Consider the following 53,976-nt stretch of genomic DNA (forward strand, 5'->3'; position numbering starts at 1 on the left):
GTGTCGGGCACCGAAAGATCGGTGAAGAAGCCGGGATGGCGGGCCGCGCGCACGGCGGCGCCATAAAGCTCGAAGCCCAGCCGCCGATGCGGCTGGCGACGGAACAGGCCGAACAAGGCCATGGCGGGACAGGCTCCTCTGGGTCCGCCGGTATGCGGCCGCTGGTTGACCCCGCTGCGGGGCGGTGGCAATCGACCGTGCAGATGGACCGCAAGCCCATCCGGGTCAATCCGGCGGAACCGCTTGCGCGCCACGCCGCCAAGGCCCGGAGGGGCCGCAGGGCGGGAAACTGGATATCAGCCTCAGGATTTCGGTGCACACCGTGAGCTTCAGCGTCCTTCCCCGCCGCGAAACCACCCCGTGCCGGCCCGGCCATGTGGCACGCCATCCCACCGCCCGCTTGCGGGCCGGCCTGTTGGCCCTGGTCCTGGCAGTGCCGCTGGCCGGCTGCTCCGTGTTCCAGGCCCGCCCGGTACAGCACGGCAACAAGGCCGACCCCGACCTTCTGGCACAGCTGGTGCCCGGCGTGCAGACCCAGGCGGACGTGCAGGCGCTGCTGGGCTCCCCCAGCGCCACCGGCACCTTCGACCCCGGCACCTGGTACTACATCTCCTCGGTCAGCCGCATGCAGCCGGGCAGCAACCCTTCCAGCGAGAAGGAGCGCGTGGTGGTGATGCGGTTCGACGAAGGCGGCGTGCTGCGCGACATCGAGCAGCGCGGGTCGGACACCATGCGGGATGTCAGCATCGTGGATCGCACCACTCCCGTGCCGGGAACGGAGCGAACCCTGCTGCAATCGCTGTTCGGCAATATCGGCCGCGTCGGCGCCGGCGGCCTGGGCTCCGAGCAGGGACCGGGCAGCGGCCCCGGGCGTTAAGGCGGCTGGAGAAGCGGCAGGCTTCCGCGCGCGGCTGCGCACGGCCGGGACCGGCACGCTCCGGCCGTGCGTCGAAACCCGCCGGCTGTGGCCCCGCGCCGAAGCTCGCAGGCGGTTTGCCGGCTTGGCCACAGCCCGGAAAATCCGCTTATAAGATGCAATGAACAAGGAAACGTCCCCTACCCTGCCTGCGGCCATGGCCCAGGAACGGGGCAATGTTGTGCGCCTCGCCATCGCCCAGGCCCTGGCAGGCGCCAATGCGACCATCGTTTTCGCGACCGGCTCGATCGTCGGCAACACGCTCGCACCCGATAAGGCGCTGGCCACCCTGCCGATCACCGTATTTGTCGTGGGCATGGCGGCCAGCACCCTGCCGACCGGCGCCGTGGCGCACCGTTATGGCCGTCGCGCCGCTTTCCTTCTTGGAACGGGGTGCGGCATCCTCGCCGGGCTGCTCGGCGCGCTGGCGGTGCTGCTGGCGTCATTCTGGATCTTCTGCGGCGCGACGTTCTTTGCCGGCGTTTATGCCGCCGTCGTGCTGACGTTCCGATTCGCCGCCGCCGACTGCGTGCCGCCCGAACGCCGTGCCCGGGCGATTTCCACCGTCATGGCAGGCGGCGTGTTCGCGGGCGTGATCGGGCCGCAGCTGGTGACCTACACCATGGATATCTGGCCGCCCTTCCTGTTCGCCGCGACCTATCTCGCCCAGGCCGGCGTGGCCGTGCTGTGCGCCTTCATCCTGCTGAAGGTGAGGCTGCCGGTTCCAAAGCCCTCGGAAACCGGCCGCGGCCGCCCCATGGCCGAGATCATCCGCCAGCCGCGCTTCATCAGCGCCGTTATCGCCGGCGTCGTTTCCTACACAATCATGAACCTCATCATGACCTCCGCCCCGCTGGCGATGCGGCTTTGCGGCATCTCGCAGGAGAACGCCAATCTCGGCCTGCAATGGCATGTGATCGCCATGTATGGGCCATCCTTCGTGACGGGGCGGGTGATCTCACGCTTCGGCGCACCCCGGGTGGTGGCGGCCGGCCTGATCCTGCTCGCCCTGGCGGCGGTGGTCGGCATCAGCGGCATCAGCGTCGGCCATTTCTGGTTTTCCCTGATCCTGCTCGGCCTTGGCTGGAATTTCGGCTTTGTCGGGGCCTCGGCCATGGTGGTGGAATGCCATCGCCCCGAGGAGCGGACACAGGTCCAGAGCCTGAACGACTTCCTGATCTTCGGTCTGATGGTGGTCGGCTCCCTCGCCTCGGGCGGGTTGCTCAACACCTATGGCTGGGAAATCGTCTGCTGGGTATCCTTTCCGCCGCTGCTGGTTGCCCTGGCGACGTTGTGGATTGTCCGGTCCAGGCCGGTGCCAGCCGTTTCCTGAGACGGGTCCCGACCGGAATGCGTCATCCGATCGGGTGAGGATGCTTCGGGAAACAAGGAAGCGGAGCGGCTGGCCCCTTCGCCCCGGAGGAGTCGCGGGACAGCGTCAGAAGTGGCTCCAGCCGCTCCGGCCAAGCGGAATCTCGGCGCCCGCCCCGTCGCGCAGGGTCACCGCCGGCTCGCCCGGCACCAGGTGGCCGATCCGCGCCACCGCCGTTCCGCAGGCTTCGGCGCGGCGGGCGATCTCCGCCGCCGCCCCGGCGGGAGCAGCGAACAGCAGCTCATAGTCATCGCCGCCGGTCAGCAATTCCGGCAGGCCATCGGGGTGGGATCGCAGCCAGGAAGCAGCCGCGGCGGAAAGCGGCACGGCATCCGCCTTCAACACGCCGCCACAGCGGGAAGCGCGGCACAGATGGCCCAGATCCTGCGCCAGCCCGTCCGACACGTCCATCGCCGCCGTGGCCAGGCCGACCAGCGCCTGTCCCAGCGCCAGGCGCGGCTGCGGCAACTGGTACCGCCCGGCGAGGTAATCCCCCGGATCGGTGACCAGCCCCCGGCGCGCCTGGAGGCCCAACGCACCGTCACCGATGCTGCCCGACACCCACAGATCCTGCCCGGCGGCCGCGCCATCCCGCCGCAGCGCGGTGCCGGGTGCCACATGTCCGAGGATCGTCAGCGAGAGGCTGACCGGACCCGTGGTGGACACCGTGTCCCCGCCCAGGATCGCCAGCCCGAACTCCCGCTGGTCCATGGCCAGCCCGGCGGCGAAGCCGGCCAGCCAGGCCGCGTCATAGCCCCGCGGCAAGGCCACTGTCAGCAGGTAGCCGAGCGGTGCCGCGCCCATGGCGGCCAGATCGGACAGGTTGGTGCGCAGCAATTTCCGGCCCACCGTTTCCGGCGGATCGTCGGACAGGAAATGCACGTTCTCCACCATGGCATCCGCGGCCAGAACAAGCTCCCGGCCGGGCGGCGGCCGCAGCAGGGCGGCGTCATCTGCGAGATTCAGCGCGCCCGGATCGGCGAGCGGGCGGAAATGGCGATCAATCAGATCGAATTCAGGCGGCAGCGTCATGCGGCGCAGTTTGCGCCGGGCGCCGCCGCCGCGCCATGGGGCAGCGGCGCCCCGGGCCTCGCCCGCGCTTCAGGAACGGGCCGCGCCGACCGGCTCCCGCCGGCAGGTTGCGCCCAGGCCGGGAAGCGGCCGGGGCCTTGTTCTCAGCGCTGGAACTCCGTGGCGCGCAGCGACCGCGCCATGGCATCCAGCACGCCATTGGCGAAGCGCGGCTCCTCGCCGCCGAAGAAGCCGTGGGCGATGTCCATGTATTCGTTGATCACCACCTTGGCCGGCGGCTGGCTGCCCGAGGACAGCTCGAACGCCGCGGAACGCAGCAAGGCGCGCAGCACGGGATCAAGCCGCGCCACCGTCCAGTTTTCCGCAAGATGGCCGCCGATGATGGCATCCAGCGCCTCGGCCTGGCGTGCCACGCCGCGCACCACGCCGGCGAACAGCGGCACATCGGCCTGCGGCACCCGGCCATCCTCGAAGCCGCCGGCATCGGGGCCGATGCGGTGGCGGACGAACTGGTCAATCACCGCTTCGGCGGCTTCGCCGGATTGCTCGCTCTGGAACAAGGCCTGGATGGCCGCGACGCGGGAGCCGGTGCGCGGGCGGCCCGGCCCCGGGCGCTTCTGGATCTGGGCGGCGCTCATCGGGCGGCTCCCCAGCGGCGGGCGAGCAGGATCTGCCCGAGCAGCGCATGCGCCGCCTCGCCCCCCTTGTTGTGGCGGTCCTCGGCGGAGCGCGCCTCGGCCTGGGCCAGGGTTTCCACCGTCAGCAGGCCGAAGCCGAGCGGGACGCCGGTTTCGCCGCTGATGTCCATCACGCCCTGGCAGACCGCCTCGCAGATGAACTGGTAATGGTCGGTCTCGCCCTTCACCACGCAGCCATGCAGCAGGAAGCCGTCCCAGCCGCCATGGCGGATCGCCATGCGCAGCGCCGCCGGCAACTCGAAGGCGCCCGCGACATCGACCACCTCCAGCGTGGCACCCGCCTCGCCAAGGACGCGCTCGGCGCCACGCCGCATGCCGGACACCACGTTCTCATAGTAGGGCGCCTGGATCAGCAGGATGCGCGGCGGCGGGCCGGGAATGGCGGGGGTGGCGCGCTCCGGCGCGTCGATCGTGCTCATCGGATGATACTCATTCGGGGCCTTGCTCGATCGGGCGGGATTCGGCCACGGTCAGCCCGTAGCCCTCCAGCCCGACAATGGCCTTGGGGTGGTTGGTCAACAGGATCATCTCGCGCACGCCGAGATCGGCGAGGATCTGCGCGCCGATGCCATAATCCCGCAGCTCCGGCGGCTCAATCCGGGCGCGGCCGGCGCGCACCCGCTCGGACAGGGCGGTGGCCTTGACGTCGCGGATCAGCACCACGACGCCGCGTCCGGCGGCCTCGATCTGCCGCATGCAGGATTGCAGCTCGCGCGGGCCCTCGGTGCCGATGATGTCGGAGAACAGGTTGACGGCGTGCATGCGCGCCATCACCGGGCCGGGGCGGTGCAGGTCGCCCTTCACCAGCGCCACATGCTCTCCGTATTCCAGCGCGTTGGCATAGACGACGACGCGCCATTCGCTGCCCTGCGCCTCGATGCGGCCTTCCTCGACGCGCTTCACCACCCGCTCCGTGCGGCGGCGATGCGCGATCAGGTCGGCGATGGTGCCGAGCTTCAGGCCGTGATGCTGGGCGAAGGCCACCAGGTCCGGCATCCGGGCCATGGTGCCGTCCTCGTTCATGATCTCGCAGATCACGCCGGCGGGGTTCAGCCCGGCGAGGCGGGAGAAATCCACCGCCGCCTCGGTATGGCCGGCGCGCACCAGCGTGCCGCCTTCCCGCGCAACCAGCGGGAAGACATGGCCGGGGGTAACGATCTCCTCGCGCTTCGCTTCCGGGTTGATGGCCACCGCCACGGTGCGCGCCCGGTCGGCGGCGGAGATGCCGGTGGTCACGCCGTCCCGCGCCTCGATCGAGACGGTGAAGGCGGTCTGGTGGCGGGTGCCGTTGGACTGCGCCATCAAGGGCAGGCCGAGCTGCTCGACCCGCGCCTTGGTCATGGCCAGGCAGATCAGGCCGCGCGCGTGGCGCGCCATGAAGTTGATCGCGTCCGGCGTGGCGAACTGCGCCGGGATCACCAGGTCGCCCTCGTTCTCGCGGTCCTCGTCATCCACCAGGATGAACATGCGGCCGCGCCGCGCTTCCTCCAGCAATTCCTCGGTCGGGCTGATGAACTCGGCGAAGGAGGTCCGGGTCTGCAACGCGCTGCTCATGCCTTCGTACCCCCGAGGTTGAATTGCCGCAGCCGGGCAACGTAACGCGCCAGCATGTCGATCTCGATATTCACCCGCGCCCCCGGGCGCAGGTCGCCAAGCGTGGTGACGGATGCGGTGTGCGGAATGACGTTGACGCCAAAGCCGCTGCCCTCGACCTCGTTCACCGTGAGCGACACGCCCTCGATGGTGATCGACCCCTTGGGTGCGACAAAGGGCGCGAGCCCCTCCGGCAACCGGAACCACAACCGCAGGGAGCCGTTCTCCGGCGTTGCCGACAGCAACTCCGCCACGCCATCCACATGGCCCGAAACGACGTGGCCGCCCATCTCGTCGCCCATCCGCAGGGCCCGTTCCAGGTTGATGCGGCTGTCCTGCCGCCACGCGCCAAGCGTCGTCTTTGACAGGGTTTCCGCCGAAACCTCGACAATGAAGCGATCCGCCTCCAGCGCGATCACCGTCAGGCAGCAGCCGGAACAGGCGATGGAGGCGCCGATCGCCGCGCCTTCCAGCCAGCCGGCCGGTGTTTCAATGCCCAGGCGCATGTCGTGGCCGCGGCCGTCCTCCCCCGCGCCGATGGGCTCGATCGCGGCGACACGGCCGGTGGCGGTGATGATCCCGGTGAACATTCAGGCACGATCCCCAAGCGGCGCGGTGATGCTGACGAATTCGCTGAGCAGATCCGGCCCTGGCACGCTGAGGCCGGTGCGGCGATATCTGGGCATGCCGGCCAGCAACGCCAGCGGCAGCGCGTCCACGGCGGGCCAACCGTCCCCGCCCATTACCGCCGGCGCATGGAACCAGGCCAGCCGGTCCACCAGCCCCGCGCGCAGCAGGCCGGCAGCCAGCGCCGCGCCGCCCTCGGCCAGGATGCGGGTCAGGCCGCGCGCCGACAGGGCGCGCAGCAGGGCCGGCATGTCGAGCCCCGGCCCATCCGCCGATGCAGGCACTTCCACGATTTCGGCGCCCACCTTCCGCAGCCGCTCCAGCACGGCTTCGGGGTGGCCGGGCCGCGTCGCGATCCAGACCGGGCCGCCGCCCTGGAACATGCGCGCGCCGGGCGGCACGCGCAGCCGCGCATCCGCCACCACCCGCACCGTCGGCACGGGGGCGAAGCCGGGGATGCGGCAGGAAAGATCCGGGTCATCCGCCAGCGCCGTGCCGCTGCCCACCAGCACGGCATCGTGCCGGCCCCGCAGCGCATGGGCCGCGCGGCGCGCGGCGGGGCCGGTGATCCACTGGCTTTCCCCGCCGCTGGTGGCGATGCGGCCATCCAGCGTGGTCGCCAGCTTCAGCGTGACCATCGGCAGGTTGTGGGACAGGCGCTTCAGGAAGCCTTCATTCACCGCTCGCGCCTCGTCCTCCAGCACGCCCACGGTGACGGCGATGCCGGCGGCGGCCATGCGCTCCAGCCCCGCCCCGTCCACGCGCGGGTCGGGGTCGCGCAGCGCCACCACCACCCGCGCGACGCCGGCGGCGATCAGCGCATCGGTGCAGGGCGGCGTGCGGCCCCAGTGGCAGCAAGGCTCCAGCGTCACATAGACGGTGGCACCCCTTGCCGCCGCGCCGGCCCGGCCCAGGGCTTCGGTCTCGGCATGCGGCCGCCCGCCCGGGGCGGTCCAGCCGCGCCCCACAACCAGGCCGTCGCGGACGATGACACAGCCGACGGAAGGGTTCGGCCAGGTGTTGCCCACGCCCCGCGCCGCAAGCGCCAGGGCCGCGCGCATATGCGCGACGTCCTGCGGCGTTGCTGGCGATGCCGGTGGCGCGGACAGGGTGCTCATGCGGCGTCGTGGTCCAGGGCGCAGTGCGCCACGGGCGGCAGGACCTTGGCCAGCACGCTGTGCGGCAGGGTGACGCCCAGCACCGGCTCCGCCCGGTGGCCGGCCGCCTGCAAGCCATAGCCGCGGCGGCGGAACAGGCCGAGGGCCCGCAGATGGCCGCTCGGCACCAGCACCCGCAGCGTGGCGACGCAGGACGCGGCCAGCGTCGCCTCCATGGCCGCCAGCAATGCGGAGCCGGCGCCCTGCCCCATCGCGGCCGGCGCCACCCAGAGGCCGGTCAGCCGCGCGATGGCAGCGCCGGGCTGGAGCGGCTCGGCCAGGATGCAGCCAAGCGGCTGCGACTTCGGCCCGGCCACCATCAGCGGGCCGCCAGCCGCGAAAAGCTCGGCGAAGCGCTCGGCATGGGCCTGGGGACGCAGCCCGGCTGGCAGCAACGCCGCCGCGCCCTGCGCGAAGGACGCAGCCGCCAAAGCCGCCAGCGCCGCGTGGTCGCGTGCCCTGGCGGCGCGAACAGGGATGGCACCGCCGGGAAAGGAGACGGCGGAAAGCCCCGCGCCGGCCAGCGCCGCGGGATGGAAGAGCTTCACCACGATCTTTCGTCAACCCTTTCGGTTGGGATCCAGCGCACCGAGGAAGGCGTGGAAATCCGCCGCCTCGCCGAAATTCCGGTAGACCGAGGCGAAGCGCACATAGGCCACCTGGTCCAGTTCCTTCAACGTTTCCATCACCATCTCGCCGATGGCGCGGGAACTGATCTCGCTCTCGCCCTCGGCTTCCAGGCGGCGCTGGATGCCGTTGACGATGCGCTCCACCCGGTCCTCGTCCACCGGCCGCTTGCGCAGCGCGATGCGGATGGAGCGGGCCAGCTTGTCGCGGTCGAAGGCCACCCGGCGGTTGTCCGACTTCACCACCGTCAGCTCGCGCAGGGTCACGCGCTCGAAGGTGGTGAAGCGGGCGCCGCAGGAGGGGCAGGAGCGCCGGCGGCGGATCGCCGCCCCGTCATCGGCGGGGCGGCTGTCCTTCACCTGGGTGTCCTCACTGCCGCAGAAGGGACAGCGCATCAGCGTTCATCCCCCATGGGGCTCTCCTGCCCGGTCGGCTCAGCCGCGATAGATCGGGAAGCGCTCGCACAGGGCGCGGACGGCGGCGCCGACCTCCCGCTCCACCGCGGCATTGCCTTCCGGCACGTTGGCGCGCGACAGGCCCGACAGCACCTGGCCGATCATGCGGCCGATCTCGCGGAACTCCGCTTCCCCCAGCCCGCGCGTGGTGCCGGCCGGGGTGCCGAGGCGGATGCCGGAGGTGACGAAGGGCTTCTGCGGGTCGAAGGGAATGGCGTTCTTGTTGCAGGTGAGGTGCGCGCGGCCCAACGCGGCCTCGGCCGCCTTGCCGGTCAGGTTCATGGGCCGCAGGTCCACCAGCATCAGGTGGTTGTCGGTGCCGCCGGTGACGATGCCGGCGCCCTGCGCCACCAGTTCGGCGGCCAGGGCCTTGGCATTGGCCACCACCTGCGCGGCATAGGCGCGGAACTCGGGGCGCAGCGCCTCGCCGAAGGCCACGGCCTTGGCGGCGATCACATGCTCCAGCGGGCCGCCCTGCAGGCCGGGGAAAACGGCGCTGTTGAACTTCTTGGCCAGCGCCTCGTCATTGGTCAGGATCATGCCGCCGCGCGGGCCACGCAGCGTCTTGTGGGTGGTGGTGGTCACCACATGGGCGTGCGGGAACGGGCTGTCATGCGCGCCGCCGGCGACCAGCCCGGCGAAATGCGCCATGTCCACCATGAAGGTGGCGCCCACCTCGTCGGCGATGGCGCGGAAGCGGGCGAAGTCCCAGGCCCGGGAATAGGCGGAGCCGCCGGCCACGATCACCTTGGGGCGGCTCTCGCGGGCGATGCGGGCCACCTCCTCCATGTCGATCAGGCCGCTCTCGCGCTCGACGGTGTAGGGCGCGACCTTGAACCACTTGCCGGACTGATTGGCGGGCGAGCCATGGGTCAGGTGGCCGCCAGCGGCGAGGTCGAGGCCCATGAAGGTATCGCCCGGCTGCATCAGGGCGAAGAACACCGCCTGGTTGGCCTGCGCGCCGCTATGCGGCTGCACATTGGCGAAGCCGCAATTGAACAGCTGCTTGGCGCGCTCGATGGCCAGGGTCTCGATCTGGTCCACCACCTCGCAGCCGCCATAATAGCGCTTGCCCGGCAGGCCCTCGGCATACTTGTTGGTCAGGATGGAGCCCTGCGCGTCCAGCACCGCCTGGGAAACGATGTTCTCGGAGGCGATCAGCTCGATGCCGTCCTGCTGCCGGACCAGCTCCTGGTCGATCAGCCGGGCGATGTCGGGGTCGGCCTCGGCCAGGTTGGCGCCGAAGAAGGACGGGCTGGGCATCGGTTTCAGGCCTCCTGCACGGGGTGCGGCGTGATCTTGGCGACACGGCGGGCATGCCGGCCACCTTCATAGGGCGTGGTCAGAAAAGCGGAAAGCGAGTCCAGCACCACCTCGGGCCCGGTGGTGCGGGCGCCGAAGCAGGCCACGTTGGCGTCGTTGTGCGCGCGGGTCAGCCGGGCCTCGGTGGTGTTGTGGACCACCACGGCGCGGATGGCGGGGTGGCGGTTGGCGGCGATCGACATGCCGATGCCGGTGCCGCAGACCAGCACGCCGAAGCTGGCCTGGCCCTCGGTTACGGCGCGGGCCACCTGGTGCGCGAAATCGGGGTAGTCGACGCTGCCGTCGCCATGGGTGCCGAAATCCAGCACCGGATGCCCGGCGGCTTCCAGGGCGGCGCGCAGGCTGTCCTTCAGGGTGACGCCGGCATGGTCGGCGCCTAGGGCGATGGGGGTCTCGGCCGGGTTCATGGCGCCCCCGATACCACTTCTGGCGGGCGGGGGAAATGCAACCCACCACGGCTTGCGCGCAATGCGGACATGTGCGCCGCCAGGGAGCCAGCCCCTTGCAACCGGCCGGCCGGCTTCAGGCCCCGTCCCGCTTCCTTGATCCTGGCGCCGCGCCGCGCCGCGTGGCACCAAAGCGGCAAAGACATGACGGGAGGCCGACCATGGCACAGGACCAGCACACCCACCCCGAGACCCTTGCCCTGCATGCCGGATGGCGGGCCGACCCTTCGACCGGTTCCGTCGCGGTGCCGATCCACCAGACCACCTCCTTCCAGTTCCAGGATACCGGCCATGCCGCCCGGCTGTTCGCGCTGGAGGAGCTGGGCAACATCTACACCCGGATCATGAACCCGACCGTGGACGTGCTGGAAAAGCGCATCGCCGCCCTGGAAGGCGGCGCGGCCGGGCTGGCGCTGGCCTCCGGACAGGCGGCCAGCGCCTTCACGGTGATGAATCTGTGCGCGGCGGGGGACAACATCGTGTCCTCGACCGCCGTGTATGGCGGCACCTGGAACCTGTTCGCCAACACGCTGCGGCCGCTCGGCATCGAGGTGCGCTTTGTCGACCCGGCCGATCCGGAAGGCTTCGCCCGCGCCAGCGACGACCGCACCCGCGCCTGGTATGCCGAAACCCTGCCCAACCCGAAGCTGGAAGTGTTTCCCATCGCCGAGGTCGCGGCGCTGGGCCGCGGCATGGGCATCCCGTTGATCATGGACAACACGGCGGCGCCGGTGATCTGCCGCCCGCTGGAACATGGCGCGGCGGTGGTGATGCATTCCACCACCAAGTGGATCGGCGGCCATGGCAGCTCGATCGGCGGCATCGTGGTGGATGGCGGCAATTTCGACTGGGCCGCCCATGCCGACCGCTTCCCGACGCTGAACACCCCCGACCCGTCCTATCACGGCGCGGTCTGGACGGAGGCGGCGAAGCCGCTCGGCCCGATCGCCTATATCCTGCGCATGCGAACCTGCCTGCTGCGGGACCTGGGCGCGGCGATGAGCCCGATGAACGCCTTCCTGTTCCTGCAAGGGCTGGAAACCCTGCCCCTGCGCATGGAGCGCCATTGCGCCAATGCGGAGCGGGTGGCGGCCCACCTTTCCGGTCATGCCGCCGTGACCCAGGTGATCCACCCTTCCGTGATGCGGGGCGAGGCGCGGCGGCGGGCGGAGGCGCATCTGCGCGGCGGCTTTGGCGGCCTGCTCGGCTTCGAGCTGAAGGGCGGGGCCGAGGCGGGGCGGCGCTTCATCGAGGCGCTGCGCATGTTCTACCACGTGGCCAATATCGGCGATGCCCGCAGCCTGGCCATCCATCCGGCCACCACCACCCACAGCCAGCTTTCGCCGGACCAGCAACTGGCCGCGGGTGCCACGCCGGGCTATGTGCGCCTTTCCATCGGGATCGAGCATATCGACGACATCCTGGCCGATCTGGACCAGGCCCTGGCCGCCGCAGGAGAGTGACCGCATGAGCCGCGCAGCCCGCCCCTCCGCCTTCGTGGGCGCCTTTCCCGCCATCCGCCCGCGCCGCAACCGCCATGACGGCTGGACCCGGAGGCTGGTGGCCGAGAACCGGCTCTCGGTCGATGACCTGATCTGGCCGATCTTCATCATGGAAGGGCAGGACGCCACGTCCGAGGTGGCTTCCATGCCGGGCGCCATGCGCGTCACCCTGGACCGGCTGGAGGCGCATGTCGCCCCGGCGGCGGAGCTCGGCATCCCCGCCATCGCCCTGTTTCCGATGACCCCGCCCGAGAAGAAGGACGCCGAGGGCACCGAGGCGACCAACCCCGAGAACCTGATGTGCCGCGCCGCGCGCATCCTGAAGCGGCACTTCCCGGATGTCGGGCTGGTCGGGGATGTGGCGCTCGATCCTTATACGAGCCACGGCCATGACGGGGTGATCCGCGAGGGCTACGTCGCCAACGACGAATCCGTCGCGGTGCTGACGGCGCAGGCGGTGGTGCAGGCTGAGGCCGGCATCGACGTCATCGCGCCATCCGACATGATGGATGGCCGCGTCGGCGCCATCCGGGCGGCGCTGGACGAGCGCGGGCTGATCCACACCCGCATCATGTCCTACGCCGCCAAGTATGCCTCCGCCTTCTACGGTCCGTTCCGCGACGCGTTGGGCTCGGGCGGGGTGCTGAAGGGCGACAAGAAGACCTACCAGATGGACCCCGCCAATTCGGACGAGGCGCTGCGCGAGGTGGCGCTGGACCTGGCCGAGGGCGCGGACATGGTGATGGTCAAGCCCGGCATGCCCTATCTGGACATCGTCCAGCGGGTGAAGGCCGAGTTCCGCGTGCCGACCTACGCCTATCAGGTCAGCGGCGAATACGCGATGATCATGGCGGCCGTCCGCAATGGCTGGCTGGACCACGACAAGGCGATGCTGGAAAGCCTGATGGCCTTCAAGCGCGCCGGGGCCGACGGCGTGCTGACCTATTTCGCGGTGGAGGCGGCGCGCCGCCTGCGCGCCCTGGGCTGAGCGGCCAGGGCGGATAAGGGGCGCGGGAGGGCGGCGTCCCTCCCCCGCTTTTGACCGGATCAGGCGGAAGCGGCGTTCAGCGCCTCGATGTCGCCGGCATCCAGCGTCAGCCGGGTTGCCGCGATCATCTCCTCCAGTTGCTCAAGCCTGGTGGCGCTGGCGATCGGCGCGGTGATGCTGGGCCGCGCCATCAGCCAGGCCAGGGCGATCTGTCCCGGCTTCGCGCCATGCTTCGCCGCCACCGCGTCCAGCGCCTTCAGCACCGCCTGCCCTTTCGGGTTCAGGTATTTCTTGAGCCCGCCGCCGCGGGGCGACTGGCCGAGATCCGCCTCGGAACGGTACTTGCCGGTCAGGAAGCCGGCGGCGAGCGAGAAATAGTTGATGACGCCCAGCCCCTCGGCCTCGCACAGCCTTTCCAGTTCCGCCTCGTAGCCGGCGCGTTCCAGCAGGTTGTAGTGCGGCTGCAGGCTTTCATAGCGCGGCAGGCCGTGCCGGGCGCTGGCCTCCAGCGCCGCCTTCAGCCGCGGCGCCTCGTAGTTGGAGGCGCCGATGGCGCGCACCTTGCCTTCCCTGATCAGCGCGTCATAGGCGCCGAGCGTATCCTCCAGCGGCGTGTCCGGGTCATCCTTGTGGGACTGGTACAGGTCGATGCGGTCCGTCCTGAGCCGGCGCAGCGAATCCTCGACCGAGCGGCGGATGTAATCCGGCTTCAGCCCCTTCCGCCCCGGCGCCATCTCCATGCCGACCTTGGTGGCGATCACCACCTGGTCGCGCTTGCCGGAGCGGGCGAACCAATTGCCCAGCACCGTTTCCGACTCGCCGCCCTGGTGGCCGGGCGCCCAGACCGAATACACGTCGGCGGTGTCGATGAAGTTGAAGCCGGCCTCGACGAAGCGGTCGAGCAGACGGAAGGATTCGGCCTCGTTGGCGGTCCAGCCGAAGACATTGCCGCCAAAGCAGAGGGGCGAGACGGAAAGGCCGGAGCGGCCGAGCGGTCGCGTCGTCATGCTGCATGCTTCCTTCTGCAAAGGCGCGGCGCGCCCAGGGGGGCCCGATCCTGGCATGGCCGGGCCACGCGCGACATCATCGCGCGGCCCCGCCCCAGTTCCCCGCCCCAGTTCAACGCGGGATCAGCCGCGCGGCGTGACGCGGCGGGCCGGCACCACCACTGCCGGTGCCGGCAACGCGAAGGCGGAACGCAGCTCGCCCGCCACGAAGCGCTGCGCGTCGCCCGCCTTGGCGAGCACAAAGGGATCGGCGCCGAAGAATTCATGCGTCACGCCGGCGAAGTCCTTCGCCACCACCTGCACGCCGCTTTCCTGCAGCCGCGACGCCAGGCGCGTTCCGTCATCATGCAGCGGGTCGATCTCGGCCGTCACGATGATGGCCTTGGGCAGACCGCGCAGCTCGGCTCGGCCATAGACATTCAGGCGGGTGTCCTGGGCATCGGAAGGGCTCGCCGCGTAGTGGCCGAAGAACCACTTCATCATCGCCGCGTTCAGCGGCTTGGCGTCGGCATTGGCGAGGTAGGAGGGCGTGGTCATGTCGGTGCCCGCCACCGGATAGATCAGGCCCATCGCCACCGGCAGCGGCGCCCGCGCCTCGCGCGCCGCCATGGCGACGTTGATGGCGAGGTTGCCGCCGGCGCTTTCCCCCACCACCGCCACGCGCGTCAGGTCGGCGCCGAGAGAGGCGGCATTGCCGAGCGCCCACATATAGGCGGCATAGGCGTCCTCATGCGCGGCTGGGAACTTGTTCTCCGGCGCCTGGCGGTAATGCACCGACAGCACGATGGCCTCGGATTCCGCTGCCAGGGCACGCGCCGAAGCGTCATAGGTGTCGAGATTGGCGATCACGAAGCCGCCGCCATGGAAATACACGATCAGCGGCAGCGGCGCGCGCGGCGGCTGGCCGGCACGCGGCGGCTCGGCCGGGCTGTAGAGGCGCGCGGCCAGCGGACCGCCGCGGCCCGGGATCTCCAGGTCACGCACCACCGGCAGCGGGCGGGGCGCATCGGACCGGCCAAGGGCCCGCAGCCGGTGCCGCACCGCCTCGGTCATGCCGGGCTGCAGGCGGGCCTCGGCAGGGCTCAGCGTCTCGATGGGCTGGGGGCGCAGCGCCTGCAGGCTTTCCAGCAGGGCGCGCATCTCCGGATCGGCGCGGCCGGTGGGGTCCGCCGGCATCTGCGGCTCGGGCGGCGCCGCGCAGGCGGCGACGAGGCCGGCAAGCCCGAAGGGCAGCATCAGACTGGCCCGGCGCGAAATCGTGGTCATTCGGCTTCTCCTCCATCCCGGCCCGCGCCAGGACATGCGCAGAGGCGAACGTGGGCTTCGCCGCAAGGTTGCGCCGCCTCCGCAACGGCCGGCCTCATGGCATGGGCGCCGCCTGGGTGTCGATGCTCACCACCACCGACATGCCGGGCGCCAGCATCTCCGCTTCCGCCTGGCCCGGGTCCAGCATGATGCGGACGGGCAGGCGCTGAGCGACCTTGGTGAAGTTGCCGGTGGCGTTGTCCGGCCTCAGTACGCTGAACTCCGATCCGGTGGCGGGCGAGAAGGCCTCCACCCGGCCATGCAGCCGGGCATGGTTCAGCGCATCCACGGTCAGTTCCGCATGCTGGCCGAGGCGCATGCCCGCAAGCTGCGTTTCCTTGAAATTGGCCACCACCCATTTCCGGGCCGGCACCAGCGACACCAGCTGCATGCCGGCGGACACATACTGCCCGGGCCGCGCCCCCACCTCGCCCAGCCGGCCATCCTGCGGCGCGGTGATCCGCGTGTTGCCGAGGTCGATCTCGGCCATGCGCAGCGCCGCCTCGGCGTTTTCTATGCCAGCCACCAGCGATATGCGGTTCACCACGACGGATCGCAGGTCCTGCCGCGCCACATCCAGCCCGGCCTCCGCCTGGAGCAGCGCCGCCTGGGCCTGGGCCTGGGCGGCATGGGCCTGGTCGGCGGCGCTCTGCGTCGCGACGCCGCGGGACAGCAACGGATCGATGCGGTGCGCAGCGGCCATCGCGTTCTGCAGATTGGCCCTGGCGCCCGCCACCTGCGCCTCGGCCGAGTGGATGCGCGCCTCGGCCATGCGCTGGTCCTGTTCCGAATTGGCCAGCCTCGCGCGCTGGATGTCGAGATTGGCCTCGGCCTGCCGCAGGCGCTGCGCATAGATGCGATCATCGATCCGCAGCAGCAGCTGCCCCGCCTCGACCCGTTGGTAATCCTGCACAACGACTTCGGCGATGTTGCCCGAAAGCTGCGGGCTGAGAATGGTCACCTGCCCGCGCACATAGGCGTTTTCCGTGCTCTGCACCGCGTCGCCGAAGGGCGGCAGCCGGAAGGCGTAGAGCACCAGGAGCGCACCCAGGATACCGGCGAGCAGGATCAGTGCGGAGCGGGTCAGGTGAAGGGTTTTCGCCATGGCGGATGCGATCTTCTCGGGAGGTTCAGGCAGTGGCCGCGGCGGGCCGCGCGGTCCGGCGCAGCCAGCGGCGGAAGCTGGCCGCCAGCAGCACAAGCAATGTCAGCGTGGCCATGGCCGCGATCAGCAGGAAGGCGTCGTTGTAGGCCAGCACATTCGCTTCCCGCGTCGCCTGCTGCGACAGCAGGGCCAGGCCTTCGGCGCTGCGCAGCCGCTCATCGGGCAGCACACCGGCATAGGTGGCGGCGAGTTGCCGCACCCGCCCGGCCACCAGCGGATCGGCCAAGGTGATGTGCTCCACCAGATAGGAGGAGTGGTACTTCTCACGTAGCGTTACAAAGGTGCCGAACAGGGCGGAGCCGATCAGCCCGCCCAGGCTTTGGGTGAACAGGAATACCAGGATGAAGGAGGTGACGAAGGGCGGACCCTGCTTCAGCGTGTGCGTCATGCCCGTCTGCATGGCGGCCGGCAGGAACAATGCGCCGCCAAAAGCGATCAGCCCCTGGCTCAGATGCATCCCGGCCGGGCGGGTCAGGGTCGTGGCATGCCCGTCCATGAAGGCGCCCGCGGCGATGCAGGCAAGCGACAGGATGTGCAGCGCCGGAATGCGCTCCGGCTTCAGCAAGGCGCCGCACAGCACGCCGCCCGTGACCGAGGCGCCGAGGATCGTCAGGTACAGGCCGCGGCTTTGCTCGTTCAGCAGGCCGAGGGCCTGGAACAGGCCCGGGGCGCCGGAACTCTGCTCCGACAGCACGATGCGGAAGGCGAGCAGGACGAGCGCCAGCCGCACCATCTCCCCGCTGGCGAGCCAGCGGATGTTCATCAGCGGCGTTTCGCGGTTGAACTCGATGGCGGCCGCCAGGGCGAGGGCCAGCACCGCCACCGCGAGGCAGATTCCGATCCAGGGCGCCTCGAACCACCAGTAAAGCCGGCCCAGCGTGAACACAACGGCCAGCAGGCCGAAGCCAAGGGCGATCAGCGGGTAGCTGACGGCATCCAGCCAATGCAGCACCCTGGCGCGGGGCACAGGGGCCAGCGGCAGGCGCCACACCACGGCGAGGCAAAGCAGGGCCAGCCCCACTTCCAGCGTGTACAGCCCGCGCCATTGGTCGAGATCCAGCAGAACGGGAGAGATGAGCCGCGCCAGCGCCGGCGTGGCGGCGGAACAGGTCAGCGCCAGGCTCAGCCCCCAGCTCAGCTTCTTCTCGGGCGGAAAGGCTTCCAGCATGTACAGGAAGCCCAGCGTCGAGATCGGCGAGGCGGCGATGCCGGCCACGAAGCGCACCGCCACCGCCGAATGCAGGTTGAACACGAACAGGTGCAGCACCGACACAACGGCAAAAAGGGCGATGCTGATCTCGGCGAAGCGGCGCAGGCCGAACTGCGAGCGCACCTTGGTCAGGATGGCGGTCAGGCTCACATTGGGCGCCATATAGGCCGCGACCAGCCAGGTGGCCTCGTTCACCGTGGCGCCCAGCGCGCCCTGCAACTGGTAGGTGTTCGCCGAAACAAGGTTCAGCCCGAGCCCCTGCGTGACCCAGAGCAGGACCGCGGCGCCGAGGCAGGCGGCCATGCGTCGCGCATCGGGTGCCGCGGCCGGCGCGGCAGCGGTGGCGCTCATGGCTCCTCCTTCGGCGCGGCGCCGGTGCCGCCGCCGCCGCAAGCCTCGACATTGCGGAGGATGCGGTCCAGCACGGCGCTGGTGACGGCGAGTTCGTCGGCACCGATGCCATCCAGCAGCGCGGCGCGCAGCGTGGCGACCACCTGCTCCACCTCGCGCAATTGCGGCATCGCTTCGGCTGTCAGCATCACCTGCTTGGCCCGGCGATCCCCCGGGACGGCGCTGCGGCGGATCAGGCCCTGCCGTTCCAGCCCATCCAAAAGGCGCACCAGGGTCGGGTGCTCCAGCTCCAGCACCGCCGCCAGCTCCGTCTGGTTCACGGCCTGGTGCTTCGCCAGGTGCAGCATCAGCCGGGCACGCGGCAAGGTCATGCCGCGGGCGCGCATCAACCGGTCGAACACCGTGCGCACCTTGCGGCCGGTGATCGCGATCTCCGTCAGCAATGCTTCCCGCAGAGCTGCGTCCCGCAGTTCCATAGGAACCTCAATTGTAGTGTGCTAACGAAATCCTTCTACAGGATCGGGAAGGGCCTTCACCATGGCGAAGGCCGCAGGGCTTCCCCGCGCCAGGAGCAAATCAGCCGGCGCGAAGATGCGGCGGCACCGCCACCTGCTCGAAATCCCGTGCCAGGGCATGCAGGGCGGATCGCAGCTTCGGTCCCTGCATGGCGCGGCCATGGCCCGGAACCAGGATTTCTGGCTCCAGCTGCGCCAGCAGCCGCGCCGATTGCGCCGCCGCCGTCCAGTCCGGGGTGAAATAGCGTGGCGGCCCGTGCAGCTCCGGCGCCTGGGTGGCGGCGGCATAGGCGGATTCCTGCGCGGTGGTGACAACGGCGTCGCCGGACAGGAGCAGCCGGTCCTGCTCCCGCCAGAAGGACACGTGGCCCGGCGCATGGCCCGGCGTGTGGAGCCAGCGCCAGCCGGGCATGAAGGGCAGGCTGCCATCCTCCGGCAGCGGCAGCAGCCAGCGGCTGACATCCACCGGGGAGCGCGGGAACAGCGGCGCCAGCAGCGGCATCACCCCGCCCCCGGCCTTGGTATCCGGCGGCGGATAGGACTGCCGGCCGTTCAGGAAGGGATGCTCCAGCGGGTGCGCGTAGACCGGCGCTTCCCATTCATTGGCCAGTGTTTCCAGCACGCCGACATGGTCGAAATGGCCATGGGTCAGCAGGATGGCGCGCGGCGGGTGGTCCAGGAAGCGCTCGGCGGCGGCGCGGCGGATCAGCCCGGCCGAGCCGAACAGGCCGGCATCGATCAGCACCCATTCGGCGCTGCCGGGCTCGCCCCAGAAAGCCACGTTGACGATGGCCAGGCGGCGATAGGCCAGGTCCGGCACCACCGCCATCGTGCCATCCGCCTGCTGCATCCCGGCGATCGCTTCCGCCGTCAGCGGGATCTGCTGGGTCATCATCGCCTCCCCATGGCTGCCGGGAAGGCAAACCGGTGGCGCCGGCCTCGGTTGCCGGCGCCACCGTGGATCACACGAGCTTCTGCTCGCGCAGCGACGCGATCTCGGCGGCGGAATAGCCGAGGCTGGCCAGTACCTCATCCGTGTGCTGCCCCAGCAGGGGCGCGGCGGAGCGGTAGTCCGGCGGCGTCGCGGACAGCTTCACCGGGTTGGCGACCACCGTCACCTCCTGGCCGGAAGCGTGCGGCATCTTCACCAGCATGTCGCGCGCCTGGACATGCGGGTCGGCGAAGACGCGGTCCAGGGTGTTGATCGGGCCGCAGCCGATCTTCAGCGCCTCCAGCTTCGCAATCCATTCATCCGTCGGCATGGTCCGGGTGACAGCGGTCAGCGTTTCGGTCACCAGGGCGCGGTTGCCGACGCGGGCGGCGTTGGTGGCGTAGCGCTCATCGGCCAGCAGGTGCTCCAGGCCGAAATTCTTGCAGAAGCGCTCAAAGGTCGGGTCATTGCCGATCGACAGCACCATGTAGCCATCGGCGGTCGGGAACACCTGGTAGGGCACGATGTTGGGGTGCTGATTGCCGAGGCGCGGCGGGTTCTGGCCGGTGGCCAGGTAGTTCATGCCCTGGTTGGCGAGCCATGCCACATGCGTGTCCAGCATGCCGATGTCGATCTGCTGCCCCTGCCCTGTCGCCTGCTTGTGTCGCAGGGCGGCCAGGATGCCGATGGTGCCGTAAAGCCCGGCGAACAGGTCGGCGACGGGGATGCCGACCTTCTGCGGCTCGCCCTCGGGCTCCCCGGTCAGGGACATGACGCCGCCCATGGCCTGGATCAGCGCGTCATAGCCGGGGCGCGGCGCATAAGGTCCGGTCTGGCCGAAGCCGGTGATCGAGCAATAGATCAGCCCCGGATACTTCTCCTTCAGCTGGTCCCAGCCCAGGCCGTACTTGGCGAGCGCGCCGACCTTGAAGTTCTCCACCAGGATATCGGCATTGGCGAGCAGCTTGTGCACCACCGCCTGCGCCTCGGGCTTGGCGATGTCCAGCGTGATGGACTTCTTGTTGCGGTTGACGCCGACGAAATAGGCGCTCTCCCGCGTGTTCGGCATGAAGGGAGGCGCGAAGCCGCGGGTGTCGTCGCCTGCCTCGGGGCGCTCGATCTTGATGACCTCGGCGCCGAGGTCGCCCAGCATCTGGGTGCAGGTTGGGCCGGCCAGGACGCGCGTCAGGTCCACGACGCGCAGGCCCTTCAGGGGGCCGCTCGGTTCGATCATGGCATTCACTCTTTCGTTCTTTGTTGCAGTCACAGCCAGCCGGGCACGATCAGCACGGCCCAGGCCAGGGCGGGACCGCCCACGACAACAAGGCCACTATAGATCAGGAACCGGCGGAACAGCTTGTCCCGCTCATCCTCGGCCGCATTGGCCACGACGAGGGCACCGTTGGTCGAGAAGGGGCTGACATCGACAATGGTGGCCGAGATCGCGAGGGAGGCGATCATGCCCACCGCCCCGATCTCGCCGCCCGCCAGAAAGGGCACGGCCAGCGGGATGATGGCGCCGAGCACGCCGACCGAGGACGCGAAGGCCGAAACCACGCCGCCGATGTAGCAGAGCAGCAGCGCCGCCAGCAGCGGCGCGCCAAGCCCGGCCACGCTGTTGCTGACCATGTCGATGGCGCCCGATTTCTGCAGCACGCCGACATAGGTGATGACGCCGGCGATCAGCAGCACGGTGGACCAGCTCACCTTGTCGATGGCGCCCTTCTGCGCGGTGGGGGACAGCAGCGCCAGCAGCACGGCGATGGTGATCGCCACCATGCCGACATTCAGCCCGAAAGCCAGCGAGCCCACCCCCAGGATCAGCAGCCCGGCAAGCGTCAGGATCTGGTCGCGCGTCGCGCGGGTGAGGTGCGGATGATCCCCGTCCCGCGGGGCCGCGGGGGTGCCGCCATGGCCGGTGACCGGCACGGAGGCGCGGCTTCCTTCCTCGAATTCCTCATGCGTGCCGGTGTCGCGCCGGCCGAGCAGCTTCGCGCCGCCAAAGGCGAAGAAGACGCCCACCGCCACGGCGAGGTTGAAGAACAAGCTGGCCAGGAACAGCGCGGTTTCATTGCCCGGCAGCCCGGCGCGGTCGACGATCTGGTTGGTGATGCCGCCATAGATCGAGATGGGCGAGAAGCCGCCGCCCTGCGCGCCATGGATGACCAGGAGGCCCATCATCAGCGGGTCGATCCTGTAATGGCGGGCGAAGCGCAGCGCGATCGGGGCGATGATCGCCACCGCGGCCGGGCTGACCGCGCCAACCGCCGTCAGAACGGCGGCGACGCCGAACATCACCCAGGGGATCGCCGCCACGCGCCCGCCCACCGCGCGCACCGCCCAGTGCACCAGCAGGTCGATGGTGCCGTTCTTTTGCGCAATGGCGAAGAGATAGGTGATGCCGACGAGCGTGACGAAGAGGTCACCCGGGAAGCCCGCCAGGATGTTGTTGGCGGTCATGCCGACGAACACGGTGCCAACGAGGAAGGCGAGCGCGAACGCCAGGGCGCCCATGTTGATGGGCAGTGCCGTGCCAACAATGAACATCACGACCAGCCCCAGGATAGAGGCAAGGGATGGGGACACTTGGGACGTTCCTCGGTTGTGGCGCGGCGCAAGCGGCACCACGCGGAAGCTTCAAACGATGGGGCGCCATGACGCCGCCACCGCTATCCGTCAATCAGGCAGCCGGCTTGGTGCCGGACGTCCTGGAACCCGGCGCCTTGGCGGCGGGCTTGCCCCCTTCCCCAGTGCCGCCGCCGGAGCCCCCTCCGGAGCCTCCGAGCAGGCGCGGCAGGTAGCCGGACCGTCCCTTGCCCGCGGACAGCGCCGGCATCGCCAGCATGGCATCCACCGCCACCGAGCGCGCCACCGTGCCGGACCGGGTAAAGGCCTCGTGGTTCGCCTCGATGCTGTCGGGATCGTAGAGGTAGTTCACCATCACTCCGTAGGATTCGGCCATGCCGCGCGGCGCGGTGTTGCCGAGCCAGTTGATCCGCTCCAGCCGCGCGCCATTGCCCAGGTGGAAGCGCGCCACGGGGTCGATATTGCCCATGCCGGTATTGGGCCGCGTCAGGTATTCGGCCACCAGCCGTAGCAGCGGCGGCCGCAGCGCGGCTTCCCGCGCCGGGTCGAGCCACCATTCGCCGGTGGCCAGCTTGTCCAGCAGCGCGGCAGCCTTGGGCGGCGCGGCGCCCTCCGCAGGCTCCCCGCCATCCGGCGCCTCGGCGGCGGGCAACTCCGCGGCGGGTGCATCGGCGGGCGTCGCCAGTGCCGTGATGGCGGCATCTTCCCCGGCGCGGAACAGCTCGTCCCCGCCACGCTCGAGCCGCCGCTTCAGCCAGCGGCGGAAGCCGGGCACGGGGGAAAGGGTGGAGAAGTGCCGGATCTCCGGCAGCTCGGCCTTCAGTTCCTCCACCACCTGCTTGATCAGGAAGTTGCCAAAGGAAACGCCGCGCAGGCCTTCCTGGCAGTTGGAGATGGAATAAAAGATGGCGGTGTCGAATTCCGGCGGCGCCGGGCCCTCCTGGGGCGCCAGCAGCGGCTGGACGGCGCTCGCCAGGCCCTGGGTCAGGGCCACCTCGACGAAGATCAGCGGCTCGCCCGGCAGGGCGCGGTGGAAGAAGGCGAAGCAGCGCCGGTCCGGCCCGAGGCGGCGGCGCAGATCGTCCCACCCCATGATCTCATGCACCGCCTCATAGGCGATCAGCTTCTCCAGGATCGCGGCCGGCGTGTCCCAGTCGATGCGGCGCAGCTCCAGGAAGCCGCGGTTGAACCAGGAGGCGAACAGGTGCTGCAGGTCCACGTCGAGCGGCTTCAGCTCCGGGTGCTTCTTCAGCTCGCCGAGCAATTCGCGGCGCATGTTGACCAGCGCGGCGGTGCCGCCCATGGCCATGTTCATGCGCCTGAGCACCTCCTGCCGCGGCGGCTCGGCCTTCTCGAACAGCATCATGGCGCGCGCCGCGGAAGGCTCGTCCAGATAGGCCTGGGCGGCGGCGCGCAGGGCGGCCTCGTCGGGCAGGAAGCTGGTGGCCAGGAACTGCCGGAAGGCGGCGCGGTCCTCGGCGTTCAGGTCGTGCAGCACGCTGAGCAGCTCCCGCGCCACCGCCGCGCCCGAGGCCTCGCCCCGCTCTGACAGCAGGGACCGCGTCAGCAATTCGGCGCGGACCAGCGGCGGACGCGCGATGGCCGGCACGTCGGCGTAAGGGCGGCCGCGATCGGCGATGCCCGACCAAAGCCGCTCCAGCCAGGTGCGCGCACCCATGGTGATGGAAGTGGGCATGTGGTTGTCGCTCCCGGACCAATGGTGGCTTGCCCGCAGTATTGCGAAGGGCCGGCGGGTTGGAAACCGAATTATGCGAGAGGGTTAGTTTTCACGCGCCCTGCATGCGGAACTGTCATGTTCTGGCCCGTCTCATATACTGAGCCAGGGCAGCACTCGCTGTCAGGATATGCACGCGCATCAGTTGCGCCGCCTCCTCTCCGGCGCCGCGAAGAACCTGCTCCAGGATTGCCTCATGCTCGGCGAAGGAGCGCTCGATCCGGCGGTCCTCGTTGAACTGGGCACGGCGATAGGGGGCCAGGCGCAGGCGCAGCGTCGCCGCATGTTCGGCCAGGACGCCATTATGGGTGCCACGGTAGAGCAGGTTGTGGAAGCCCCGGTTGTATTCGTCATAGGCATCGAGCGCCGAATCCGCCGGATTGAAGCCGGCATGGAGCGATTGCAGCCCGAAGCGCTCCATCGCCGTCATCCGATAGGTGGCAAGGCGGGCACACATCGCCTCGGTCTCGGCCATCAGCTCGAACAGCTCGGCCAGTTGCTCGGTCGTGATGCGGGCGACGCGGGCGCCGCGCCGCGGCTCGATCTCCACCAGCCCGGCCGCGGCCAGCTCGCGCAGCGCTTCCCGCGCGGGGGTGCGGGAAGCGCCGAAGCGGATGGCCAGCTGGCTTTCGTCGATGACGCTGCCTGGCGCCAGCCGCCCGGCGGTGATGTCGTCGGCGAGCGTCAGGCGGATGGTTTCGGCAAGGGTGACTGCGCGGTTCATGTTGCGCGCGATGCTGCCCCGGCCCGGCCACGAAGGAAAGCGGCCCCGCTTGCCGTGGCGGGCGACCCGGCGCATGGTCGCGCCCCTTCTTACGCGCCCTTGCCTGAGGAAAACGCCATGTCCGAACTGTTCGAAGCCCCGACCCTCGATCAGGCGGCGCTCGCCCGCGCCCTGTCCGGCTTCCACCTGATCGGCGGCAAGCTGACCCGCCCGGTGAATGGCCGCCTGTTCCCCGTGGTGAACCCCGCCACCGGCGCCACCGTGGCCGAGGCCGCCGATGGCGATTCGGCCGATGTGGATGCCGCGGTGGCCGACGCGGCGCGGGCGCAGAAGGACTGGGCCCTGCTGCCGGCCCGCAAGCGCGGCGCGCTGGTGCATCAGGCGGCGCAGCTGATCCGCGCCCATGTGGAGGAGCTGGCGCGCCTCGTCGCGCTGGAAACCGGCAAGGCGCTGCGCACCGAAAGCCGCGTCGAGGCCAACAACGTGGCCGACATCTTCGAGTTCTTCGGTGGCCTCGGCGGAGAGATCAAGGGCGAGACGGTGCCCTTCGGCCCGGATGTGCTGAACATCACGGTGCGGGAGCCGCTGGGCGTGGTCGGCGCCATCATCCCCTGGAACATCCCGATGATGCTGCTGGCGCTGAAGGTCGCGCCCGCGCTGGTGGCGGGCAACAGCATCGTGGTGAAGTCGGCGGAGGAGGCGCCGCTCGCCGTGCTGCGCATCGCGGAGCTGATGAACCGCGTGCTGCCGCCCGGCGTGTTCAACATCCTCTCGGGCCAGGGGCCGGAATGCGGCGCGCCGCTGGTGGCGCATGATCTGGTGAAGAAGGTGACCTTCACCGGCTCGGTCGAGACGGGCCGCATCATTGCCCGCACCGCGGCCGACAAGTTCATCCCGGTGACGCTGGAGCTGGGCGGCAAGTCGCCGATGATCGTGTTCGCGGATTGCGACTTCGAGAAGACGGTGGCCGGCGCCCTCACCTCCATGCGCTTCACCCGGCAGGGGCAGAGCTGCACCGCCGCCTCCCGCATCTTCGTCCAGCGCCCGATCTACGAGAAGTTCGTGGCCGAGATGGCGAAGCGGGTCGATGCCATGGTGATGGGCGACCCGCTGGACGAGGCGACCGACATCGGCACCATCATCTCCCCGGCACAGTACGAGAAGGTCCAGGCCTTCATCGCCGAAGGCAAGGCGACCTCCGGCGCCGAGGGCCGCGCCTGCGCCCGCATGCCGGCCGACCCCACGCTGCGCAAGGGGCTGTTCATCCAGCCGCACATCTTCACCGGCCTCGACAAGGACAGCCGCCTGGTGCGGGAGGAGATCTTCGGCCCCGTCACCGTGGTGTTCCCCTTCGATGACGCGGAAGCCGTGCTGCGCGACGCCAACGACACCGAATTCGGCCTCGCCGCCAGCGTCTGGACCAACGACCTGAAGATCGCGCTGCGCTTCGCCCACCGGATCGAGGCGGGGCTGGTGCAGGTGAACCAGAACCTCGTGGTGCAGCCGAACCTGTCCTATGGCGGGGTGAAGAATTCCGGCCTGGGCAAGGAAGCCAGCCTGGAATCCATGCTGGAGCACTTCACCCATAAGAAGACCATTATGGTCAACATGGCCTGACGGCCATTGGGCATGGTCAACATGGCCTAAACGGCCATCGGGCATGGTGAACATGACCCAAACCACGCCTCCCTCTCGCGGGGGCTGACGCGGCGGAGGCGGCCATGGCAGGTTGCGGCAACATGCGCCTCCTTCCTGCCGCGGTCGCCGGTGACCGCCGATTCCTGATCATGCTGGCCCTCGGCTTTTCCGCCGGGGTGCCGCTGCCCCTCACCGCCTTCGTGCTGCGGCAATGGATGTCCGAAAGCGGCATCTCGCTGGCCGCCATCGGGCTGACGGCGCTGATCGGCCTGTCCTATTCGCTGAAGTTCCTGTGGTCGCCATTGCTGGACCACGCCATGCCGCCGCTGTTCCGCGGCTGGGGGCGCCGGCGCGGCTGGCTGGCCACCATTCAGCCGATCCTGGCGCTGTCCATCCTGGCGCTGGGCTTCACCAACCCCGCCGCAGCGCCGGAGCTGACGGTTGCGGTGGCGGTGCTGGTGGCCTTCCTGTCAGCCAGCCAGGACGTGGTGGTGGATGCCTATCGCATCGAGTTCCTGGAGGAACGGCAGCAGGGCCTCGGCCTCGCATGGTATGTCTGGGGCTATCGCGGGGCGCTGCTGGCGGCCAATGCCGGGGCGCTGGCCGTGGCCGAGTTCGCCGGCTGGACCCTGGCCTTCGCCTATTGCGCGGCCCTGATCGGGGTAGGCTTCCTGGCGGTGTGGCTGGGGCCGGAGCCGGAAGGGCAGCGCCGCGAGGCGCGCGGCTGGGCCGCCCGGATGCGCGCCGCCGTGGTCGATCCTTTCGCCGACTTCATGCGCCGCCCCTACTGGCTGGCCATTCTGCTGTTCATCGCCCTGTTCAAGCTAGGCGAGGCACTGGCGGGGGTCATGACCGCGCCCTTTTATCGCGAGCTGGGCTTTTCCCGCACCGAGGTCGCGGCGGTGGGCAGCGTGTTCGGGCTGTTCGCCACGCTGGTTGGCGCCCTGGCCGGCGGCTGGCTGGTGGTGCGGATCGGCACGGCGCGGGCCCTGGTGCTGACCGGCATCACCCAGATGCTGTCCAACCTGATGTATGTGGCGCTGGCCCATGCCGGGCACGACATGCCGATGCTGTGGGCCCAGGTGGGGGTGGAGAACTTCACCGACGGCCTCGCCGATGCGGCCTTCGTCACCTACCTCTCCTCGCTGACCAGCCGCGCCTTCACCGCCACGCAATATGCCCTGCTGTCCTCGCTCGCGGCGGTGCCGCTGCGCACATTGGGGGCCGGGTCGGGCAGCCTGGCGGAGTGGCTCGGCTGGGTGGATTTCTTTCTGCTCACCACCTTCGCCGCGCTGCCGGCCATGGCGGTGATGCTGTTTCTTCTGTGGCGGCTGCCGCCCCCGCCGCGCGCGACCCATGTTGCGGCGCTGGAGGAGCCTGGGCCGGGCTGATGCGCCCCCTCTTGTGGTTGCGACCGATTCGCAATAAGCCGGGCTTGTCCTTGTCCGGAGGCTCCGACATGCCGCTCCCCCCATTTTCCTACGGAGCCTTGCCGTGGCGCCGGCGCTGAGCCGCAGGGCCCTTGTCGCCGCCATGCTGACCGGCACTGCCGCGCGGGCGGCCGACCTTCCGATCACCCTGCCCCGCAGCGCCACCTGGGATATGCGCAGCACCGCCGGGCACCGCCACCGCATCCTGCTCGGCTGGCCCAAGGCGCCGGCGCCGCCGGGCGGCTATCCGGCGCTGCTGCTGCTGGACGGCCACACCAGCTTCCCCATCGCCACGGCCCTGGCCCGCCAGCAGGAGGCCCGGGGCGCACAGTCCCTGACCGAACCCGCAGTGCTGGTCGGGCTGACCTATCCCGAGGAGGCCGCCCCCTCCGGCGATGGCGTGGATGGGCGGAGCCGCGACTACACCCTGCCCGCGGCCGGCGCGCCAGCCGGAACCGGGGGCGCCGATGCCTTCCTGGATTTCGTCGAGCAGCTTCTGCTGCCGGACATCGCCGCGCGCCTTCCGCTCGACCGGGACCGCCTGGCGCTGTTCGGCCATTCCTATGGCGGGCTTTGCGCCCTGCATGCCTTCTTCACCCGGCCCGCCCTGTTCCGCGCCACCATCGCCGCCAGCCCCTCCATCTGGTGGGGAAACGGCGCCGTGCTGGCGGAGGAAAGCCGCTTCGCCGGCGCCCTGCCGCCCGGAACCGCACGGCGGCGCCTGTTGATCACGGTAGGCAGCCGCGAGCAGCGCAGCGCGGAGGAGATCGCGGCCCTTCCGCCTGCCCGGCAGGAGCGCGCGCGCATGAGCAACATGGTGGGACGCGCCGGGGACCTGGCCGCCCGCCTGTCGGGCCTGGGGCCGGAAGGGCCGGAGGTCGCCTTCGTGAACTTTCCCGGCGAAGACCATGGCTCGGTCATCGCGCCTGCCATCGGGCGCGCGGTCCGCTTCGCCCTGGCGCGCTGAAGCTCGCCGGAGGGCGCGGCGTCAAGGCCGCGCGGCGCCTCCGCTGGGCAGCCGCAGCGCCGCCAGCTTGGCGGGGTTGCGGATGACGTAGACGGCGCTGATGCGGCCATCCGCGAGTTCCAGCGCGGTGGTCTGCGGCAATCCGTCGGCTTCCAGGGTCACGAAGCCCGGCTGGCCGTTGATGCGGCCCAGATGCAGCAGGGGCGGCACGCCCGGCCGCTTGCGGGCGATGCCGGCGAAGAAGCGCCCCACCCTTTCCGCCCCGCGGATCGGGTTGAGTGCCGCCGGGCGGATGCCGCCGCCATCGGTATGGAGCACGGCATCGGCCGCCAGCAGGCCCCGCAGCGCGGCCATGTCGCCCTTTCGCGAGGCGGCCAGGAAGGCGCGCGCCACCCGCTCCGCCTCCGCATCCGTGACCGGAAAGCGCGGATCGGCCTCCGACAGGCGCTCACGCGCCCGGCTGGCAAGCTTGCGGCAGGCCGGTTCCGCCTTGTTCAGCAGCGCCGCGATCTCGGCGAAGGGCGTTTCGAACAGGTCGTGCAGGATGAACACGGCGCGTTCCGCAGGGGACAGGCGCTGCAGGGTCAGCAGAAAAGCGACGGACAGATCCTGCGCCTGCTCATGCGCCGCCTGCTGGGGCGGCCGCAGATCCTCAACCACCGGCTCCGGCAGCCATGGCCCGACATAGCACTCTCGCCGCACCCTGGCGGAGCGCAGGTGATCGAGGCTGAGCCGCGCCGCCGCCGTCAGGAGCCAGGCGCGCGGCGAGCCGATGCCGGCGCGGTCCGCCGCGGCCCAGCGCAGAAAGGTGTCCTGGGCGATGTCCTCCGCTTCGGCCAGGGAGCCCGTCATCCGGTAGGCCAGGCCGATCAGGTCGGCGCGGAAGGGGCCGAAGCTCGCGGCGGCATCACCCATGGCGTTCAGTCCATCCGCACTGGCGGCACGGAGCGGAAGCCGATGGCCAGGCGGTTCCAGCTGTTGATGGCGCCGATCAGCAGGGTTAGCACCACCTTCTCCGCATCGGTGAAATGCGGGTCGAGGGCGGCGTAGTCGGCATCCGGGGCATGGGTGTCGGCGATGCGGGTCAGCGCCTCGGTCCAGCCCAGGGCCGCGCGCTCCCGCGGGGTGTAGTGCGGCGCCTCCCGCCAGGCATCCAGCAGGTAAAGCCGGGCTTCCGTTTCACCGGCGCGGCGGGTGTCCCGCGTGTGCATCTCGATGCAATAGGCGCAGCCATTGATCTGCGAGGCGCGGGTCTTCACCAGATGAACCAAGCCGTGTTCCAGCCCGCCATTCACCACCGCCTTCTCAAAGGCGTACATGCCGGCAAGGGCTTCGGGCGCCGCGGCCTGCGGGTTCAGTCTCGGTTGCATGGGATGTCCTTTTGTTCCGACATCCACAAGACGAGGCAGGCCCGCACGATGTGACAGGCTGCCCCGGCTTTTCCCGAAAGTTCAGCCTTTTTCCCGCATCAGCCGCGCCTTGTCGCGCTGCCAGTCGCGCGCGGCGATGGCATGGCGCTTGTCGGCCTTGTTCTTGCCCTCGCCGAGGCCGAGCAGCACCTTGGCGATGCCGCGCTCGTTGAACAGGATCTCCAGCGGCACCAGCGTCACGCCTTCCCGCGCCACGGCGCCGGTCAGGCTTTCCACCTGCTTCTTCTTCAGCAGCAGCTTGCGCGGCCGGCGCGGCTCGAAATGGGACACGAAGGAGCCGGCCTGCCATTCGGGAATGTAGCAGTTGAACAGCCACAATTCGCCGTCGCGCTCGCCGGCCCAGGCATCGGCGATGGCGGCGCGGCCGGCGCGCAGCGACTTCACCTCCGGCCCCAGCAGCACCAGCCCGGCCTCATAGGTGTCGCCGATCTTGTAGTCGAAGCGCGCCTTGCGGTTCTGCGCGGCGGTGCCGTGCGCGATCAGCGCTTTCTTGCGGGGCTCGGCCATCACTCTTTCATCCGGCGGAAGGCGGGGTGGCCCAACGTGGCGCGCCGCCTCCCGGTTTCAAGGTCTCGTTCCAGCAGAGCCTCAGTTCAGCAGCCCGGCCGTCACCATGGCCGCCTTGACCCGTGCCTTGGTGGCATCGGCGACAGGCGCCATCGGCAGCCGGCAGAAGGCCGAGGACTTGCCCAGCAGGCTGGCGGCATACTTCACCGGGCCGGGCGAGGTTTCGCAGAACATCGCGTCGTGCAGCGGCGTCAGCCGGTCCTGGATTTCCATCGCCTCCTCGACGCGGCCGGCTTCCCAGGCGGCGTGCATCTCGGCGCAAAGGCGCGGCGCGACATTGGCGGTGACGCTGATGCAGCCCACCCCGCCGGCGGCACGGAAGGCCAGGGCGGTGTGGTCCTCGCCGGAAAGCTGGCAGAAATCGGTGCCGCAGGCGAGGCGCGTGTGCAGCGGCCGCGTCAGGTTGGCGGTCGCGTCCTTCACGCCGACGATGTTCGGGTGCTTCGCCAGCCGCGCCATGGTTTCCACCGACATGTCGATCACCGAGCGCGGCGGGATGTTGTAGATGATGATCGGCAGGTCCACCGCATCGGCGATGGCGGTGAAGTGCAGATACAGGCCTTCCTGCGTCGGCTTGTTGTAGTAGGGCGTGACCACGAGGGCGGCATCGGCGCCCGCCTCCTTGGCATGGCGGGTCAGCGCGATCGCCTCGGCCGTGCTGTTGGAGCCGGCGCCGGCGATCACCGGCACCCGGCCGCCCGCGGCCTCGACGCAAAGCTCCACCACGCGATGATGCTCGGCATGCGACAGGGTCGGGCTTTCGCCGGTGGTGCCGACAGGGATCAGCCCCTGCGTGCCCTCGGCGATCTGCCAGGCCACGAAGTCGCTAAAGGCTTTTTCATCCAGCCTGCCATCGGCGGCCATCGGCGTGAGCAGCGCGACAAGCGATCCCTTGAACATCGGACGAGCACTTTCCTTCCCGGGTGGCGGGTTCTGGCGGAGGAGGGCCGGAAGCTAGGCGCCCGGGCGAAGCCGCACAAGCGCCGGCCGGCCCACCTTCCCCGCCACATTTCTTCACGTAAGCCAATGATACACGCCGCGCCGGTTCTGCTCTACCCTGGGGACATGTTCGCCTCATCCCGCCCCGCCGCATGACCCTGCTGGCATTCGCGCCCAGCGCGTCCTCCACCGTGCTCCGCCGCATGCTGCTCCTGGCCGGCCTGGCGGTTCTGCCTGCCACCGGCTTCCGCGCCGCGCCCGCCCTGGCGCAGCCCTGGGCCTCCGAGGCGCAGCGCGGCGCCGGCCGTGCCGCCATGATCGCCGCCAATGCCGGCCGCTGGAGCGAGGCGCAGGCCATTGCCGATGCCAGCGCTGACCCGCTCGCCGGCAAGCTGGTGCGCTGGATGCGGCTGCAGGTGCGCGGCCAGGGCAGCGCCGAGGAGGTGGCCGCCTTCACCGCCGCCAATCCCAGCTGGCCGCAGCTCGCCACCCTGACCCTGCGGGGCGAGGAAGCGCTGCCCGTGCTGGCCGATGACGCGCTGGTGCTGCGCCTGTTCGCCCAGCATCCGCCGCGCGGCCTGAACGCCACGCGGCTGCTGGCCGAGGCGGTGCAACGCCAGCAGGGCGCGGCGGCGGCGCAGGAGGCGGTTCGCCGCGGCTGGCGCGAAGCCAATGCCGATCCAGGCGACGAGGCCGCCTTTCTGGCCATCTTCGGGGCGCTGCTGACGCCGGAGGATCATCGCTTCCGCTTCGAGCGGCTGGCCTGGGCGCGGCAAACCACGGCCGCCGGCCGCCTGCTGCCCTTGCTGCCCCCCGATGCCCGCCTGCCGGCGGAACTGCGCCTGGCGCTGGCCGCCGAGCAGGGGGGCGCGGAAGCGCAGGCCGCGCCGCGCGCCGCGGCGGATCTTGGCCTCGCCGCCGAACTGGCGCGATTCCTGCGCCGCCAGGACCGCGACCGGGAAGCCGCGGCGGTGTGGCAGCAGGCCGAGCCCCTGCAACGCCAGATGCGGCCCGAGGCCGCGCGCGCCGTTTGGAACGAGCGGCAGGTTCTGTCGCGCAAGCTGCTGCGCCTGGGCGACGCCGCCACCGCCTACCGCGTCGCGGCGGGGCATGGCGCCTCGGAAGGGGAGCCGCTGCACGACGCCGAGTTCCTGGCCGGCTTCATCGCGCTGCGGCGCCTCGGGGATCCGGCCCTGGCGGCGCGCCATTTCGCCAGGCTGGGCGAAGGCAGCAACAGCATCATCACCCGTTCCCGCGCCGCTTATTGGCGCGGCCGGGCCGCCAGCGCCCGCGGCCGTGCCGGGGAAGCCCGGGCCGAATACGCCGCCGCCGCCAGCCTGCCCACCGGCTTCTATGGCCAACTTGCGGCGCTGGCGCTGGGCGAAACGCCGGCGCAGCTCGCCGCCCGCATCCAGGCGGTGCGTCCGCCGCAGCCTGGCGCCGAGGCCGCCGGGGCCTTCCTGGGCAAGGAGCTGGTGCAGGCGGTCCTGACGCTGGCCGATCTGGGCGATACCGACCGTGCCCGCACCTTCCTTTTGCGGCTGGAGGAAACCGCGCCCGATCCGGCGGAACAGGTGCTGGTGGCGCGGCTGGCGGGCAGCATCGGCCGGCAGGACCATGCCGTCTGGATCGCTCGCCGTGCCGGGGTCGACGGCGTGATGCTGCTGCCCGAAGGCTTCCCCGCCCCTTACGCGCTGCCGCCGGACGCTGGGGTGGAGCCGGCCTTCGCCTATGCCGTGGCCCGGCAGGAAAGCAATTTCGATCCTTCCGCCATCTCCTCCGCCAATGCGCGGGGCCTGATGCAGCTTCTGCCGGGAACGGCGGCGCTGGTGGCGCGGCAGCTCGGCATTCCGACCCAGACCGGCTGGCTGACCAGCCAGCCCGAGCACAACATGCGGCTCGGCTCGCGCTATTTGGCGGATCAGCTCGCCCGCTTCGGCAACCTCGCCATGGCCGCCGCGGCGTATAACGCCGGTCCCCGCCGGGTGGAGGAATGGCTCGGCACCTATGGCGATCCGCGCATCCCCGGCGGCGCCACGGGCGATCTGATCGACTGGATGGAGCAGATCCCGTTCGGCGAAACCCGCAACTACGCCCAGCGCGTGGTGGAGAACGCCGTGATCTACCGTGCGCTGCACGGCCAGGAGGCGCTGGACCATCCCCTCCAGCCCTGGCTGCCGCCTTCCATGCCAGCCGTGGCGGCGCGCTGATGTCGGCGCCCCTGGCCGCGCCGCCGGTGGCCCCGGCGGCCCTGTTGCCGCGTGCCCTGGCGAGCATGGGCGGCATCGGCTTTGTCCGCCCCGCGCCGGGCAGCTGGGGCAGTGCCCTGGTGCTGCCGGCGGCGCTGGCCGGGCCCGAGGCCTGCCTGCTGCTGGCGGCGCTGCTGACGCTGATCGGCTGGTGGGCGCTGGAGCGGCTGCCGGACCGCCATGCCGATCCCGGCTGGGTGGTGATCGACGAGGGCGCCGGGCAATGCCTCGCCCTGGCGGCGCTGCCGCTCGGCGCCGGGCCAGCCGGGGTGGCCCTGGCCTTCCTGTTGTTCCGCCTGTTCGACATCACCAAGCCCGGCCCGGTCGGCTGGGCCGACCGTCGCAAGGGCACCGCGGGCGTGATGCTGGATGACCTTTTCGCCGGCGCGCTGGCCGCCCTCGTCATCCTGGCGCTGCGCCTGGCCGGACTCGCCTTCACGGGGGATGGGGCATGAGCGAATTGCTGGAGCCGGGAACGCTGGACCGCGCCGCCGCCCTGCTGGAACAGCTTCAGCGAGCCGGCCTGACGCTCGCCACCGCTGAAAGCTGCACGGGCGGGCTGGTCGGTGCCGTGCTGACCGCCATCCCCGGCTCTTCCGCGACGGTGCTGGCGGGCTTCATCACCTATTCCAACGCGGCCAAGGCCCGCATGCTGGGCGTGCCGGAAGCCATGCTGGCCGAGTTCGGCGCGGTGAGCGAGCCCGTGGCCCGCGCCATGGCGGAAGGCGCGCTGCGCGAATCGGGCGCCGATCTGGCGGTGTCGCTGACCGGCATCGCCGGGCCGGGCGGCGCCACGCCGGGCAAGCCGGTGGGGCTGGTGCATCTGGGCGCCGCCCGCCGGGGCGCCCCCACCCTGCTGCGCCGCTGCGTCTTCCCGGGGGACCGCAGCGCGGTTCGCGCCGCCAGCGTGACCATGGCCCTGGCAATGCTGGCGGAACAGGCCGCGCGGCCGGCACAGGGATCATGACCCGGCCCTTCCGCGCGATCCGGCACGCCATCGGCGCCAGGGCGCTGTTGCCGCTGGCGCCGCGCCGCGATCGCCGCTAAGAGCGCAGCGCCATGATGACCGTCCTGCTCGTCCTGCATTTGTTTGTCACCCTCGCGCTGATCGGGGTCGTGCTGTTGCAGCGCTCCGAGGGGGGCGGGCTCGGCATCGGCTCCTCGCAAGGCATGGGCGCCTTCATGACGGGGCGCGGCACCGCCAACCTGCTGACCCGCACCACCGGCGTGCTGGCCACGCTGTTCATGGCCCTGGCCCTGGCGATGGCCCTGATGGGACGCGGCCAGTCCGGCGGCTCCATCCTCGACGCGCCGCCGCCCCCGGCAGTCACGGGCGAGCAGCCGATGCAGCCTTCGGCCCCCATTGGGCAGCCGGGCAGCACCACGGGCACGGGCACCACGCCCGGCACGGGCGGCGCACCCGTCCAGCCGGCCACGCCCCCACCGGCCGGCGTGCCGACGAACTGATCCCCGAATCGGGCGCCGGGCATTCCCAGGCGCCCGAACCTTTTATGGGGGCTCCACTCCGGGGCCCAACCCATTGAACCGGCGGGTGCCAGTCCGGCCCCGCTTTCCGCATGCAGCAGCCTTGCCATTCCCGCCGCTTCCCGGCGGCGGTGAGGCACGTTAGAAAGGTGGCCCATGACGCGGTTCGTTTTCATCACCGGCGGCGTGGTTTCCTCCCTCGGCAAGGGCATCGCGGCGGCCAGCCTCGGCGCGCTCCTGCAGGCGCGGGGCTACAAGGTCCGCATTCGCAAGCTCGACCCCTACCTCAACGTCGATCCGGGCACGATGAGCCCGTATCAGCATGGAGAGGTGTTCGTCACCGATGACGGGGCCGAAGCCGATCTCGATCTCGGCCATTACGAGCGCTTCACCGGCGTGCATGCCACGCGGGGGGACAGCTACACCTCCGGGCGCATCTACGCCGAGGTGATCGCCAAGGAACGCCGCGGCGACTATCTGGGCGGCACCGTGCAGGTGATCCCCCACATCACCGACGCCATCAAGGAAGCCGCCACGGCGGACACGGATGGCCTCGACTTCGTTCTGCTCGAGGTGGGCGGCACGGTGGGTGACATAGAGAGCCTGCCCTTCCTGGAAGCCCTGCGCCAGCTGCACAACGAGCTGGGCCCGCAGCGAAGCCTGTTCATGCACCTGACCCTGGTGCCCTACATCCCCTCCGCCGGCGAGCTGAAGACCAAGCCGACCCAGCATTCCGTGAAGGAGCTGCTGGGCCTCGGCATCCAGCCGCAGATCCTGCTGTGCCGCTGCGACCGTCCGATCCCGGAGAATGAGCGGCGCAAGATCGCCCTGTTCTGCAATGTGCGCCCGGAAAGCGTGATCCCGGCACTGGATGCCAGCTCCATCTACGCGGTTCCCCTGCAATACCAGGCGGAAGGGCTGGACCGGGAGGTGCTGCGGCATTTCGGCCTTTCCATCTACGGCCAGCCCGACATGTCCGGCTGGCAGCGCATCGTCCACCGGCTGGCAAATCCGGAAGGCGATGTGCGCATCGCGGTGGTGGGCAAGTACATCTCCCTGCTCGACGCCTACAAGTCGCTGGCCGAGGCGCTGACCCATGGCGGCATCCAGCATGGTGTGAAGGTCAGGCTCGACTGGATGGACAGCCAGGTCTTCGAAACGCCCAACGCGCTGGAGCGCCTGGAAGGGGTGCATGGCATCCTGGTTCCTGGCGGCTTCGGGGAGCGTGGCGCCGAAGGCAAGATCGAGGCGGTGCGCTTCGCGCGGGAACACAAGATCCCCTTCCTCGGCATCTGCTTCGGCATGCAGATGGCGGTGATCGAGGCGGCGCGGAATCTTGTCGGCATCGAGAATGCCTCTTCCACCGAGTTCGGCCCCTGCGAGGAGCCGGTGGTCGGGCTGATGACCGACTGGCTGCGCGGCAATGAGCGGGAAACCCGCTCGGCGGAAGGCGATCTCGGCGGCACCATGCGCCTCGGCGCCTATCCGGCGCGGCTGGCGGAAGGTTCGCTGGTGCGCCGCGTCTATGGCCAGGCGGAGATCGAGGAGCGCCACCGGCACCGCTACGAGGTCAATATTGGCTATCGCGAGCGGCTGGAGGCGGCGGGGCTGCAATTCTCCGGCCTGTCGCCGGACGGCCTCCTGCCGGAGATCGTCGAATATCCCGACCATCCCTGGTTCATCGGCGTGCAGTACCACCCCGAGCTGAAGTCCAAGCCTTTCGAGCCGCACCCGCTCTTCGCCGGCTTCGTCGGCGCGGCGGTGAAGCAGTCGCGGCTGGTCTGAACCCTGGCCTGCTGATGGGAAACAGCCCCGGCCGGATGGCCGGGGCTTTTTTTGTCCCTGGGCCGGCGCGGGCGGCACCGTGCCCATCCCGAACCCACCTGCCGCCGCCATGTTTCCGCAGGCGCCGCCCAGGTGCCGGGGGATCCCGCGGAACACGACAACGTTGCGTGCCCGGGCGCGATGCGGCCCTTGCCCTGCTGCCCCCCGCGCATTATCCGCCTGGGCACGAGACGCGACCGTCACCATCCGAGAGGACCCGGAATGACCGCCATTGCCGACATCATCGCCCGCGAAATCCTGGATTCCCGCGGCAACCCGACCGTCGAGGTCGATGTCGTGCTGGACAGCGGGGCGGTGGGCCGCGCCGCCGTTCCTTCCGGCGCCTCCACCGGCGCCCATGAGGCCGTCGAGCTGCGCGACGGCGACAAGGGCCGCTTCCACGGCAAGGGCGTGCAGAAGGCCGTCGCCAATGTCGAGGGCGAGATCTTCGACGCGCTCTCCGGCATGGACGCCACCGAGCAGGTCAAGATCGACGAGACGATGATCGCGCTCGACGGCACGCCGAACAAGTCGCGCCTCGGGGCCAACGCCATCCTGGCCGTGTCGCTCGCCGCCGCCAAGGCGTCCGCCGAGCATTACGGCGTGCCCCTCTACCGCTATGTCGGCGGCGTCTTCGCCCGCACCCTGCCGGTGCCGATGATGAACATCATCAATGGCGGCCAGCACGCGGACAACCCGATCGACATCCAGGAATTCATGATCATGCCGGTCGCCGCCGGCTCCTCCGCCGAGGCCGCGCGCATCGGCTCCGAGGTGTTCATGAGCCTGAAGAAGGCGCTGCACGATGCCGGCCACAACACCAATGTGGGCGATGAGGGCGGCTTCGCGCCGGACCTGAAGTCGGCCGAGGAGGCGCTGGGCTTCATCGCCAAGGCCTGCGAGGCCGCCGGCCACCGCGTCGGCGAGGACATCATGTTCGCCCTCGACTGCGCCTCCACCGAGTTCTTCAAGAACGGCGTCTACGACATGGAGGGCGAGGGCAAGAAGCTCGACGCCGCCGGAATGGTGGACTACCTGGCGAACCTTTGCGCCAAGTTCCCCATCATCTCCATCGAGGATGGCTGTGCCGAGGATGACTGGGAAGGCTGGAAGCTGCTGACCGACCGCCTGGGCGGCACGGTGCAGCTGGTGGGCGACGACCTCTTCGTCACCAACCCCGAGCGCCTGCGCCAGGGCATCGAGCGCAAGACCGGCAACTCGATCCTGGTGAAGGTCAACCAGATCGGCTCCCTGACCGAGACGCTGGAAGCGGTCGAGATGGCGCACCGCGCCGGCTACACCGCCGTCATGTCCCACCGCTCGGGCGAGACGGAGGACAGCACCATCGCCGACCTCGCCGTCGCCACCAATTGCGGGCAGATCAAGACCGGCTCGCTGAGCCGCTCGGACCGTCTGGCCAAGTACAACCAGCTCATCCGCATCGAGCAGGGCCTCGGCCCGGCCGCGCGTTATGCCGGGCGCACCATCCTGAAGCGCTAATCCCGCCGATGATCATCCTCCGCCGGCCATCGACGTGGCCGGCGGGACACGTGGTGCAGGAATACCGTCTTGCGCTGCGGTATGGACTTGCATCTCCTGAACAAGAAGCCGTTAACCTTTTGTCTGTAAGGGCCCCGGTAACACCCTGATTCGGGACAAGGATTCGGCTATGCGTGCGATCAAGCGGATTTTCGGCATCCTTTGGCTCCCGCTGATCTTCACCGGACTGATCTGGCATTTCTCCTGGTATGCGGTGCACGGGCCACGCGTCGGCTCTCTGGCGCGGGAAGCCAAGACGGCCGAGATCGCCGCCGCCCGTATCACCCTGGCCAAGGTCGAGGCCGAACGCGACATGATGGAGCGCAAGGTCGCCGGCCTGCGTGGCGACCGGATCGACCGCGACGTGCTGGATGAGCGCGCACGCGCCCTGCTCAACATGGTCGACAAGGACGAGCTGATCGTCCCCTATGGCAACAACAACCGCCTCTACTGAGCCGCCGCCAAAGCCAGCAAGGCGCGGGAAGCCCGGCTGGCATAGCGTTCCCTGTGCCGCAGCGCCTTGAAGGATCGCGGCGGCAACCCGACCCCTGCCCGCACCAGCAGGCCCGCCGCCAGATGCGGCCCGGCCGCGCGCTCCGACACCACGGTTGCGCCGCCATCCGCCTCCACCGCCGCCAGCACCGCCTCGTTGGAAGGAAGCTCCAGCGCGACCGTCAGCGCCTTGTCCGGCAGGCCCCATTGCCGCAGCAGCGCCTCGAAGGCGGCGCGGGTGCCGGAACCCGCTTCCCGCATGATCCAGGGTGTTTCCGCCAGGCGCGATGGCGGGATGATGCCGGCCCCCGCCCAGGGATGATGCGGGCCAACCACGATCACCAGCTGGTCCCTCGCCAGAAAGGTTTGCGACAGGGCCGGCTCCTCCACCTCGCCTTCCACAAGCCCAAGCTCGGCGATCCCGTCCAGCACCGCCTGGGCGACGCTGGTGGTGTTGCCCGCCCCCACCTCCACCGCGACCCCGGGGCAGGCGGCGCGGAAGCGCACCAGCAGGGGCGGCAGCCAATAGCTCGCCACGGTCTGGCTGGCCTGGATTCGCAAAGTGCCGCGCAACGCGCCCCCGAGTTCCGACAGCACCAGTTCCGCCGCCTCCGCGCGTGCCAGGACGGCGGCGGCCTCGGCGCGGAAGATGCGGCCATCCTCGGTCAGCTCGATGCGGCGGCCGACGCGGTGGAACAGCGTGATGCCATGCCGCCCTTCCAACGCGCGGATCGCGGCGCTGACGGCGGATTGCGTCAGGTTCAGAACCTCCGCCGCCCGGGTGACGTGCTCACGCTCGGCCACCGCCAGGAAGATGCGCAACTGGTCCAAGGTCATTGATCGTTTTTAGCGAACGAAATGATCAAAACAACATGTTGGATCGAACGGAAAAGGCTTGTCATGCAAGTGCAATGTCCGCCTCACCTGCCCTCGACTCCCCTCGCCCGCATTATCTGAGCCGCCTTCGTCCGCTGCTGCCGGGTCTTGCCCTGTGCGGCGCGGTGGCCTTGCTCGCCGCGCTGCTGGCCCAGGCCCAGGCCGTGGCCTGGGGCCGCGCCTGGCTGGACGGGCTGGTGCTGGCGATCCTGATCGGCACCGCCCTGCGGTCCCTGCGGCCGCTGCCCGCCGCCACCGCGCCGGGCATCGCCTTCAGCGCCAAGATGCTGCTGGAGGTGGCGGTGATGCTGCTCGGCGCCTCGCTCAGCGTCACCGCGCTGCTGGCGGCGGGCCCGGGGCTGATCGGCGGAATCGCCCTGGTGGTGGCGGTGTCGATCGTCCTTGCCTACCTGATCGGCCGGGGCTTCGGCCTGCCGCGCAAGATGGCGGTGCTGGTGGCCTGCGGCAATTCGATCTGCGGCAACTCCGCCATCGCCGCCGTGGCGCCGGTGATCGGTGCCCAGGCCCGGGACGTGGCCGCCGCCATCGCCTTCACCGCCGTTCTGGGCGTCGGCGTGGTGCTGCTTCTGCCGCTGCTGGTGCCGCTGCTCGGCCTTGATCCGCTGCAATATGGCGTGGTGGCGGGGCTCACGGTTTACGCCGTGCCGCAGGTGCTGGCGGCCGCCGCGCCGGTCGGTCCCATCGCGGTGCAGGTGGGCACGCTGGTGAAGCTGGTGCGGGTGCTGATGCTCGGCCCGGTGGTGCTGGGCCTTTCCGTGCTGGCGGCAAGGCGGGATGCCGGCGCGGCGGGCAAGCGGCCGGGCATCGGGAAGCTGGTGCCGTGGTTCATCCTGGGCTTCCTGGGGCTGGCGGCGTTGCGCGCGCTGGGGCTGATCCCTGATGCCCTGCTGCCGCCAATGGCCATCCTGGCGGAAGCGCTGACATTGCTGGCCATGGCGGCGCTTGGCCTGGGTGTCGATGTCCGGGTGGTGGCGCGCGCCGGCGGCCCGGTGACCGCGACGGTGGTCGCGTCGCTGCTGCTGCTGCTGGGCGCGAGCCTGGGATTGGTGGCGCTGCTCGGCCTCGGCTAGCCCGGCCCCGGCCATGCGCCAAAGCCGGCGCAGGCGAGGCCCCGGGCGGCTTCCGCGCGTCCGCACGCCTGGAAGCCGCCCCGGATGGCCCGCCTGCCCTGGATCAGCGGCGCGCCTCGATCGCGTCCCAGATGGCCTTTTCCAGATTCACCCCGTCGAACCGCGCCACTTCCTGCAGGCCGGTGGGCGAGGTGACGTTGATCTCCGTCAGGTAGTCGCCGATCACGTCGATGCCCACGAAGATCAGCCCGCGCGCCTTCAGTTCCGGCCCGATCCGGTCGCAGATCTCGCGGTCCCGCTCGGTCAGCGCCACCTTCTCCGGCCGCCCGCCGACATGCATGTTGGAGCGGCTTTCGCCGGTCGCGGGCACGCGGTTGATGGCGCCCATCGGCACACCGTCCACCAGGATGATGCGCTTGTCCCCTTCCCGCACCGCGGGGACGTATTGCTGGATCATCAGCGGCTCGCGCGAGCGTTCGGCGTAAAGCTCCAGAAGCGCGTTCAGGTTGCCGTCCTCGGGGCGCAGGTGGAACACCCCGGCGCCACCATTGCCGAACAGCGGCTTGACGATGATGTCGCCATGCTTCTCGCGGAACTTGCGGACCTCCAGCGGGTCATGGGTGATCATGGTGTCCGGCATCAGGTCCGGGAACTGCATCACGAACAGCTTCTCCGGCGCGTTCCGCACCGAGGCCGGATCGTTCACCACCAGCGTCCGCGGATGGATCATCTCCAGGATGTGCGTGGCCGTGATGTAGGCCATGTCGAATGGCGGGTCCTGGCGCATCAGCACCACGTCCATGCCGGACAGGTCGTGCTCCGCCGCCTCGCCCAGCGTGTAATGGTTGCCCTTCTCCCGCCGCACCTCGACCGGCTGCATGCGGGCCAGCACCTGGCCGGCGCGCAGCGTGAGGTCCCGGACATGGTAGTGCCAGAGCTGGTGGCCGCGCGCCTGGGCCTCCAGCATCAGTGCGAAGGTGCTGTCGCCGTCGATGTTGACGCTCTGGATGGGGTCCATCTGGACCGCCACCTTCAATGCTTTCGCCATGGCTTTTCTCCGCTCCGTCAGGGCCACGCGGGTGGCCGGTCGGGCTAAGTGGTGGCATCGCTTCGGCCGGAACGCCAGGGGGCGGCGGGAAGCGGGGATCTGGTCCTGCGGCCCGGCGCGTCGCATCGGCCGCGCTTCGCGGGCGATGGTGCATTGACCCACGCGCCGCAGCGCCCGATTGATGCGGCCATGACGATCATCTCCGGCAAGGCCCGGCTGGCGGGCGTGTTCGGCTGGCCGGCGGCGCATTCACGCTCCCCCCGGCTGCATGGCTACTGGCTGCGGCAGCACGCCGTCGACGGGGCCTATGTCCCGCTGGAAGTGCGGCCGGAGGATTTCCCCGCCGCCCTGCGCGCGCTGGTGACGCTGGGCTTCCGCGGCGCCAACGTCACCCTGCCGCACAAGGAAGCCGCCTTCGCCCTGTGCGACGAGCGCGACGCCAGCGCGTTGCGCGCCGGCGCGGTCAACACGCTGGTGTTCCGCGACGGCCGCATCCTCGGCAGCAACACCGATGGCTACGGCTTCCTGGAAAGCGTGCGCGAGCAGGCTCCGGGCTGGCGCGCCGCCGACGGCCCCGCCGTGCTGCTGGGCGCCGGCGGCGCCGCCCGCGCCATCGCCGCCGCGCTGCTGGATGATGGCTGCCCCCGCCTCACCATCGTCAACCGCAGCGCCGGGCGCGCCGAGGCCCTGGCGCGCGAGATCGGCGGGCCGGTGGCGGTGTCGGACACCCCGCCGCTGGAGGATGCGGCGCTGCTGGTGAACTGCACCAGCCTCGGCATGGCCGGCCAGCCTCCGCTCACCATCGGGCTGGCGCCGCTGCCGCAGCATGCGGTGGTGGTGGATGCCGTCTATGTGCCGCTGGAAACACCCCTGCTGGCGGCGGCGCGGGCACGCGGGCTGCGTGGCGTCGATGGCCTCGGCATGCTGCTGCACCAGGCCCGTCCCGGATTCGAGCAATGGTTCGGTGTCGCGCCGCAGGTGGATGCCGCGCTGCGCCAATTCGTCGCCGCCGATCTGCCCCGAACCGCATGAAGGTGGTGGGCCTGACCGGCGGCATCGGCATGGGGAAATCCACGGCCGCCAACACCTTCCGCCGCCTCGGCGTCCCGGTGTTCGACGCCGACGCCGCCGTGCATGCTCTTCAGGCGCGGGGCGGCCGCGCCGTGGCGCCGATCGCCGCCGCCTTTCCCGGCACCACGCGCGATGGCGCGGTGGACCGCGAGGCGCTGCGCCGCGCGGTGCTGGGCGACCCGCTGGCGCTGAAACGGCTGGAAGCCATCGTCCACCCCCTGGTCCGCGCCGAGGAACGGCGCTTCCTGGCGCGCTGCCGCCGGCGTGGCGCGCGCCTGGCGGTGCTCGACATCCCCTTGCTGTTCGAGACCGGCGGGGAGCGTCGCTGTGACATGGTGGTGGTGGTCTCGGCCCCCGCCGCCGTGCAGCGCGCCCGCGTCCTGGCCCGGGGCGGCATGACGCCGGAGCGGCTTTCCGCCATCCTGTCCCGGCAGATGCCCGATGCCGAGAAGCGCCGCCGCGCCGATGTGGTGATCCGCACCGGCCTGTCGCGCGCCCATGCCCGTCGCGCCATCCACCGCCTGTTGCAGAGAATCCGATGAGCCGAACCCTGGTCCTCGACACCGAAACCACCGGCTTCGACCCGCTGACCGGCGACCGTGTGCTGGAGGTCGCGGCGGTGGAGCTGCTGAACCTCGTGCCCACCGGCCGGCACTATCATGTTCTGATCGACCCGGAGCGCGAGGTGCCGGAGGAAGCGGCGAAGGTGCATGGCTTTACCTGGGACATGCTGCGCGGCAAGCCCAAATTCGCCGAGATCGCGCCCGGCCTGCTGGAGTTCCTGGGCGACGACCCGGTGGTGGCACACAACGCCAACTTCGACTTCGCCTTCCTGGATTTCGAGCTGAAGAAGGCCGGCTTCCCGGTGATCGACCGGTCGCGCATGGTGGACAGCTTGGCCATCGCCAAGAAGCGCTTCCCCGGGCTGCCCAACAGCCTGGACGCGCTGTGCCGGCGCTACGGCATCGACAATTCGATGCGCACCTCGCACAACGCGCTGCTCGACGTGCAATTGCTGGCCCAGGTTTATCTGGAACTGATGGGCGGCAAGCAGCCAGGCCTGGCCCTGGCCACGGGCCCGGTACTGGCCAATCCGGTTGTGGTGGCGGTGGATGCTGTTCCCGTGGCCCGCGTCCCCCGCCCGATCATTCCGGCGGAAGCCGAGCTGGAGGCCCATCGCGCCTTCCTGTCCAAGATCAAGGAGCCGATCTGGGCGCAGCTCGAAGCCGGGCCGGGAGCCTAGCCCCCGGCCCCACCGGGCTCAGCCATTCCAGTCCGGCGCGAAGTCCGGTTGCACCTGGCGCTGGTCCTTGGGCAGCCCATCGATGGCGGCCACGTCCTCCGGCGTCAGCTTCGCCGCCAGCCGCACGGCATCCAGATTGGCCTGCTGGCTTTGCCGGCGCGCGGCCTTGGGAATGGCCACCACCCCCTCCTGCCGCAGCAGCCAGGCCAGCGCCACCTGCAGGGGAGCCGCGCCATGGCGGGCGCCGATCTCGCCCAGCACCGCATGCTCCGCCACCTTGCCGCGCGCCAGCGGTGAATAGGCGGTCAGGGCGATGCCGCGCGGCCGGCACCAGTCGAGCAGCGTCCGCTGGGACAGCAGGGCATGGTACTCGACCTGCAGGCAGGCCGGCTCCGCGCCAAGCTGTTCAAGCTGGCGCATCAGGCCGGGGTTGAAGTTGGAAACGCCCCAGCGGCGGATCAGCCCGGCATCGCGCGCCGCGTGCAGCGCCGCGACGATGCCCGGCAGGTCCATGCCCGGCGCCGGCCAGTGCACCAGGAACAGGTCCAGATAAGGCGTCGCGAGCCGCGCCAGCGACTCTTCCAGCGAGCGCCGCAGGGCGTCAGGCGCCAGGCTGTCCCACCACACCTTGCTCGTCAGGAAGATCTGGTCGCGCGGCAGGCCCGAGGCGGCCAGGGCCGCGCCCACGGCGTCCTCGTTCTCGTAGCGGGCCGCGGTGTCGACATGGCGGTAGCCGAGCGCCAGGGCGCTTTCCACCGCGGCCTGCCCCTCCGCGCCCGTCATCCGCCAGGTGCCAAGCCCGAGCTTGGGAATGGCGATGCGGCTGGTCTCGACAAGGGGGATCATCATGTGGCGCATCCTTCAGCCGGTTCGGGTCCGGATCAGGATTGGGCGGCGGGGCCGGATCGGCAACCCCGCCAGGCCCGCATCAACCCTCCGCCCGCGCCAGGGAACGCTTCGCCGTTTCCGCCAGGAATCGCGCGGCGATGGGCAGAACCTCGTCATTGAAGTCGTAATGGGGGTTGTGCAGTTCCCGCCCATTGTCGGCGGGACCGTTGCCGATCCAAACAAAGGCGCCCGGCACCTCATGCAGGAAGCGCGAGAAATCCTCGCCGGTCATGGCGGGGGGTATGTCGCGGCGCAGGGTGGTGACCGCGGCGGCGGCCTCGGCCGCCAGTTCGCGCGGCCCGGCATGGTTGCGGGTCACCGGCACACCCCCTTGCAACCGCATCTCGGCCTGGACCCCGAAGGTGGCCGAGATGCCGGCCGCGACCCGCCGCAGCCCGTCCTGGATCTGCGCCCCCACCTCGTCGCGCAGGTAGCGCATGCTGCCCTGGATCACCACGCGCGCGGCGATCTGGTTCTGCGCCTCGCCGCCATGCACCGTGGTCAGGCTGACCACGCCGGTGTCCATCGGGTCCAGCGCGCGCGAAACGATCGACTGGCAGGCCACGATGGCATGGCCGGCGGCGACAACCGGATCGCGGGTCAGGTGCGGCAGCGCGGCATGGCCGGCATGGCCCTCGATGGCGATCTCGAAGCGGTTGCCGGCCGCCATCACGGCACTGTCATGGATTGCAATAGTGCCGGCCTGCAAGCCCGGCCAGTTGTGCCAGCCGTAAATCTGGTCCATCGGGAAGCGGTGAAACAGACCGTCCTTGATCATGGAGGCGGCGCCGCCACCGCCTTCCTCCGCCGGCTGGAACACCAGGCGCACCGTGCCGGACCAGCTTTGATCCCGCAGCAGCAGCGCCGCCGCCCCCAGCAGGGCCGTGGTGTGGCCGTCATGCCCGCAAGCATGCATCACGCCCGGCACGGTGCTGCGATGGGGCAGGTCCCGCGCCGCTTCCTCGATCGGCAGGGCATCCATGTCGCCACGCAATCCGACGCTGCGGTTACTGCCTGGCCGCTGAAGGGTTGCCACAACGCCATGGCCACCGACATGTTCAGCGATGTCGGTGACGCCGAGCTCCTTCAGCTTTCCGACAACGAAAGCAGCCGTGGCGCCTTCATTCAGGGTGAGGCCGGGATTGGCGTGGAGATGCCTGCGCCAATGGGTGAGGGTTTCAGCAAGGGTCGGATCCATCTGATGGGGCTTAGCGCGTAAACGATGCGCATCAAACAGAACCTTCCGCGTCCACGCAGCGCCGCCCTGCCGAATTGGCGCGGGCTGGGCCTTGCCGCCACGCTGCTGGCCGGGGTGCCGCATGTCCTGTTGCTGCCGGCCGCCGCGCAAACGCAGCAGGCCGCGGATGCCGCGCCGTCGGAGGAGGACGAGCCGGTGGTCGCCTATGCGGTGACCCTGCCCGACACCGCCGACGATGCCCTGGACGATGCCATCCGCCGCGCCTCGGCGCTGGAGCAATTGCGTGAAACCGCGCCGACGGACGGCTTCGGGCTGGTGTCCCGCGCCCTCGCGGAGGCCGACAACATCCGCAGCGCGCTCCGCTCGGAGGGCTATTACGCCGGCACCTCCCGCGTCACGGTAGCCGGCGCGGCGCCCGACACGCCGGGGCTGGCGGACCGGCTGCAGGCCCGCGCCGCGCCGCGGAACCGCCCGGAAGGCCAGGCGGCGACAGAGCCCGTGCCGGTCGTGATCACCGTGGAGCCCGGCCCGCAATACAAGCTGGCACCCGTCCGGGTGCAGGCCGATCCGCCGGGCACCCCGATCGACGCCGCCGGCCCGACCGAGCTGGAGGCCGGCGCCCCGGCCCGCGCCCAGCCGATCCTGGACGCCCAGGGCACGCTCGCGACCGCCCTGCGCGACGCCAGCTATCCCTTCGCCGAGATCCGCCGCCGCATCACGGTGGACCATGACACGCGGCTGATGGAGGTGACCTTCATCGTCGCGCCCGGCCCGCGCGCCGATTTCGCGGTGCCCAGTGTCACCGGGGAGCAGCGCACAAACAGCAGCCTGGTGGCCGCGGTGGCGCGCCCCCTGGGCGGCCAGCCCTATAACCCGAAGACGCTGGAGGAAACGCGGCAGGACCTGCTCGGCCTCGGCGTGTTCTCCACCGTGCGCGCCCGCGCCGGGGAGCGGCTGGACGAGGAAGGTCGCCTGCCCGTCACCTTCACCGTGATCGAGCGGCCCTTGCATGCGATCGGCTTCGGCGCCGCCTACGAGACGCGCTACGGCCCCACCTTCAGCACCTATTGGGAACACCGCAACCTGTTCGGCGGGGCCGAGAAGCTGCGGCTGGAGGCCGAGGTCAACCGCCTGGGCGTCAGCGGCGACACCAGCGAGACGGGCGGCAGGGTCGGCGCCAGCCTCGCCACGCCCTGGTTCGCCGGCCGCGACCAGACCCTGACCTTCAGCATCGCCGGCGTGCGCGAGCGGCTGGACGCCTATGACCGGGATGCCTTCACCGCCGATGCCATCCTGGAGCGCAATGTTTCCAAGCGCCTGACCTTCGGCTTCGGCCCGCAGGTCGAGTTCAGCCGCGTCACCCAGGATGACGTCACCACCGATTACCAGTTGATCGGGCTGCTCGGACAGCTCCGGTGGAACGACACGGACAGCCCGCTGAACCCGTCGCGCGGCACCCGCGCGGCGGTGCTGGTGAACCCGGTCTATTCCCTGGGCGAAAGCAATGCCTTCACCCGGCTGCGCCTGCAGGGCAGCACCTATCTCGACATGTCCGGCGACAAGGGCAGCATCCTCGCGCTGCGCGGGGTGGTGGGCTCCATCGTCGGCGCGTCCTTTGGCGGGGTGCCGCCGGACAAGCGCTTCTATTCCGGCGGCGGCGGCTCGGTGCGCGGCTATGACTACCAGTCCATCGGTCCGCGCACGGCGCGCAATGAGCCGGCGGGCGGGCTGTCGCTGATCGAGGGCTCGGTGGAGCTGCGCCAGCGGGTCAGCGGCCCCTGGGGCATGGCCGCCTTTGTGGATGCCGGCGCGGTCACCGAGGACCCCACCCCCACCTTCGACAACCTCAAGGTCGGTGCTGGCCTCGGCGTCCGCTACCAGACGGCGATCGGCCCGATCCGCGCCGATGTCGCCATTCCGCTGAACAAGGAGCGCGACGACGCGGCCTTCGGCTTCTACATCGGTATCGGGCAGGCCTTCTGATGCGGCGCTTCCTCAAATGGGCCGGCATCGCCCTGGCCGTCCTGATCCTGATCCCAGTGCTGCTGGTGGCCGGCCTGCTGATCGGCGTGAACACCGCGCCCGGCCAGCGGCTGCTGGCCTCCACCGCCGAGCGCTTCGTGCCGGGCCTCAGCATCGAGGGCCTGCACGGCCCGATCCCCGGCGGCCCCGGCTTCGCGAAGCTGACCATGGCCGATGCGGAAGGCCCCTGGCTGGAAGTGGAGGATGCGCGCCTCGGCTTTGACTTCATGGCACTGCTGTCGCGTGACCTCCGCATCGAGGAATTGTCGGCGCGCCGCGTGGCCCTGCTGCGCCTTCCACCGCCCGGCGAAGCCCCGCCGGAGGAGCCGCCGCCGGCCGAGACGGATGGTTCCGTGGTGCCCGGCCTCCCGGAGCTGCCGGTCGCGGTGCATCTCGACAAGCTGGCGGTGCAAAGGCTGGAGATCGGCCGGCAAGTCGTCGCCCTGCCATCCGGCGGTGCAGACGGGCTGGCACTTTCGCTGGACGGGCAGGCTCAACTGGTCGCCGCCGCCTTGCAGGCCAGGCTGGCGGTGCAAAGGCTGGACGCGCCGGGACAGTTCAACCTGGATCTCGGCCTCGACCCCAGCAGCCGCCTCGCCGCCAGGCTGACGGCGCAGGAGCCGCCGGGCGGGCTGCTGGCCACCACGCTGGGCATCCCCGACGCCCCGGCCGAGCTGGCGCTGACGCTGGATGGCCCGGCGGAAGGCGCGGCGCTGACGCTGCGCGGCGATTTCGGCGGCCAGGCCGGCATCCGCGCCGATGGCCGCGTGGCGCTGACCGCCGATGGTGCCTCGGCCCTGGCCCTGAAGGGCCATCTGGACGCCCCCGCCAACCTGGCGCCGGAGCCGGTGCGGGCGATCGATTTCGATGTGGATGCTGGGGTGCCGGCGGGTGGCACGCCACAGATCCGCCAGCTTGAGCTGCGGGCCAAGGCCGGCACGGTGCAGGCCAGCGGTTCCCTGGAGCGGCTCCAGCTTGAGGCCCGCATTGCCGAATCAGCCGCGCTGGCGCCCCTGGTGCCGGAGATCGTCGGCTGGCAGGCGCTGGAACTCTCCGCCACCGCCTTCAACGCCGAGCGCTTCGAGGCCACGCTGCGCCCACGCGGCCTGACCGGGCCGGACCCGATGGGCGGCGTGCTGGGCGGCGAGCCGGTGGTCACCTTCCGCGGCACCACCACCCATGTCGACGAGCTTCTGGTGGAAGGCGCCGGCGCCACGCTGCGCGCCAGCGGCGATGTGGGCGAGAGGCTGGCCCTTCAGGCCGACCTCACCCTGCCCGACCTGAAGGCGGTGCGCCCCGAACTGAGCGGCCCCCTCGCCGCCCAGGCGCGCGTCACCGGCCCGATGGCGGACCCGGCCATCGCGCTCAACGTGCAAAGCCCTGGCCTGACCGCCGCCGGCCGCCGCATCGAGGCACTGGACCTCGCCGCCGAAGCGCCTTCCATCAGCGGCATGGCCGGCACCTTGCGGCTGACCGGGCGGGCGGAGAACCAGCCTGTTTCCGTGGACCTGCGCGCCGCGCGAGAGGGTGACCTGGTCCGCCTCGCCGAGGCGCGGGCGGTGTTCGGCCCGGTCACCGCCAATGCCGATGGCGCCGTCAACACCGCGACGCTGCGCTTCGATGGGCAGGCCGTGGTCAATGCCGACAATCTGGCTCCGCTGGCGCCGCTTCTCGGCCAGCCCATCGCCGGGGCGCTGCGGGTTGAGGCCAAAGGCAGCACCGACGCGGAAGGGCGGCAGGTGATCGATGCCCGCGCGCAGACCAGGCGCATCGAATATGCCGGCCAGCCCTATGCGCTGGATGCGGGCGTGACCGGCACCGATGCTGACGCGAACTGGCGCATCGATGCCACCCTGCCCCAGGCCAAGGTGAATGGCCGCGGACGCTTCACCCAGGGCGAGAACGGCATGCGGCTGGACATCGCCGCCTTCCAGGCCGATGCCGGCAACAACATGGGTGTGCGGCTGGCCGCCCCGGCGGCGATCCTGATGCCGCCCTCCGGCGCCATCGAGATCCCTGGCCTGCGGATCGCCGCGCGCCCGGCGGGCAATTTCACCGTCAGCGGCGTCTGGGGGCCGGAGCGCGCCGATATCCGGGTGGCCCTGGCCGCCCTTCCCGCCTCCCTGGTAAACATGTTCGCGCCGGAGCCGAAGCTGTCCGGCACCGTGGTGGGCGATGCCCGCATCACCGGCCCGACCGCCTCGCCGGAGGTGAATGCCACGCTGAACGGCACCGGGCTTCGCGTCGATGCGCCCTGGTCGCGCGGCTGGCCGGCGGCCACGCTGCGCGTCGAGGCCAGCCGGGCCGGCAGCGGCGCGGTGCGCGCCAATGCCGCGCTGCGCATGGGTAACATGGTCACGCTGGATGCCCAGGCGAACCTGCCCCAGGGCCCTGGGGCCACGGCGCCCTTGCAGGCCCAGCTATCCGGCAACGCCAATCTCGAGCCGTTGCTGGCACCCAGCCTGGGCGGCAGCGCCAACCGCGTCACCGGCCGCATCGTGCTCGATGGCGGGGCCTCCGGCACGCTGGCGCAGCCGGCGCTGAACGGCACCGCGACATTGTCCGGCGGCGAGGTGCGCAACCCCATCTACGGCCTCAGGCTGCGCAACATCCGCGGCCAGGTGCGTGCGGCGGGCGACCAGGTGTTCCTTGAGAACATCGTGGCCCAGGCGGGCACCGGCCGGATTAGCATCGCCGGCAGCGCGCAGCCCCTGGCCCCGGGCATTCCGCTGGAGGTGAACATCACGGCGCGCGACGCGACGCCGCTGCAAAGCGAGATGCTCACCACCTTGCTGGATGCGGATCTCCGCTTCACCGGGCCGTTGCAGACCAGCCCGGCCCTGGGCGGCACGGTGCAGCTGAGGCGCGTCACGGTGAACATTCCCCAAAGCCTGCCGGGCGGCGGCGTGCCGACGCTGGGCGATGTGCGGGAACGTGGCGCCCGGGCGCCGGCGCCCGCCCCCGCTGGCCCCGCCGCGCCACCGATCGCGCTGAACGTCAACATCCAGGCGCCGCAATCCATCCTGATCCGCGGACGGGGCCTGGATGCGGAACTGGGCGGCGCGCTGCGCGTTCGCGGCACGGCGGCCGATCCGCAGCCGGAGGGTGCCTTTACCCTGCGGCGCGGCACCTTCCAGCTGCTCGACCGGCGCATCCGCTTCAACGAGGGCAGCCTGGCCTTCGACGGCGAATTGACACCCGCGCTCGATTTCACCGCCACCACCACAGCACAGAACCTGTCCATCACCATCAACATCACCGGCCAGCCGAGCGACCCGAAGATCTCCTTCACCTCTTCTCCGGAATTGCCGCAGGACGAGGTGCTGGCGCGGCTGTTGTTCAACCGTCCGCTGGACCGCCTTTCCCCGCTGGAGATCGCCCAGCTGGCCGGCGGCGCCGCGACCCTGGCGGGAGTCGGGCCTGGCGGCTCCCGCGGGCTGCTGGGCGGCATCGCCGACAGGCTGGGGCTGGACCGGCTCAGCGTCGGCGGCGGCGGCTCCAATGGCGGCAGCGGCAACAATACCGAGGACGTCAATCCCTCCGTGCAGGCGGGCGGCTATATCGGTCCCGGTGTTTATGTTGGCGTGGAACAGGGCACGGAGGGGGGACCGCGCGTCGGCGTGGAGCTGGAACTGACGCCACGGCTGAAGCTGGAAAGCAGCACGGGCGGCGAAAGCGGGGAGCGTGTGGGACTGTCCTATGAGTTCGAGTATTGAGGGAAATCCTCTCTTTCCCTCGCCCCTTGGCTTGTGCCACAGCAGTGCTTGTTGAGGAGAAACCAGCAACATGCGTGCGTTCGACGGCCAGCTTTCCGGCAACCGCCCCATCTCACGATCCACAGAGGAGAAGAAGCGGCAGCTGCGCGATCTCAAGGACGCGTTGGCGGCGTTGAAGCCGCATGCGGCCGCCACGCTGCGCCAGTCCCTGACCGCCAAGATCAAGGCCCTCGAAACCGAGCTGGCGCCGCGCACACGCTGATCCCGCCGGTCGCCGTCGCGTTTCCGCCAGGGCGGCAACAGCGCTGGCGTTGCGGAGCGGCGGAGCCATCCGTTCAGGAATTCCGCTGGCGGCTTCGCCGCTGAAGCCGGATGCATCGATAAAGGGGGCCAGCATGTGCTGGCCCCCTTTATCGATGCCGGGCGGTGCCACCGGTTCGCCTTACGGGCAAGGCGGCTGGCAAGATCCCATGCGGCATCCCGCGTGGCGGCCCGGAGGCCGCCCGCGCATGAAGGGCGCAGCGCCTCCCCTCAGGAGGCGCGTGCCTCCGGCTTGGCGTCGGCCGGCGCGTCCTTGCTGGGCGGCGGCAACTCGACCTCTATGGCCAGCGTGCTCATGTCCCCGCCCCGGTCGAGCGACACATTCACCGCCTTGGGATCGATGGAGACATAGCGCGCCACCACCTGGATCAGCTCGCGCTGCAGCCTCGGCAGGAAATCGTCGCCCGCGCGGCTGATGCGCTCATGCGCAAGGACGATCTGCAACCGCTCCTTGGCCGCCCCCGCACTGGTTGGCGGCGGCTTGGACTTGCCCCGAAAGACATCGAGCCAACTCATGCGGCCCTCCCCCCGAACAGGCGGGACAGGAAGCCGCGCTTCTCGGGATCGATGAAGCGGTGCGGCCGGTCCTCGCCCAGGAAACGTGCCACCGCGTCCTTGTAGGCCTGCCCCGCATTGGAGACCCCGTCCAGGATCACCGGATTGCCGGTGTTGGAGGCCTTCAACACGCTTTCGCTCTCGGGGATCACGCCGAGCAGCGGGATGGCCAGGATTTCGCGGATATCGTCAAGCTTCAGCATCTCGCCCTTCTCGACCCGGTTCGGGTCGTAGCGGGTGACAATGAGATGCTCCTTCACCGGGTCGCGCTTTTCCTCGGCGCGCTTCGACTTCGACTGGAGGACGCCCAGGATGCGGTCGCTGTCGCGGACGGAGGAGACTTCAGGATTGGTGACGACGATCGCCTGGTCGGCGAAGTACAGCGCCAGCAGCGCGCCCTTCTCGATCCCGGCCGGGCTGTCGCACAGGATGTAGTCGAATTCCTGGCTCAGCTCCTCGATGATCGTGGCCACGCCTTCCTTGGTGAGCGCGTCCTTGTCACGGGTCTGGCTGGCGGGAAGGATGGAAAGGGAATCCACCCGCTTGTCGCGGATCAGCGCCTGGTTGAGCTTCGCCTCGCCGGTGATGACGTTGACGATGTCGAACACCACGCGCCGCTCGACACCCATGATCAGATCGAGGTTGCGCAGGCCCACGTCGAAATCGATCACGACGGTCTTCTTGCCAGCCTGCGCCAGGCCGGTGGCGAAGGCCGCCGAGCTCGTGGTCTTTCCGACTCCTCCCTTGCCCGACGTCACCACGATCACTTGCGCCATTGTGAAACTCTCCTCTCCAGCAGTGGACTTGCCCTCGGGCGCGCTGGTCAGCCCAGCCGGTCGAACCGCATGTTCTCACCGATCAGCCGAACCTGGACGGCCTTGCCGATCGGGGCATCCGCGAGCCCTTCCCGTACCGCGTAGTAGCCCGCGATGGAAACCAGCTCGGGATCGAAATTCAGCGCGAAGACGCGTGCCTCGGTATTGTCGGCGCCGCCGGCGATGGCCCGCCCGCGCAGATTGCCATAAACGTGCAGATTGCCGTCGGCGATCACTTCGGCGCCGGGGTTCACCGTGCCGTTGATGATCAGGTCCGCGCCCTGCGCCCAGATCCGCTGCCCCGCGC

At 70.3% G+C, this 53,976-nt stretch carries 53 protein-coding genes (2 of these 53 running past the window's edge); 21 read left to right on the forward strand and 32 right to left on the reverse strand.

The features are described 5' to 3' along the window. Window positions 1-122, reverse strand: the beginning of a protein-coding gene (locus tag F0Q34_RS13200) for a ubiquinol-cytochrome C chaperone family protein (RefSeq protein WP_149812696.1). It extends 433 nt beyond the left edge of the window; only the first 122 of its 555 coding nucleotides appear in the window; it begins with the start codon at window positions 120-122; the stop codon falls past the left edge of the window. A gap of 200 nt (window positions 123-322) precedes the next feature. Here F0Q34_RS13200 and F0Q34_RS13205 point away from each other — a divergent pair, with 200 nt between their 5' ends. Together F0Q34_RS13205 and F0Q34_RS13210 are read left to right on the forward strand one after the other, a co-directional pair. Then, window positions 323-877, forward strand: coding sequence for an outer membrane protein assembly factor BamE (locus F0Q34_RS13205; RefSeq protein ID WP_241665473.1), 555 nt, complete (start codon window positions 323-325; stop codon window positions 875-877). A gap of 160 nt (window positions 878-1,037) precedes the next feature. Further along, window positions 1,038-2,249 (forward strand): MFS transporter, encoded by a 1,212-nt coding sequence (locus tag F0Q34_RS13210; RefSeq protein ID WP_149812697.1) that lies wholly within the window; start codon window positions 1,038-1,040, stop codon window positions 2,247-2,249. A gap of 105 nt (window positions 2,250-2,354) precedes the next feature. Here F0Q34_RS13210 and thiL read toward each other — a convergent pair whose 3' ends face one another. The 10 genes from thiL to rpiB form a co-directional block, all read right to left on the reverse strand. After that, entirely contained in the window at window positions 2,355-3,320 is a 966-nt protein-coding gene (gene thiL, locus F0Q34_RS13215; RefSeq protein ID WP_149812698.1) for a thiamine-phosphate kinase, read from the reverse strand. 143 nt (window positions 3,321-3,463) lie between these two features. Further along, window positions 3,464-3,958 (reverse strand): transcription antitermination factor NusB, encoded by a 495-nt coding sequence (gene nusB, locus F0Q34_RS13220; protein ID WP_149812699.1) that lies wholly within the window; start codon window positions 3,956-3,958, stop codon window positions 3,464-3,466. Beyond that, on the reverse strand, window positions 3,955-4,437 hold the full coding sequence (gene ribH, locus F0Q34_RS13225; RefSeq protein ID WP_149812700.1) for a 6,7-dimethyl-8-ribityllumazine synthase: 483 nt from the start codon (window positions 4,435-4,437) through the stop codon (window positions 3,955-3,957). Before ribH ends, nusB begins: the two co-directional genes overlap by 4 nt. Before the next feature lie 10 nt (window positions 4,438-4,447). Next, window positions 4,448-5,572 carry a 3,4-dihydroxy-2-butanone-4-phosphate synthase gene (gene ribB, locus F0Q34_RS13230; RefSeq protein WP_149812701.1) on the reverse strand — a complete coding sequence of 375 codons (1,125 nt, stop codon included), beginning with the start codon at window positions 5,570-5,572 and terminating at the stop codon, window positions 4,448-4,450. Next, a complete protein-coding gene (locus F0Q34_RS13235) occupies window positions 5,569-6,201 on the reverse strand; it encodes a riboflavin synthase (RefSeq protein WP_149812702.1) in 633 nt (210 codons plus the stop codon). The genes ribB and F0Q34_RS13235 overlap by 4 nt, the downstream gene beginning before the upstream one ends. Further along, window positions 6,202-7,356: a bifunctional diaminohydroxyphosphoribosylaminopyrimidine deaminase/5-amino-6-(5-phosphoribosylamino)uracil reductase RibD gene (gene ribD, locus F0Q34_RS13240; protein WP_241665474.1), complete on the reverse strand. Its 1,155-nt coding sequence runs from the start codon at window positions 7,354-7,356 to the stop codon at window positions 6,202-6,204. Further along, window positions 7,353-7,943 carry a GNAT family N-acetyltransferase gene (locus tag F0Q34_RS13245; RefSeq protein ID WP_161600875.1) on the reverse strand — a complete coding sequence of 197 codons (591 nt, stop codon included), beginning with the start codon at window positions 7,941-7,943 and terminating at the stop codon, window positions 7,353-7,355. The genes ribD and F0Q34_RS13245 overlap by 4 nt, the downstream gene beginning before the upstream one ends. 12 nt (window positions 7,944-7,955) lie before the next feature. Beyond that, window positions 7,956-8,417 carry a transcriptional regulator NrdR gene (nrdR, locus tag F0Q34_RS13250; RefSeq protein ID WP_149812704.1) on the reverse strand — a complete coding sequence of 154 codons (462 nt, stop codon included), beginning with the start codon at window positions 8,415-8,417 and terminating at the stop codon, window positions 7,956-7,958. Window positions 8,418-8,456: 39 nt separating this feature from the next. Then, complete coding sequence (gene glyA / locus F0Q34_RS13255; RefSeq protein ID WP_149812705.1) at window positions 8,457-9,740, reverse strand: serine hydroxymethyltransferase; 1,284 nt, start codon at window positions 9,738-9,740, stop codon at window positions 8,457-8,459. A gap of 5 nt (window positions 9,741-9,745) precedes the next feature. Next, a complete protein-coding gene (gene rpiB / locus F0Q34_RS13260; RefSeq protein ID WP_149812706.1) occupies window positions 9,746-10,207 on the reverse strand; it encodes a ribose 5-phosphate isomerase B in 462 nt (153 codons plus the stop codon). 200 nt (window positions 10,208-10,407) lie between these two features. On the opposite strand from rpiB, the gene F0Q34_RS13265 reads away from it, so the two are divergent. Both F0Q34_RS13265 and hemB read left to right on the forward strand, forming a co-directional pair. After that, entirely contained in the window at window positions 10,408-11,709 is a 1,302-nt protein-coding gene (locus tag F0Q34_RS13265) for an O-acetylhomoserine aminocarboxypropyltransferase/cysteine synthase family protein (RefSeq protein ID WP_149812707.1), read from the forward strand. Between the two features lie 4 nt (window positions 11,710-11,713). Continuing rightward, window positions 11,714-12,736, forward strand: coding sequence for a porphobilinogen synthase (gene hemB, locus F0Q34_RS13270; protein ID WP_149812708.1), 1,023 nt, complete (start codon window positions 11,714-11,716; stop codon window positions 12,734-12,736). A 59-nt stretch (window positions 12,737-12,795) separates the two neighbouring features. Here the strand turns inward: hemB and F0Q34_RS13275 are convergent, their stop codons facing one another. The 10 genes from F0Q34_RS13275 to F0Q34_RS13320 form a co-directional block, all read right to left on the reverse strand. After that, window positions 12,796-13,743, reverse strand: coding sequence for an aldo/keto reductase (locus F0Q34_RS13275; RefSeq protein ID WP_149812709.1), 948 nt, complete (start codon window positions 13,741-13,743; stop codon window positions 12,796-12,798). Between the two features lie 123 nt (window positions 13,744-13,866). After that, window positions 13,867-15,009, reverse strand: a complete 1,143-nt coding sequence (locus F0Q34_RS13280; protein ID WP_149812710.1) for an alpha/beta hydrolase — start codon at window positions 15,007-15,009, stop codon at window positions 13,867-13,869. A 94-nt stretch (window positions 15,010-15,103) separates the two neighbouring features. Then, complete coding sequence (locus tag F0Q34_RS13285; protein ID WP_149812711.1) at window positions 15,104-16,153, reverse strand: HlyD family secretion protein; 1,050 nt, start codon at window positions 16,151-16,153, stop codon at window positions 15,104-15,106. 25 nt (window positions 16,154-16,178) lie between these two features. Continuing rightward, window positions 16,179-17,774: an MFS transporter gene (locus F0Q34_RS13290; protein WP_149812712.1), complete on the reverse strand. Its 1,596-nt coding sequence runs from the start codon at window positions 17,772-17,774 to the stop codon at window positions 16,179-16,181. After that, complete coding sequence (locus F0Q34_RS13295; protein WP_149812713.1) at window positions 17,771-18,250, reverse strand: MarR family winged helix-turn-helix transcriptional regulator; 480 nt, start codon at window positions 18,248-18,250, stop codon at window positions 17,771-17,773. The genes F0Q34_RS13290 and F0Q34_RS13295 overlap by 4 nt, the downstream gene beginning before the upstream one ends. Window positions 18,251-18,350: 100 nt before the next feature. Beyond that, the gene (locus F0Q34_RS13300; protein ID WP_149812714.1) at window positions 18,351-19,181 is read right to left on the reverse strand and encodes an MBL fold metallo-hydrolase; all 831 of its coding nucleotides are present in this window, start codon (window positions 19,179-19,181) and stop codon (window positions 18,351-18,353) included. A 70-nt stretch (window positions 19,182-19,251) separates the two neighbouring features. Beyond that, the gene (locus F0Q34_RS13305) at window positions 19,252-20,454 is read right to left on the reverse strand and encodes a CaiB/BaiF CoA transferase family protein (protein ID WP_149812715.1); all 1,203 of its coding nucleotides are present in this window, start codon (window positions 20,452-20,454) and stop codon (window positions 19,252-19,254) included. Between the two features lie 29 nt (window positions 20,455-20,483). After that, window positions 20,484-21,806 (reverse strand): SLC13 family permease, encoded by a 1,323-nt coding sequence (locus F0Q34_RS13310; protein ID WP_149812716.1) that lies wholly within the window; start codon window positions 21,804-21,806, stop codon window positions 20,484-20,486. A 94-nt stretch (window positions 21,807-21,900) separates the two neighbouring features. Next, window positions 21,901-23,502 (reverse strand): malonyl-CoA decarboxylase, encoded by a 1,602-nt coding sequence (locus F0Q34_RS13315; protein ID WP_149812717.1) that lies wholly within the window; start codon window positions 23,500-23,502, stop codon window positions 21,901-21,903. Window positions 23,503-23,617: 115 nt separating this feature from the next. After that, on the reverse strand, window positions 23,618-24,265 hold the full coding sequence (locus F0Q34_RS13320) for a GntR family transcriptional regulator (RefSeq protein WP_149812718.1): 648 nt from the start codon (window positions 24,263-24,265) through the stop codon (window positions 23,618-23,620). 117 nt (window positions 24,266-24,382) lie between these two features. Here F0Q34_RS13320 and F0Q34_RS13325 point away from each other — a divergent pair, with 117 nt between their 5' ends. The 3 genes from F0Q34_RS13325 to F0Q34_RS13335 all read left to right on the forward strand — a co-directional run bounded on the left by F0Q34_RS13325 (window position 24,383) and on the right by F0Q34_RS13335 (window position 28,300). Beyond that, a complete protein-coding gene (locus tag F0Q34_RS13325) occupies window positions 24,383-25,882 on the forward strand; it encodes an aldehyde dehydrogenase family protein (protein ID WP_149812719.1) in 1,500 nt (499 codons plus the stop codon). Window positions 25,883-26,004: 122 nt separating this feature from the next. Next, a complete protein-coding gene (locus F0Q34_RS13330) occupies window positions 26,005-27,294 on the forward strand; it encodes an AmpG family muropeptide MFS transporter (RefSeq protein ID WP_149812720.1) in 1,290 nt (429 codons plus the stop codon). Between the two features lie 103 nt (window positions 27,295-27,397). Beyond that, window positions 27,398-28,300: an alpha/beta hydrolase gene (locus tag F0Q34_RS13335; RefSeq protein WP_241665475.1), complete on the forward strand. Its 903-nt coding sequence runs from the start codon at window positions 27,398-27,400 to the stop codon at window positions 28,298-28,300. A gap of 21 nt (window positions 28,301-28,321) precedes the next feature. Here F0Q34_RS13335 and F0Q34_RS13340 read toward each other — a convergent pair whose 3' ends face one another. The 4 genes from F0Q34_RS13340 to dapA form a co-directional block, all read right to left on the reverse strand. Next, complete coding sequence (locus F0Q34_RS13340; RefSeq protein WP_149812721.1) at window positions 28,322-29,215, reverse strand: sigma-70 family RNA polymerase sigma factor; 894 nt, start codon at window positions 29,213-29,215, stop codon at window positions 28,322-28,324. A 5-nt stretch (window positions 29,216-29,220) separates the two neighbouring features. Further along, complete coding sequence (locus F0Q34_RS13345) at window positions 29,221-29,670, reverse strand: carboxymuconolactone decarboxylase family protein (RefSeq protein WP_149812722.1); 450 nt, start codon at window positions 29,668-29,670, stop codon at window positions 29,221-29,223. 81 nt (window positions 29,671-29,751) lie between these two features. After that, entirely contained in the window at window positions 29,752-30,237 is a 486-nt protein-coding gene (gene smpB / locus F0Q34_RS13350; RefSeq protein WP_149812723.1) for an SsrA-binding protein SmpB, read from the reverse strand. Window positions 30,238-30,318: 81 nt separating this feature from the next. Then, window positions 30,319-31,197, reverse strand: coding sequence for a 4-hydroxy-tetrahydrodipicolinate synthase (dapA, locus tag F0Q34_RS13355; protein WP_149812724.1), 879 nt, complete (start codon window positions 31,195-31,197; stop codon window positions 30,319-30,321). A gap of 191 nt (window positions 31,198-31,388) precedes the next feature. Between dapA and F0Q34_RS13360 the strand changes: the two genes are divergently transcribed. The 7 genes from F0Q34_RS13360 to F0Q34_RS13390 all read left to right on the forward strand — a co-directional run bounded on the left by F0Q34_RS13360 (window position 31,389) and on the right by F0Q34_RS13390 (window position 38,787). Next, a complete protein-coding gene (locus tag F0Q34_RS13360; RefSeq protein WP_241665476.1) occupies window positions 31,389-33,446 on the forward strand; it encodes a lytic transglycosylase domain-containing protein in 2,058 nt (685 codons plus the stop codon). After that, complete coding sequence (locus F0Q34_RS13365) at window positions 33,446-33,940, forward strand: phosphatidylglycerophosphatase A family protein (RefSeq protein WP_149812725.1); 495 nt, start codon at window positions 33,446-33,448, stop codon at window positions 33,938-33,940. Before F0Q34_RS13360 ends, F0Q34_RS13365 begins: the two co-directional genes overlap by 1 nt. Beyond that, on the forward strand, window positions 33,937-34,452 hold the full coding sequence (locus F0Q34_RS13370) for a CinA family protein (protein WP_149812726.1): 516 nt from the start codon (window positions 33,937-33,939) through the stop codon (window positions 34,450-34,452). Before F0Q34_RS13365 ends, F0Q34_RS13370 begins: the two co-directional genes overlap by 4 nt. 92 nt (window positions 34,453-34,544) lie before the next feature. After that, a complete protein-coding gene (secG, locus tag F0Q34_RS13375; RefSeq protein WP_149812727.1) occupies window positions 34,545-34,952 on the forward strand; it encodes a preprotein translocase subunit SecG in 408 nt (135 codons plus the stop codon). 174 nt (window positions 34,953-35,126) lie between these two features. Next, complete coding sequence (locus F0Q34_RS13380; RefSeq protein ID WP_149812728.1) at window positions 35,127-36,755, forward strand: CTP synthase; 1,629 nt, start codon at window positions 35,127-35,129, stop codon at window positions 36,753-36,755. A 261-nt stretch (window positions 36,756-37,016) separates the two neighbouring features. After that, entirely contained in the window at window positions 37,017-38,294 is a 1,278-nt protein-coding gene (gene eno / locus F0Q34_RS13385; protein WP_149812729.1) for a phosphopyruvate hydratase, read from the forward strand. A gap of 169 nt (window positions 38,295-38,463) precedes the next feature. After that, entirely contained in the window at window positions 38,464-38,787 is a 324-nt protein-coding gene (locus tag F0Q34_RS13390) for an FtsB family cell division protein (RefSeq protein ID WP_149812730.1), read from the forward strand. Here the strand turns inward: F0Q34_RS13390 and F0Q34_RS13395 are convergent. Beyond that, on the reverse strand, window positions 38,781-39,662 hold the full coding sequence (locus F0Q34_RS13395; protein WP_149812731.1) for a LysR family transcriptional regulator: 882 nt from the start codon (window positions 39,660-39,662) through the stop codon (window positions 38,781-38,783). The genes F0Q34_RS13390 and F0Q34_RS13395 overlap by 7 nt on opposite strands. Window positions 39,663-39,736: 74 nt before the next feature. Between F0Q34_RS13395 and F0Q34_RS13400 the strand changes: the two genes are divergently transcribed. After that, window positions 39,737-40,792, forward strand: coding sequence for a YeiH family protein (locus tag F0Q34_RS13400; protein ID WP_149812732.1), 1,056 nt, complete (start codon window positions 39,737-39,739; stop codon window positions 40,790-40,792). A 103-nt stretch (window positions 40,793-40,895) separates the two neighbouring features. Here the strand turns inward: F0Q34_RS13400 and gshB are convergent, their stop codons facing one another. Further along, window positions 40,896-41,840, reverse strand: a complete 945-nt coding sequence (gene gshB, locus F0Q34_RS13405; RefSeq protein ID WP_149812733.1) for a glutathione synthase — start codon at window positions 41,838-41,840, stop codon at window positions 40,896-40,898. Between the two features lie 189 nt (window positions 41,841-42,029). Here gshB and F0Q34_RS13410 point away from each other — a divergent pair, with 189 nt between their 5' ends. From F0Q34_RS13410 to dnaQ, 3 genes are read left to right on the forward strand one after another with little or no spacing between them, the layout of a single operon-like run. Continuing rightward, window positions 42,030-42,872, forward strand: coding sequence for a shikimate dehydrogenase (locus F0Q34_RS13410; RefSeq protein ID WP_149812734.1), 843 nt, complete (start codon window positions 42,030-42,032; stop codon window positions 42,870-42,872). Continuing rightward, window positions 42,869-43,453, forward strand: a complete 585-nt coding sequence (coaE, locus tag F0Q34_RS13415; RefSeq protein WP_149812735.1) for a dephospho-CoA kinase — start codon at window positions 42,869-42,871, stop codon at window positions 43,451-43,453. Before F0Q34_RS13410 ends, coaE begins: the two co-directional genes overlap by 4 nt. Next, window positions 43,450-44,154: a DNA polymerase III subunit epsilon gene (gene dnaQ, locus F0Q34_RS13420; protein ID WP_149812736.1), complete on the forward strand. Its 705-nt coding sequence runs from the start codon at window positions 43,450-43,452 to the stop codon at window positions 44,152-44,154. Before coaE ends, dnaQ begins: the two co-directional genes overlap by 4 nt. Window positions 44,155-44,172: 18 nt before the next feature. Here dnaQ and F0Q34_RS13425 read toward each other — a convergent pair whose 3' ends face one another. Beyond that, window positions 44,173-45,003, reverse strand: coding sequence for an aldo/keto reductase (locus F0Q34_RS13425; protein WP_241665477.1), 831 nt, complete (start codon window positions 45,001-45,003; stop codon window positions 44,173-44,175). A gap of 79 nt (window positions 45,004-45,082) precedes the next feature. Next, the gene (locus tag F0Q34_RS13430) at window positions 45,083-46,240 is read right to left on the reverse strand and encodes an amidohydrolase (protein ID WP_149812737.1); all 1,158 of its coding nucleotides are present in this window, start codon (window positions 46,238-46,240) and stop codon (window positions 45,083-45,085) included. Between the two features lie 24 nt (window positions 46,241-46,264). Between F0Q34_RS13430 and F0Q34_RS13435 the strand changes: the two genes are divergently transcribed. The 3 genes from F0Q34_RS13435 to F0Q34_RS13445 all read left to right on the forward strand — a co-directional run bounded on the left by F0Q34_RS13435 (window position 46,265) and on the right by F0Q34_RS13445 (window position 52,240). Beyond that, window positions 46,265-48,223: an autotransporter assembly complex protein TamA gene (locus F0Q34_RS13435; protein WP_149812738.1), complete on the forward strand. Its 1,959-nt coding sequence runs from the start codon at window positions 46,265-46,267 to the stop codon at window positions 48,221-48,223. After that, the gene (locus F0Q34_RS13440) at window positions 48,223-51,978 is read left to right on the forward strand and encodes a translocation/assembly module TamB domain-containing protein (RefSeq protein WP_149812739.1); all 3,756 of its coding nucleotides are present in this window, start codon (window positions 48,223-48,225) and stop codon (window positions 51,976-51,978) included. The genes F0Q34_RS13435 and F0Q34_RS13440 overlap by 1 nt, the downstream gene beginning before the upstream one ends. A gap of 70 nt (window positions 51,979-52,048) precedes the next feature. Continuing rightward, window positions 52,049-52,240 (forward strand): hypothetical protein, encoded by a 192-nt coding sequence (locus tag F0Q34_RS13445; protein WP_149812740.1) that lies wholly within the window; start codon window positions 52,049-52,051, stop codon window positions 52,238-52,240. A 269-nt stretch (window positions 52,241-52,509) separates the two neighbouring features. On the opposite strand, the gene minE is transcribed toward F0Q34_RS13445, so the two are convergent. The 3 genes in view from minE to minC are tightly spaced (at most 47 nt apart) and all read right to left on the reverse strand, a layout consistent with a single transcriptional unit that may run on beyond the window. Then, the gene (minE, locus tag F0Q34_RS13450) at window positions 52,510-52,815 is read right to left on the reverse strand and encodes a cell division topological specificity factor MinE (RefSeq protein ID WP_149812741.1); all 306 of its coding nucleotides are present in this window, start codon (window positions 52,813-52,815) and stop codon (window positions 52,510-52,512) included. After that, complete coding sequence (gene minD, locus F0Q34_RS13455; RefSeq protein WP_149812742.1) at window positions 52,812-53,630, reverse strand: septum site-determining protein MinD; 819 nt, start codon at window positions 53,628-53,630, stop codon at window positions 52,812-52,814. Before minD ends, minE begins: the two co-directional genes overlap by 4 nt. Window positions 53,631-53,677: 47 nt before the next feature. Beyond that, window positions 53,678-53,976, reverse strand: the final stretch of a protein-coding gene (minC, locus tag F0Q34_RS13460; RefSeq protein ID WP_149812743.1) for a septum site-determining protein MinC. The gene runs 466 nt beyond the window's last position; only the last 299 of its 765 coding nucleotides appear in the window; the start codon falls outside the window, past its right edge; the stop codon is at window positions 53,678-53,680.

Origin of the sequence: Teichococcus oryzae (genome assembly GCF_008386565.1) — a bacterium.
Classification (GTDB): Bacteria; Pseudomonadota; Alphaproteobacteria; order Acetobacterales; family Acetobacteraceae; genus Pseudoroseomonas; species Pseudoroseomonas oryzae.

What these genes read in the sequence shown, in the direction of transcription:
- F0Q34_RS13210 (WP_149812697.1), top strand. Translation starts at nt 1,038, where the DNA reads ATGAACAAGGAAACGTCCCCTACCCTGCCTGCGGCCATGGCCCAGGAA.
- thiL (WP_149812698.1), bottom strand. Translation starts at nt 3,320, where the DNA reads ATGACGCTGCCGCCTGAATTCGATCTGATTGATCGCCATTTCCGCCCG.
- nusB (WP_149812699.1), bottom strand. Translation starts at nt 3,958, where the DNA reads ATGAGCGCCGCCCAGATCCAGAAGCGCCCGGGGCCGGGCCGCCCGCGC.
- ribH (WP_149812700.1), bottom strand. Translation starts at nt 4,437, where the DNA reads ATGAGCACGATCGACGCGCCGGAGCGCGCCACCCCCGCCATTCCCGGC.
- ribB (WP_149812701.1), bottom strand. Translation starts at nt 5,572, where the DNA reads ATGAGCAGCGCGTTGCAGACCCGGACCTCCTTCGCCGAGTTCATCAGC.
- F0Q34_RS13235 (WP_149812702.1), bottom strand. Translation starts at nt 6,201, where the DNA reads ATGTTCACCGGGATCATCACCGCCACCGGCCGTGTCGCCGCGATCGAG.
- ribD (WP_241665474.1), bottom strand. Translation starts at nt 7,356, where the DNA reads ATGAGCACCCTGTCCGCGCCACCGGCATCGCCAGCAACGCCGCAGGAC.
- nrdR (WP_149812704.1), bottom strand. Translation starts at nt 8,417, where the DNA reads ATGCGCTGTCCCTTCTGCGGCAGTGAGGACACCCAGGTGAAGGACAGC.
- glyA (WP_149812705.1), bottom strand. Translation starts at nt 9,740, where the DNA reads ATGCCCAGCCCGTCCTTCTTCGGCGCCAACCTGGCCGAGGCCGACCCC.
- rpiB (WP_149812706.1), bottom strand. Translation starts at nt 10,207, where the DNA reads ATGAACCCGGCCGAGACCCCCATCGCCCTAGGCGCCGACCATGCCGGC.
- F0Q34_RS13265 (WP_149812707.1), top strand. Translation starts at nt 10,408, where the DNA reads ATGGCACAGGACCAGCACACCCACCCCGAGACCCTTGCCCTGCATGCC.
- hemB (WP_149812708.1), top strand. Translation starts at nt 11,714, where the DNA reads ATGAGCCGCGCAGCCCGCCCCTCCGCCTTCGTGGGCGCCTTTCCCGCC.
- F0Q34_RS13275 (WP_149812709.1), bottom strand. Translation starts at nt 13,743, where the DNA reads ATGACGACGCGACCGCTCGGCCGCTCCGGCCTTTCCGTCTCGCCCCTC.
- F0Q34_RS13280 (WP_149812710.1), bottom strand. Translation starts at nt 15,009, where the DNA reads ATGACCACGATTTCGCGCCGGGCCAGTCTGATGCTGCCCTTCGGGCTT.
- F0Q34_RS13285 (WP_149812711.1), bottom strand. Translation starts at nt 16,153, where the DNA reads ATGGCGAAAACCCTTCACCTGACCCGCTCCGCACTGATCCTGCTCGCC.
- F0Q34_RS13290 (WP_149812712.1), bottom strand. Translation starts at nt 17,774, where the DNA reads ATGAGCGCCACCGCTGCCGCGCCGGCCGCGGCACCCGATGCGCGACGC.
- F0Q34_RS13295 (WP_149812713.1), bottom strand. Translation starts at nt 18,250, where the DNA reads ATGGAACTGCGGGACGCAGCTCTGCGGGAAGCATTGCTGACGGAGATC.
- F0Q34_RS13300 (WP_149812714.1), bottom strand. Translation starts at nt 19,181, where the DNA reads ATGACCCAGCAGATCCCGCTGACGGCGGAAGCGATCGCCGGGATGCAG.
- F0Q34_RS13305 (WP_149812715.1), bottom strand. Translation starts at nt 20,454, where the DNA reads ATGATCGAACCGAGCGGCCCCCTGAAGGGCCTGCGCGTCGTGGACCTG.
- F0Q34_RS13315 (WP_149812717.1), bottom strand. Translation starts at nt 23,502, where the DNA reads ATGCCCACTTCCATCACCATGGGTGCGCGCACCTGGCTGGAGCGGCTT.
- F0Q34_RS13320 (WP_149812718.1), bottom strand. Translation starts at nt 24,265, where the DNA reads ATGAACCGCGCAGTCACCCTTGCCGAAACCATCCGCCTGACGCTCGCC.
- F0Q34_RS13325 (WP_149812719.1), top strand. Translation starts at nt 24,383, where the DNA reads ATGTCCGAACTGTTCGAAGCCCCGACCCTCGATCAGGCGGCGCTCGCC.
- F0Q34_RS13330 (WP_149812720.1), top strand. Translation starts at nt 26,005, where the DNA reads ATGCGCCTCCTTCCTGCCGCGGTCGCCGGTGACCGCCGATTCCTGATC.
- F0Q34_RS13340 (WP_149812721.1), bottom strand. Translation starts at nt 29,215, where the DNA reads ATGGGTGATGCCGCCGCGAGCTTCGGCCCCTTCCGCGCCGACCTGATC.
- F0Q34_RS13345 (WP_149812722.1), bottom strand. Translation starts at nt 29,670, where the DNA reads ATGCAACCGAGACTGAACCCGCAGGCCGCGGCGCCCGAAGCCCTTGCC.
- smpB (WP_149812723.1), bottom strand. Translation starts at nt 30,237, where the DNA reads ATGGCCGAGCCCCGCAAGAAAGCGCTGATCGCGCACGGCACCGCCGCG.
- dapA (WP_149812724.1), bottom strand. Translation starts at nt 31,197, where the DNA reads ATGTTCAAGGGATCGCTTGTCGCGCTGCTCACGCCGATGGCCGCCGAT.
- F0Q34_RS13360 (WP_241665476.1), top strand. Translation starts at nt 31,389, where the DNA reads ATGACCCTGCTGGCATTCGCGCCCAGCGCGTCCTCCACCGTGCTCCGC.
- F0Q34_RS13365 (WP_149812725.1), top strand. Translation starts at nt 33,446, where the DNA reads ATGTCGGCGCCCCTGGCCGCGCCGCCGGTGGCCCCGGCGGCCCTGTTG.
- F0Q34_RS13370 (WP_149812726.1), top strand. Translation starts at nt 33,937, where the DNA reads ATGAGCGAATTGCTGGAGCCGGGAACGCTGGACCGCGCCGCCGCCCTG.
- secG (WP_149812727.1), top strand. Translation starts at nt 34,545, where the DNA reads ATGATGACCGTCCTGCTCGTCCTGCATTTGTTTGTCACCCTCGCGCTG.
- F0Q34_RS13380 (WP_149812728.1), top strand. Translation starts at nt 35,127, where the DNA reads ATGACGCGGTTCGTTTTCATCACCGGCGGCGTGGTTTCCTCCCTCGGC.
- eno (WP_149812729.1), top strand. Translation starts at nt 37,017, where the DNA reads ATGACCGCCATTGCCGACATCATCGCCCGCGAAATCCTGGATTCCCGC.
- F0Q34_RS13390 (WP_149812730.1), top strand. Translation starts at nt 38,464, where the DNA reads ATGCGTGCGATCAAGCGGATTTTCGGCATCCTTTGGCTCCCGCTGATC.
- F0Q34_RS13395 (WP_149812731.1), bottom strand. Translation starts at nt 39,662, where the DNA reads ATGACCTTGGACCAGTTGCGCATCTTCCTGGCGGTGGCCGAGCGTGAG.
- F0Q34_RS13400 (WP_149812732.1), top strand. Translation starts at nt 39,737, where the DNA reads ATGTCCGCCTCACCTGCCCTCGACTCCCCTCGCCCGCATTATCTGAGC.
- gshB (WP_149812733.1), bottom strand. Translation starts at nt 41,840, where the DNA reads ATGGCGAAAGCATTGAAGGTGGCGGTCCAGATGGACCCCATCCAGAGC.
- F0Q34_RS13410 (WP_149812734.1), top strand. Translation starts at nt 42,030, where the DNA reads ATGACGATCATCTCCGGCAAGGCCCGGCTGGCGGGCGTGTTCGGCTGG.
- coaE (WP_149812735.1), top strand. Translation starts at nt 42,869, where the DNA reads ATGAAGGTGGTGGGCCTGACCGGCGGCATCGGCATGGGGAAATCCACG.
- dnaQ (WP_149812736.1), top strand. Translation starts at nt 43,450, where the DNA reads ATGAGCCGAACCCTGGTCCTCGACACCGAAACCACCGGCTTCGACCCG.
- F0Q34_RS13425 (WP_241665477.1), bottom strand. Translation starts at nt 45,003, where the DNA reads ATGATGATCCCCCTTGTCGAGACCAGCCGCATCGCCATTCCCAAGCTC.
- F0Q34_RS13430 (WP_149812737.1), bottom strand. Translation starts at nt 46,240, where the DNA reads ATGGATCCGACCCTTGCTGAAACCCTCACCCATTGGCGCAGGCATCTC.
- F0Q34_RS13435 (WP_149812738.1), top strand. Translation starts at nt 46,265, where the DNA reads ATGCGCATCAAACAGAACCTTCCGCGTCCACGCAGCGCCGCCCTGCCG.
- F0Q34_RS13440 (WP_149812739.1), top strand. Translation starts at nt 48,223, where the DNA reads ATGCGGCGCTTCCTCAAATGGGCCGGCATCGCCCTGGCCGTCCTGATC.
- F0Q34_RS13445 (WP_149812740.1), top strand. Translation starts at nt 52,049, where the DNA reads ATGCGTGCGTTCGACGGCCAGCTTTCCGGCAACCGCCCCATCTCACGA.
- minE (WP_149812741.1), bottom strand. Translation starts at nt 52,815, where the DNA reads ATGAGTTGGCTCGATGTCTTTCGGGGCAAGTCCAAGCCGCCGCCAACC.
- minD (WP_149812742.1), bottom strand. Translation starts at nt 53,630, where the DNA reads ATGGCGCAAGTGATCGTGGTGACGTCGGGCAAGGGAGGAGTCGGAAAG.